At 74.8% G+C, this 57,671-nt stretch carries 21 protein-coding genes (2 of these 21 cut by a window edge); 6 read left to right on the top strand and 15 right to left on the bottom strand.

Going from position 1 to position 57,671, the window contains the following annotated elements:
- Positions 1-3,560: part of a type I polyketide synthase coding region (locus AB0950_RS22245; RefSeq protein WP_366779273.1), annotated on the bottom strand (this coding region is incomplete at its 3' end). 1,728 nt of the annotated region lie to the left of the window's left edge; the window shows 3,560 of its 5,288 annotated nt.
- A gap of 79 nt (positions 3,561-3,639) precedes the next feature.
- Positions 3,640-15,522 carry an SDR family NAD(P)-dependent oxidoreductase gene (locus tag AB0950_RS22240; RefSeq protein WP_366779272.1) on the bottom strand — a complete coding sequence of 3,961 codons (11,883 nt, stop codon included), beginning with the start codon at positions 15,520-15,522 and terminating at the stop codon, positions 3,640-3,642.
- 361 nt (positions 15,523-15,883) lie between these two features.
- Here AB0950_RS22240 and AB0950_RS22235 point away from each other — a divergent pair, with 361 nt between their 5' ends.
- Positions 15,884-17,092, top strand: a complete 1,209-nt coding sequence (locus tag AB0950_RS22235; RefSeq protein WP_360572856.1) for a cytochrome P450 — start codon at positions 15,884-15,886, stop codon at positions 17,090-17,092.
- A gap of 47 nt (positions 17,093-17,139) precedes the next feature.
- Positions 17,140-18,354 carry a cytochrome P450 gene (locus AB0950_RS22230; RefSeq protein ID WP_360161663.1) on the top strand — a complete coding sequence of 405 codons (1,215 nt, stop codon included), beginning with the start codon at positions 17,140-17,142 and terminating at the stop codon, positions 18,352-18,354.
- A gap of 81 nt (positions 18,355-18,435) precedes the next feature.
- Here the strand turns inward: AB0950_RS22230 and AB0950_RS22225 are convergent, their stop codons facing one another.
- Positions 18,436-20,013 (bottom strand): glycosyltransferase family 39 protein, encoded by a 1,578-nt coding sequence (locus AB0950_RS22225; protein ID WP_360161665.1) that lies wholly within the window; start codon positions 20,011-20,013, stop codon positions 18,436-18,438.
- Positions 20,014-20,553: 540 nt separating this feature from the next.
- On the opposite strand from AB0950_RS22225, the gene AB0950_RS22220 reads away from it, so the two are divergent.
- The 3 genes from AB0950_RS22220 (at position 20,554) to AB0950_RS22210 (ending at position 23,260) form a co-directional block, all read left to right on the top strand.
- Positions 20,554-20,682 carry a hypothetical protein gene (locus AB0950_RS22220; RefSeq protein ID WP_360161667.1) on the top strand — a complete coding sequence of 43 codons (129 nt, stop codon included), beginning with the start codon at positions 20,554-20,556 and terminating at the stop codon, positions 20,680-20,682.
- A gap of 434 nt (positions 20,683-21,116) precedes the next feature.
- Complete coding sequence (locus tag AB0950_RS22215; protein WP_360161669.1) at positions 21,117-22,037, top strand: ABC transporter ATP-binding protein; 921 nt, start codon at positions 21,117-21,119, stop codon at positions 22,035-22,037.
- A complete protein-coding gene (locus tag AB0950_RS22210; RefSeq protein WP_366779271.1) occupies positions 22,034-23,260 on the top strand; it encodes an ABC transporter permease in 1,227 nt (408 codons plus the stop codon). Before AB0950_RS22215 ends, AB0950_RS22210 begins: the two co-directional genes overlap by 4 nt.
- Positions 23,261-23,348: 88 nt before the next feature.
- Here the strand turns inward: AB0950_RS22210 and AB0950_RS22205 are convergent, their stop codons facing one another.
- From AB0950_RS22205 to AB0950_RS22165, 9 genes are all read right to left on the bottom strand, one after another.
- On the bottom strand, positions 23,349-23,999 hold the full coding sequence (locus AB0950_RS22205) for a nitroreductase family protein (RefSeq protein WP_360161673.1): 651 nt from the start codon (positions 23,997-23,999) through the stop codon (positions 23,349-23,351).
- Positions 23,996-24,895 carry a hypothetical protein gene (locus tag AB0950_RS22200; RefSeq protein ID WP_366779270.1) on the bottom strand — a complete coding sequence of 300 codons (900 nt, stop codon included), beginning with the start codon at positions 24,893-24,895 and terminating at the stop codon, positions 23,996-23,998. Before AB0950_RS22200 ends, AB0950_RS22205 begins: the two co-directional genes overlap by 4 nt.
- Before the next feature lie 52 nt (positions 24,896-24,947).
- Positions 24,948-25,934 carry a ScbA/BarX family gamma-butyrolactone biosynthesis protein gene (locus AB0950_RS22195; protein WP_360161677.1) on the bottom strand — a complete coding sequence of 329 codons (987 nt, stop codon included), beginning with the start codon at positions 25,932-25,934 and terminating at the stop codon, positions 24,948-24,950.
- A gap of 10 nt (positions 25,935-25,944) precedes the next feature.
- Entirely contained in the window at positions 25,945-26,889 is a 945-nt protein-coding gene (locus AB0950_RS22190) for a nucleoside-diphosphate kinase (protein ID WP_360161679.1), read from the bottom strand.
- Entirely contained in the window at positions 26,886-27,977 is a 1,092-nt protein-coding gene (locus tag AB0950_RS22185; RefSeq protein ID WP_366779269.1) for an SDR family oxidoreductase, read from the bottom strand. The genes AB0950_RS22190 and AB0950_RS22185 overlap by 4 nt, the downstream gene beginning before the upstream one ends.
- A gap of 815 nt (positions 27,978-28,792) precedes the next feature.
- Positions 28,793-30,454 carry a hypothetical protein gene (locus AB0950_RS22180; RefSeq protein WP_360572870.1) on the bottom strand — a complete coding sequence of 554 codons (1,662 nt, stop codon included), beginning with the start codon at positions 30,452-30,454 and terminating at the stop codon, positions 28,793-28,795.
- On the bottom strand, positions 30,451-33,357 hold the full coding sequence (locus AB0950_RS22175) for a phosphoenolpyruvate synthase (RefSeq protein ID WP_366779268.1): 2,907 nt from the start codon (positions 33,355-33,357) through the stop codon (positions 30,451-30,453). Before AB0950_RS22175 ends, AB0950_RS22180 begins: the two co-directional genes overlap by 4 nt.
- A gap of 111 nt (positions 33,358-33,468) precedes the next feature.
- Positions 33,469-34,707: a cytochrome P450 gene (locus AB0950_RS22170; RefSeq protein WP_360161687.1), complete on the bottom strand. Its 1,239-nt coding sequence runs from the start codon at positions 34,705-34,707 to the stop codon at positions 33,469-33,471.
- Positions 34,708-34,748: 41 nt separating this feature from the next.
- Positions 34,749-35,981: a beta-ketoacyl-ACP synthase III gene (locus AB0950_RS22165; protein WP_366779267.1), complete on the bottom strand. Its 1,233-nt coding sequence runs from the start codon at positions 35,979-35,981 to the stop codon at positions 34,749-34,751.
- Between the two features lie 703 nt (positions 35,982-36,684).
- Here AB0950_RS22165 and AB0950_RS22160 point away from each other — a divergent pair.
- Positions 36,685-39,462 carry an AAA family ATPase gene (locus AB0950_RS22160; protein ID WP_366779277.1) on the top strand — a complete coding sequence of 926 codons (2,778 nt, stop codon included), beginning with the start codon at positions 36,685-36,687 and terminating at the stop codon, positions 39,460-39,462.
- Between the two features lie 50 nt (positions 39,463-39,512).
- Here the strand turns inward: AB0950_RS22160 and AB0950_RS22155 are convergent, their stop codons facing one another.
- From AB0950_RS22155 to AB0950_RS22145, 3 genes are all read right to left on the bottom strand, one after another.
- Complete coding sequence (locus tag AB0950_RS22155) at positions 39,513-40,499, bottom strand: Gfo/Idh/MocA family oxidoreductase (RefSeq protein ID WP_360161689.1); 987 nt, start codon at positions 40,497-40,499, stop codon at positions 39,513-39,515.
- 226 nt (positions 40,500-40,725) lie between these two features.
- Complete coding sequence (locus tag AB0950_RS22150) at positions 40,726-55,833, bottom strand: type I polyketide synthase (protein ID WP_366779266.1); 15,108 nt, start codon at positions 55,831-55,833, stop codon at positions 40,726-40,728.
- 191 nt (positions 55,834-56,024) lie between these two features.
- A protein-coding gene (locus tag AB0950_RS22145; RefSeq protein ID WP_366779265.1) for a type I polyketide synthase crosses the window boundary here: on the bottom strand, positions 56,025-57,671 show its final stretch. The gene runs 11,205 nt beyond the window's last position; only the last 1,647 of its 12,852 coding nucleotides appear in the window; its start codon lies off the right edge, out of view; its stop codon occupies positions 56,025-56,027.

Genomic DNA, 57,671 nt, shown 5'->3' with positions numbered 1-57,671 from the left:
AAGGTCGTTCCGGTCAACCGCGGCTCGGGACGGTCGTCGTCGTCACGGACGACCCGGACGATCCTGCGTGCGAACACGGCGGAGTCGCGCACCGCCAGTTCACTGTCGTCGCCGGGGCGGGTCACGCACGCGACGAGCCGGGTCAGGATCCACTCGTCCAGCCGGGACGGCAGGTCGACGAGGCCGGCCCACAGGTCGGAGTGTTCGACGGCGACGGTGCGGCCCAGGCCCCAGGTGGTGGCCTGCACCGGCCGGGTGAGCGGGTCGACGGCGCCCACGGACACCGCGGACCGGGTGGCCGCCCACAGCCGCGCCCCGGTCCCGGTCTCGGCCAGCGCCTGCACCAGCAGGGTGTTCAGGTGCAGGCCGAGGGGCACGTCGTCGTGGCCGGGGTGCGGGGTCTCGGTCAGCGCGAGCAGCGAGAGCAGCTGCGCCGAGCCGCCATGGTGTGCCTCGCCCAGAGCGGCGGCGATCCGGGCGCGGTCGGCGTCGGCGGCGACCGGCACGGGGATCCCCTCCGCTCCGCCGGCGGTGAACGCCTCCGCCACGGCGGCCGCCGTCTCCGCGGCCTCGGCGTCGTCGGCGCAGAACGGCACCAGCCAGACCCCGGAGGCCGCACCGGCCGGGACCTCCAGGGGCGTCCACGTCTCGCGGTACTGCCAGGACGCGGCGGTGGACCGCTGCACACTGCTGTGGTGCCAGGCCGTCAGCGCGGGCAGCACGGGCGCGAGGACATCGGGGTCCAGCGCCAGCCGCCCGGCCAGCTCCTGGACGTCCCCCTTGCGGACGGCCGCCCAGAACGCCGAGTCGACCGCCTCTCCCCGTCCGTCGACCCCGCCGGCGGCCACGTCCGCCAGCCAGTACCGCTGCCGCTGGAAGGCATACGTGGGCAGGGCGAGGGCCTTCGCGCCGGGGAACAGCGCGGACCAGTCGGGGCTGAGCCCGTGCGCGTGCAGCGCGCCTACGGCACTCAGCAGGGCGACCTGCTCCGGCCCCTCCTTGCGCAGCGCGGGCACCGCGACTTGCTGCTCGACGGCCGCCTCGGCGTCGTACTCCGCAGCGGGCAGCACGGTCCGGGCGAGGGCGGTGAGGGTGCCGTCGGGGCCGAGCTCCAGGAAGCGTGCGGTGGCGTGCTCGTCGGCCAGCGTGCGCAGGGCGTCGGCGTAGCGGACGGTACGGCGGACGTGGTCGACCCAGTACTCCGGGGAGGTCAGCTCTTCGTCGGTGGCGGACACACCGGTCACGGTCGAGACGATGGGGAGCTTGGGGCGGTCGTACGACAGGCTCCGCGCGACCTTGCGGAAGTCGGCGAGCATCGGCTCCATGAGCGGGGAGTGGAAGGCGTGGCTCACGCGCAGAGCGGTGACCTTGCGGCCCTCGGCGCGGAAGCGCTCGGCGATCTCTTCGACAGCCTCTGCGGCACCCGAAATCACCACCGCCTGCGGGCCGTTGACCGCCGCTATGCCCACCTGCTCACCGAGCAGCGGCAGCACCTCCTCCTCCGAGGCCTGCACCGCCACCATCGCACCCCCTGCCGGGAGCGCCTGCATCAACCGCCCACGCGCCACAACCAGGCGGCACGCATCCGCCAGCGACCACACACCAGCCACATGCGCGGCCGCGATCTCACCGATCGAATGACCCGCCAGCACATCCGGGCGCACACCCCACGACTCCAGCAACCGGAACAGGGCGACTTCCAAGGCGAACAGCGCGGGCTGCGCGAACTCCGTCCGGTTCAACCGGTCGGCGTCCTCACCGAACACGATCTCCCTCAAGCCGAAAGGCAGTTCCGCGTCCACCGCATCGAAAGCCGCCGCGAACACCGGGAAGTGCTCGTACAGCTCCCGGCCCATCCCCAGCCGCTGCGATCCCTGCCCCGCGAACAGGAACGCCGTACGCCCCCGCACCGCCGCACCCCGCACCACCCGCGCATGCGACTCACCCGCCGCCACCGCGGCCAGCCCCGACCGCAACTCCTCCCAACCCGAGCCCACCACCACCGCACGGTCCTCGAACACCGACCGCGTCACCGCCAGCGACCACCCCACATCCGCCGCCGACCCCACACCCTCACTCACACACTCCAGCAACCGCGCCGCCTGCGCCCGCAACGCACCCTCACCCCGCGCCGACAGCGGCCACACCACCACACCACCACCATCAGCCTGAACCGCGACCGGCTCCTGCGGCACCTCCTCCAGCACCACATGCGCATTCGTGCCGGAGATGCCGAAGGACGACACTCCCGCGCGGCGCGGGCGGTCGTCGTGCGTCGGCCATTCCTGAGCCTCGGTGAGGAGTTCGACGGCGCCGGCGGACCAGTCGACGTGCGAGGACGGCTCGTCCACGTGCAGGGTGCGCGGCAGCATGCCGTGCTGCATGGCGAGCACCATCTTCATGACGCCCGCGACACCGGCGGCTGCCTGGGTGTGGCCGATGTTGGACTTCACCGAGCCGAGCCAGAGCGGGTGTTCGCGGTCCTGGCCGTACGTGGCGAGCAGGGCCTGCGCCTCGATCGGATCGCCCAGCGTCGTACCGGTGCCATGCGCCTCGACGGCGTCCACGTCGGCCGGGGTCAGGCCCGCCGTCGCCAGGGCGGCGCGGATCACGCGCTGCTGGGAGGGGCCGTTGGGCGCGGTGAGGCCGTTGGAGGCGCCGTCCTGGTTGACGGCGCTGCCGCGGATCACGGCCAGGACCCGGTGCCCGTTGCGGCGGGCGTCGGTCAGGCGCTCCAGGAGGAGCAGGCCGGCGCCCTCGCCCCAGCCGGTGCCGTCGGCGGCCTCGGCGAACGGCTTGCAGCGGCCGTCGGCGGCCATGCCGCCCTGGCGGCTGAACTCGACGAAGGCGCCGGGGGTGGACATGACGGCGACGCCGCCCGCGAGGGCAAGGGAGCACTCCCCCGCGCGCAGGGCGTGCACCGCGAGGTGGAGGGCGACGAGGGAGGACGAGCAGGCGGTGTCGACGGTGACGGCCGGGCCTTCCAGGCCGAGGGTGTAGGCGACGCGGCCGGAGACGACGCTGCCGGTGTTGCCGGTGAGGATGTGTCCCTCGACCTCTTCGGGGATCTCGCGGAGCCCGGAGCCGTATTCCTGGTTGCTGGCGCCGACGAACACGCCGGTGCTGCTGCCGCGCAGGGCGGCGGGGGCGATGCCGGCGCGTTCTACGGTCTCCCAGGCGACCTCCAGCAGGAGGCGCTGCTGCGGGTCCATGGCGAGGGCCTCGCGGGGGGAGATGCCGAAGAAGGCGGCGTCGAAGCGGTCGGCGTCGCGGACGAAGCCGCCCTGGGTGGCGGCGCTGCCCCGGCCGCCGTCGTGCTGGAACAGGCCCTCGAGGTCCCAGCCGCGGTCGGCGGGGAAGCCGGTCATGGCGTCCGTGCCGTCGGCGAGGAGCCGCCAGAAGTCCTCCGGGGTGTCGGCCCCGCCCGGCCAGCGGCACGCCATCGCGACGATGGCGACCGGCTCGGTCATCGCCTGCTCCAGCTGCTGGTTGTGCTTGCGCAGCCGTTCGTTCTCCCGCAGCGAGGCACGGAGGGCTTCGACGACTTTTTCGGAGGACATGCTCAGCTCCACACTTCGCACTTCGATGCGGTCACGGGGCCAGGGGCGGGCGGTGGGTCGGTATGAGGGGTGGCGGCGCTCAGTCGTCGGCGCCCAGGGCCATCCGGACCAGGTCGTCGACGTCGAGGTCGTCGACGTCCACCTCCGCCTCGTCGGACGCGGCGGGGTCGCCCGCGGCGGGACCGGTCGCGGTGCCGGGCCGGTTCCCGGTGCGGGGGCCGGGGACGGCGGCGGGTGTCGCGGGGGCGAGGGCCATCAGGGCGTCCAGCAGGCCCGAGTCGCGGAAGGTGGTGATCGGGATGGACATGAGCAGCTTGCGGATGGTCGCCTCGTCGGGCTCGCCGGGGGCGCCGTTGGCCGTCGCCGGGCCGGTGCCGCCCTCGTCGCCGTCCGCGAAGTGCTCGCGGCACAGGTGGTCGGCGAGCACGGCGGGCGTCGGGTAGTCGAAGACGAGCGTGGCGGGCAGCAGCACGCCGGTGGCGGAGTTCATCCGGTTGCGCAGCTCGACCGCGGTGAGCGAGTCGAAGCCGAGTTCCTTGAAGGACTGGTCGGGGTCGATGCGGGCCGCGGAGGCGTGTCCGAGGACGGCGGCGACCTGGCGGCAGACCTCCTCGACGAGCCTGCGGTGCCGTTCGGCAGCGCCGAGGCGGCCGAGTTCCGCGGCGAGGCCGGTGCCGGAGTCGGTGGCCACCGTGAGGTCGCGGACGGTCCGCCGGACGCGGGCCAGTGCGGCCAGCAGCGGGTGCACCGGGCCGTCGACGCCGAGGCGGGCGGGGTCCACGGCCAGCGGTGCCTGGACGGCGGCGGGCCGGTCCAGTGCCTCGGTGAAGAGGGCCAGGCCCTCCTTCGGGCTGAGCGGCGGCAGTCCGGCGCGTTCCATGCGGCGGATGTCGGCGTCGGTGAGCCCGCCGGTCATGCCGGCGACCTGGGACCAGGGGCCCCAGGGCAGGGACAGCGCGGGCAGGCCCAGGGCGCGGCGGTGCTCGGCGAGCGCGTCGAGGAAGGCGTTGGCGGCGGCGTAGTTGCCCTGGCCGGGTGCGCCGAGGGTGCCGGCGACGGAGGAGAACAGCACGAACGCGGACAGGTCGAGGTGGCGGGTCAGTTCGTGCAGGTGTACGGCGGCGTCCAGCTTGGGCCGCAGGACGGCGTCCAGCCGCTCGGGGGTGAGCTGGTCCACGACCGTGTCGTCGAGGACGCCGGCGGCGTGCACGACCGCGGTCAGCGGGTGGGCGTCGGGTACGGCGTCGAGGAGGGCAGCGGCCCGGTCCCGGTCGGCGACGTCGGCGGCCTCGATGTGCACGTCGGCTCCGAGCGCGCGGAGTTCGTCGGCGAGCTGCCCGGCGCCGGGGGCGTCGGGGCCGCTGCGGGAGGCGAGCAGCAGGTGGCGTACGCCGTGTTCGGTGACGAGGTGGCGGGCGAGGAGCGCGCCGAGGCCGCCGGTGCCGCCGCTGATCAGGACGGTGCCGTCCGGGTCGAGCGGTGCGGGCATGGTGAGGACGACCTTGCCGATGTGGCGGGCCTGCGCCATGTGGCGGAACGCGGCGGGGGCGTGGCGGACGTCCCACGGGGTGACGGGCAGCGGGGTGAGGGCACCGGCCTCGAACAGCTCGACGAGCGCGGTGAGCATCTCCCCGATGCGGTCGGGGCCGGCCTCGATCAGGTCGAAGGCGCGGTATTTCACGCCGGGGTGGCGGGCGGCGACGTCGGCGGGGTCGCGGACGTCGGTCTTGCCCATCTCCAGGAAGTGGCCGCCGCGCGGCAGCAGGCGCAGGGAGGCGTCGACGAACTCGCCCGCGAGGGAGTCCAGGACGAGGTCGACGCCGCGGCCGCCGGTCGCCTTGCGGAAGGCGTCCTCGAAGGCGAGGTCGCGGGAGGAGGCGATGTGCGTGTCGTCGAGTCCGGCGGCGCGCAGGGTGTCCCACTTGCCGGGGCCTGCGGTGGCGTACACCTCGGCGCCGAGGTGGCGGGCGAGCTGGGTCGCGGCCATGCCGACGCCGCCGGCCGCGGCGTGCACGAGAACGGACTGGCCCGGTTCGATACGGCCGAGGTCGACGAGGGCGTAGTAGGCGGTGAGGAACACGATCGGCACGGTCGCCGCCTGGGCGAACGTCCAGCCGTCGGGGATACGGGCCACGGTGCGGGCGTCGGCGACGGCGACGGGCCCGTAGGCGGAGGGGAACATGCCGAGCACGCGGTCGCCGGCCCGCAGCCCGGTCACGCCGGGGCCGGTCTCGGTGACCACGCCGGCGCCTTCCAGGCCGAAGTCGCGGGCCGGGCCGGGATACATGCCGAGGGCGTTGAGGACGTCGCGGAAGTTGACGCCGGCGGCGCGCACGGCGATGCGTATCTCGCCCTCGTTCAGGGGGCGTTCGGCGTCGGGGGCGGGGACCAGCTCCAGTCCGTCGAGGGTGCCCTTGCGGACCATGTCCAGCCGCCAGGCGGGCGCGGTCGTGCCGTGCGGCGGGCGCAGTGCGGTGGAGTCGTCGGTGCGGGCGAGGCGCGGCGTGTGCACGGTGCCCTCACGCAGGGCGAGTTGGTCGTCCGGGTGGGCCAGTGCGGCGGGCAGCGCGGCGAGGGAGGCGGCGTCGGTGTCCAGGAGGACGAACCGGCCGGGGTGTTCGGACTGGGCGGAGCGCACCAGGCCCCAGGCGGAGGCGGCGGCGGGGTGGCGGACGCCGGGCCCGGCGGGCCCCTCGGGCATGACGGCCTCGCGGGTCACCAGGACGAGCCGGGTGGACCGCAGCCGGGGCTCGTCGAGGAGATGCCGGACGAGGGCGAGGGCCCGGCGCGCCGCCGCGTGTCCGGCGCGGTCCAGGGGGGTGTCCTCGGCGGGCAGGACGGCGAGGAGCGTGCGGGGGACGTCGGCGCGGGCGGCGAGGGCGGTGAGGTCGGCGGTGTCGGTGACGTCGGCGGTGACGCCCGCGGCGGCGAGGTCCGCCGCGAACGTGCGTCCCGCGTCGTCGCCGAGCACCGTCAGGGCCGCCTCGGTGCCCTGGTCGGCGGGCTGCGGCTGCCAGTCGAGCCGGTACAGGTCGCCGGAGCCCCGGTCGGGGCGTGCGCGCAGCGCGTCGGGGTCGACGGCGCGCAGGGTGAGGGCGCCGATGGAGGCGACGGCCCGCCCGGTGGTGTCGGCGACGTCCAGGGCGACGGCGTCGCCGTCGCGCAGGGAGAGCCGTACGCGGACGGCGGTGGCGCCGGTGGCGTGCAGGGTGACGTCCCGCCAGGAGAACGGCAGCCGGCCCCGGGCGGAGTCGTCCAGCGGCAGGAACGCGGTGGCGTGCAGGGCGGCGTCGAGCAGGGCGGGGTGCACGCCGTAGCGGGGGGCGTCGGGGTGCGCCTGCTCCGGCAGCGCGATCTCGGCGTACACCTCCGTACCGGAGCGCCAGGCGGCGCGCAGGCCCTGGAAGACGGGGCCGTAGCCGAAGCCGGCGTCGGCGAGCCGGTCGTAGGTGTCCTCGACGGCGAGTTCCTCGGCGCCCGCGGGCGGCCAGTCGGCGAGCGGCGCGTCGGGCTCGGGGACGGCGCCGGCGCCGAGGACGCCGTCGGCATGGCGGGTCCAGGGCCGGTCGGGGCCGGCGTCGACGGGGCGGGAGTGCACGCCGATGCGGCGGTTGCCGTCGGCGTCGGGCGCGCCCAGCCGCACCTGCAGGGCGAAGGCCTGGCCGGGGGCCGGCGCCAGCGGCTCCAGCAGGGTGAGTTCGATGACGCGGTCGCAGCCGGCGCGGGCCCCGGCGAGCAGGGCGAGGTCGAGGTAGGCGGTGCCGGGCAGGATGGCGGTGCCGCCGACGGCGTGGTCGGTGAGCCAGGGCTGGTCCGCCAGGGAGAGCCGGCTGGTGAAGACGTACTCGTCACAGTCGGCGAGGTCGACGCGGGCGCCGAGCAGCGGATGCCCGGCGTCGGCGAGACCGGCGGCGGCGAGGTCGCCCGCGCCGCGGCCGCGCGTGCCGGGCCAGTAGCGCTGCCGCTGGAAGGGGTAGGTGGGCAGGTCGACGACGCGGCCGGAGCCGGGTGCGGCGGCGGTCCAGTCGACGTCCACGCCGTGCACATGGGCCTGGGCGAGCCCGTTGAGCAGGCTGCCGGTCTCGTCGCGGCCGGGGCGCAGCAGGGCGACGGCGGCGCACCGGTCGGGGGCGGTGACGGCGTCGGCGGTGAGCGCGGTGAGCGTGCCGTCAGGGCCGATCTCCAGGTAGCGGCCGACGCCGGCCTCCTCCAGGGCGCGCACGCCGTCGTGGAAGCGGACGGTCTGGCGGACGTGGCGCACCCAGTAGTCGGGGGAGGCGAGTTCCGCCGCGGTCGCCGGACGGCCGGTGACGTCGGAGATCACCGGGATGACCGGCTCGCGGTAGTCCAGGCCGGCGGCGACCGCACGGAAGTCGTCCAGCATGGGCTCCATGAGCGGCGAGTGGAAGGCGTGGCTGACCCGCAGCCGCTTGGTGCGCCGGCCCAGGCCCTCGACACGGGCGGCCACGTCGAGGACGGCGGTCTCCTCGCCGGAGACCACCACCGAGTGGGGGCCGTTGACGGCGGCGATCCCCACACCGTCGCCCAGCAGCGGCAGCGCCTCCTCCTCGGTGGCCTGCAGCGCGACCATGGCGCCGCCGTCGGGCAGGGCGTCCATCAGCCGGGCGCGGGCGGCGACCAGAGTGCAGGCGTCGGGCAGGGAGAGCACCCCGGCGGCGTGCGCGGCGGCCAGCGAGCCGATGGAGTGGCCCAGCAGATGGTCGGGCGTCACACCGAGAGAGCGCACGAGGCGGTACAGGGCCACCTCGAACGCGAACAGGGCGGGCTGGGCGTAGCCGGTTCGGTCCAGCAGGTGTCCGGCGTCGCCGAGGACGGCCTCGCGCAGGGGCGTGTCGAGGACGCCGGGCCCGAAGTGGGCGCACACCTCGTCGAAGGCGTCGGCGAACACGGGGAACGCGGCGTGCAGCCCGGCGCCCATGCCGGGGCGCTGGGAGCCCTGTCCGGTGAACAGGAACGCGGTGCGGGCGGAGCGCAGCGCGGCGCCGCTCTCCTCCGCGCCCGGTTCGGCGGCGGCGAGCAGGGTGAGGTCGGCGAGCAGGTCGCCGCGGTCGCGGCCGAGCAGGACCGCCCGGTGCTCGAACGGCGTGCGGGTGGTGGCCAGCGAGTGGCCGATGTCGGCGGCGGACAGTTCCGGCTGCCGGGTGACGTGGTCGACGAGCCGCGCGGCCTGCGCGCGCAGCGCCTGCGGGGACCGGGCGGCCAGCGGCCAGGCGAGCAGGCCGTGGGCGACGGGGCGGTGCTCGCCGGCCTGCTGGGCCGGTGCCGTACGGGCTTCCGCGGCAGGCCGGGCCGGTGTCGTGGTGCCGCCGTGGCGGTCGCGGTCGGGTGCGGGCGGGGCTTCTTCGAGGATGACATGGGCGTTGGTGCCGCTGAACCCGAAGGACGACACACCGGCGCGCCGGGGCCGGGCGGGGTCGTGCGGCCAGGGCCGGGCCTCGGTGAGCAGCCGTACCGCGCCGGAGTCCCAGTCAACGTGGGTGGAGGGCCGGTCGGCGTGCAGGGTGCGGGGCAGTTCGGCGTGGCGCAGCGCCAGGACGGTCTTGATGACGCCGGCGACACCGGCGGCGGCCTGGGTGTGCCCGAGGTTGGACTTCACCGAGCCGAGCCACAAGGGGTGTTCGCGGTCCTGGCCGTAGGTGGCGAGGAGTGCCTGGGCCTCGATGGGGTCGCCGAGGACGGTTCCGGTGCCGTGTCCCTCGACGGCGTCGACGTCGGCGGGGGTGAGCCCGGCGTCGGCGAGCGCGGCGCGGATGACCCGCTCCTGGGAGGGGCCGTTGGGTGCGGTGAGCCCGTTGGAGGCGCCGTCGGAGTTGACGGCGCTGCCGCGGACGACGGCCAGCACCCGGTGCCCGGCCCGGCGGGCGTCGGAGAGCCGCTCGACGAGCAGCATGCCGGCGCCCTCGCCCCAGCCGGTGCCGTCGGCGTCGTCGGAGTAGGCCTTGCAGCGGCCGTCGGGCGCCAGGCCGCGCTGTCGGCTGAACTCCAGGAAGGCCGCCGGGGTCGACATCACGGTGACACCACCGGCGAGCGCGAGGTCGCACTCCCCCGCGCGCAGCGCCCGCACCGCCCAGTGCAGGGCGACCAGGGACGACGAGCAGGCGGTGTCGACGGTGACCGCGGGGCCCTCCAGGCCGAGGGTGTAGGAGATGCGCCCGGAGACGACGCTGGCGGCGTTGCCGGTGCCGAGGTAGCCGTCGACGTCCTCGGCCGAGGTGCGCAACAGCGCGGCGTAGTCCTGGCCGTTGGTGCCGGCGAAGACGCCGGTGCGGGACCCGCGCAGGGTGCGCGGGTCCATGCCGGCGCGCTCCACCGCCTCCCAGCACACCTCCAGCAGCAGCCGCTGCTGCGGGTCCATCGCCAGCGCCTCGCGGGGCGAGATGCCGAAGAACGCCGGGTCGAACCGGTCGACTCCGTCGAGGAACCCGCCGGTGCGGGTGTAGCTGGTGCCCTCGTGGTCCGGGTCGGGGTGGTAGAGGGAGCCGAGGTCCCAGCCCCGGTCGGCGGGAAAGCCGGAGAGGCCGTCGGCTCCGGAGGCGAGAAGCTCCCACAGGCGCTCGGGGGTGTCGGCGCCGCCGGGGAGCCGGCAGGCCATGCCGACGATGGCGATGGGCTCGTCGGCGCCGGTGCGCGCGGTGCGCGTCCGGGTGCCGGCGGTCTGCGGGCCGCGCCGGTCGTCGGCGGGCAGGGCGCGCAGCAGGTGGGCGGCGAGCGCGGCCGGGGTGGGGTGGTCGAAGGCGACGGTGGGGGCGAGCTTGAGACCGGTGCGCCGTTCGAGGGCGTTGCGCAGGTCGACCGCGGTGAGCGAGTCGAAGCCGAGGTCGCGGAAGGCGCGTTCGGGGTCGGCGGCCGGGGTGCCGGGCGCGTGGCCGAGGACGGCGGCGATCTCCGTCTGCAGCAGCCGCAGGACGGCGGTGGGCCGTTCGGCCTCCGGGAGGGCGGCGAGCGTCCGGGCCAGCCGTACGCCGGGCCGTCCGGCGGTCGCGGTACGGCGCGCGGGGGCGGCCGGGTCGCGCAGCAGCGCCGGGGTGGGCGTGGTGGCGGCGCGGGCGGCGGCGAGGTCCAGCCGGACCGGCAGCAGCACGGCCCGCTCCTGCGCCAGGGCGCGGTCGAGCAGGGCGACGGCGTCGTCGGTGGGCAGCGCGGCGACACCGGCTCGGGCCATGCGCCCGCGGTCGGCGTCGCCGAGCCCGGCGGTCATGCCGCTGTCCTCGGCCCACAACCCCCAGCCGAGGGCGTACGCCGGCCGGCCCTGCGCCCGCAGGGTGGTGGCCAGCGCCTCCAGGAAGGCGTTGGCGGCGGCGTAGTTGCCCTGGCCGGGCCCGCCGAAGGTGGCGGCGGCGGAGGAGAACAGCACGAACGCCGACAGGTCCAGGTCCCGGGTGAGCCGCTCCAGGTGCACCGCGGCGTCCGCCTTCGGGCTCAGTACGGCCGACAGCTGCTCGGCGGTGAGGGTGCCGATCACGCCGTCGTCGATGACACCGGCGGCGTGGAAGACGGCCCCGAGCGGGTGCGCCTGGTCCACGCCCGCCAGCAGTCCGGCCAGCGCGGCGGGGTCGGCGACGTCGCACGCCGCGATCGTCACCTGCGCGCCCGCCTCTTCGAGGGAGGCGCGCAGCGCGGCGGCGCCCGGCGCGTCCGGACCGCGCCGGCCGGCGAGCAGCAGGTGCCGCACGCCGTGCGCGGCCACCAGGTGCCGGGCCACGGCCGCGGCCACGGTGCCGCCCGCGCCGGTGATCAGGACAGTGCGCTCGGGGTCGAACGCGGGGGCGGGGGCGGTCGTACCGGCCCGGTGGCGGGTGAGGCGGGCGCCGTACACGCGTCCGGCGCGCAGGGCGATCTCGGTCTCACCGTCGTCGAGGGCGTTCACGGCGGCGGCCAGGAGAGCGTCGTCCGCCGCCTCGCCGTCGGTGTCGAGGAGCAGGAAGCGTCCGGGGTTCTCCGACTGGGCGGAACGCACCAGACCGCGCACGGCGGAGGCAGCCAGGTCGGCGACGGGCTCACCGTCCCGGACGGAGGCGGCGTGACGGGTGACCACGACCAGACGGGCGCCCGCGGTCCGCTCGTCGGCAGTCCAGCGCCGCAGCACGTCCAGCGTCCGGGCGGTCACCTCGTGCACACCGGCGGGCAGTTCGGCGCTCTCGCCGTTCACGGGGAAGAACACCAACTCGGGTACGGCGCCGGCTTGGTCGAGGGCGGTGAACAACGCGTCCGCATCCGCGTACCGCAAGGCGCCCGCCGGTGCGGGCCCGTCACCGAGGACAGCCGACTGAGTGTCTTTCAGGTTCGCAAGCCGAGCGGCTAGTTCGAACCACTCCACGACGAACAGATCGTCGGCAAAGGCCTCTTCGGCGGCCGGAAGCGGCAACTCGGTGGCCGGTGTGACCGTGACCTCGCCCACGGTGGCGACGGGTGCTCCGGTGTCGTCGGCCACGTCCAGCCGCAGGGCGCCGTCGGCCAGTGGGCGCAGCCGGATGCGCAGCGCCTCCGCGGAGGCGGCGTGCAGGGTGCAGTCCCGCCACGCCACGGCGACCGATCCGGCCCGGCCGAGCGCCGGGGCCGTGTGCAGGGCCGCGTCCAGCAGGACCGGGTGCAGCGCGACCCGCAGCGCGTCCGCCTGCAGCTCTTCCGGTACGACGGCCTCGGCGTACACCTCGTCACCGGCCCGCCATACGGCGGTGAGCGCGCGGAAGGCGGAACCGTGGTCGAGTCCGCCGTCCCGCGACGCCTCGTACAGGGCGTCGACTTCGGCGGGGTCCAGTTCCTCGGCGTCGGCCGGGGGCCAGGAACCCGCGTCGCCGACCGGCTCGGGGGACGCGGGCGCCAGTGCCCCGGCGGGCGCGAGGACGCCGTGCGCGTGGCGGGTCCAGGGCCGGTCCGTGTCCTCGTCGCCGTCCGCCGCGGCGCCGGTCGCGGTGACCGGGCGGGAGTAGCAGGCGAACGGCCTGGTGCCGTCGTCGCCGGGGGCGTCCAGGACGACCTGCAGCTCGACGGACGTACGGTCGTCCAGGACGAGGGCCTGCTCCTGGTCGAGCGTCGCGACGTGGCCGCACCCGACGCGGGCGCCGAGGTGCAGGGCGAAGTCGAGGTACGCGGCCGTCGGCAGCACCGCCCGGCCGGCGACGGTGTGGTCGGCCAGCCAGGGGTGGCTGCGGGTGGACAGCACGGTGGTGGACACGACGGCGGACGAGTCGGCCAGGGTCACCACGGACCCGAGCAGCGGATGCCCACCGGCGTGCGGCCCGCTGCCGGGCAGCGGGTCGAGCCAGTACCGGCGCCGCTGGAAGGGATAGGTGGGCAGCGTGATGTTCCTCGCCCCGGGGAACAGTGCGGACCAGTCGGGGCTGAGCCCGTGTACGTGCAGCGCGCCTACGGCGCTGAGCAGGGCGACCTGCTCCGACCCCTCCTTGCGCAGCGCGGGCACCACGACCCGGGTGCCGCCGTCGAAGACTGACCGGGCGAGGGCGGTGAGGGTGCCGTCGGGGCCGAGTTCGAGGAACCGGTTGACCTTGCGCTCGGCGAGCGCCTGGAGCGCGTCGGCGTAGCGGACGGTACGGCGGACGTGGTCGACCCAGTACTCGGGGGAGGTCAGCTCTTCGTCGGTGGCGGACACACCGGTCACGGTCGAGACGATGGGGAGCTTGGGGCGGTCGTACGACAGGCTCCGCGCGACCTCGCGGAAATCGGCGAGCATCGGCTCCATCAGCGGCGAGTGGAAGGCGTGACTCACCCGCAGAGCAGTGACCTTGCGGCCCTCGGCGCGGAAGCGCTCGGCGATCTCCTCGACAGCCTCTACGGCGCCCGAAACCACCACCGCCTGCGGCCCGTTGACCGCAGCAATACCCACCTCGTCACCGAGCAGGGGCAGTACTTCGTCTTCTGAAGCCTGCACCGCCACCATCGCACCACCCTCAGGCAGCGCCTGCATCAACCGCCCACGCGCCACAACCAGGCGGCACGCATCCGCCAGCGACCACACACCCGCCACATGCGCGGCCGCGATCTCACCGATCGAATGACCGGCCAGCACATCCGGGCGCACACCCCACGACTCCAGCAACCGGAACAGGGCGACTTCCAGGGCGAACAGCGCGGGCTGCGCGAACTCCGTCCGGTTCAACCGGTCGGCGTCCTCACCGAACACGATCTCCCGCAAGCCGAAGGGCAGTTCCGCGTCCACCGCATCGAAAGCCGCCGCGAACACCGGGAAGTGCTCGTACAGCTCCCGGCCCATCCCCAGCCGCTGCGATCCCTGCCCCGCGAACAGGAACGCCGTACGCCCCCGCACCGCCGCACCCCGCACCACCCGCGCATGCGACTCACCCGCCGCCACCGCGGCCAGCCCCGACCGCAACTCCTCCCAGCCCGAGCCCACCACCACCGCACGGTCCTCGAACACCGACCGCGTCACCGCCAGCGACCACCCCACATCCGCCGCCGACCCCACACCCTCGCCCACGCACTCCAGCAGCCGCGCCGCCTGCGCCCGCAACGCACCCTCACCCCGCGCCGACAGCGGCCACACCACCACACCACCACCAGCAGCCTGAACCGCGACCGGCTCCTGCGGCACCTCCTCCAGCACCACATGCGCATTCGTGCCGCTGACGCCGAAGGCGGAGACGCCCGCGCGTCGGGGGCGGTCCTCCGCGGCCGGCCAGTCTCGAGCTTCGGTGAGGAGTTCGACGGCGCCGGTCGACCAGTCGACGTGCGAGGACGGCCGGTCCACGTGGAGGGTGCGGGGCAGCACTCCGTGGCGCATCGCCATGACCATCTTGATGACGCCGCCGACGCCGGCGGCGGCCTGGGTGTGCCCGATGTTGGACTTCAACGAGCCCAGGTACAGGGGATGTTCGCGGTTTTGGCCGTAGGTGGCCAGCAGGGCCTGCGCCTCGATCGGGTCGCCCAGCGTCGTACCCGTGCCATGGGCCTCCACGGCGTCCACGTCGGCCGGGGTCAGGCCCGCCGACGCCAGGGCGGCGCGGATGACGCGCTGCTGGGAGGGGCCGTTGGGCGCGGTCAGGCCGCTGCTCGCGCCGTCCTGGTTGACGGCGCTGCCGCGGATCACGGCGAGCACCGGGTGCCCGTTGCGGCGGGCGTCGGACAGGCGCTCCAGGAGGAGCAGGCCGGCGCCCTCGCCCCAGCCGGTGCCGTCGGCGGCCTCGGCGAAGGACTTGCAGCGGCCGTCGGGGGAGAGTCCGCGCTGGCGGCTGAACTCGGTGAAGGTGACCGGGGTGGACATGACGGCCACGCCGCCCGCGAGGGCCAGCGAGCACTCCCCCGCGCGCAGCGCCCGGCAGGCCAGGTGAAGGGCGACGAGGGAGGACGAGCAGGCGGTGTCGACGGTGACGGCCGGGCCTTCCAGGCCGAGGGTGTAGGAGACGCGGCCGGAGGCGATGCTGCCGGCGCTGCCGTTGCCGATGAAGCCCTCGAGGCCGGGCGGCGGCGCGTCGAAGCGGGAGCCGTAGTCGTTGTACATGACGCCGACGAAGACTCCGGTGGGGCTGCCGCGCAGGCTGCCCGGTGCCAGTCCGGCGCGTTCGAGGGCCTCCCAGGAAATCTCCAGCAGGAGGCGCTGCTGCGGGTCGGTGCCCAGGGCCTCGCGGGGCGACATGCCGAAGAAGTCGGGGTCGAAGTCGGCGGCGTCGTGCAGGAAGCCGCCCTCCCGGGTGTAGCAGGTGCCCGGGTGCTCGGGGTCCGGATGGTAGAGGGAGTCGACGTCCCAGCCGCGGTCCTCGGGGAAGGGGGTGATGGCGTCGCGGCCGTCGGCGACGAGCCGCCACAGGTCCTCGGGGGTGCGCACGCCACCGGGGTAGCGGCACGCCATGGACACGATGGCGATCGGCTCGTGGTCCTTGGCCTCCAGCTCGCGCACCCGGTTGGTGGTGCGGTGCAGGTCGGCGGTGACGCGCTTCAGGTATTCGCGCAGGCGGTCTTCGCTCACAGCTCGCCCCCCAGGCTCGGGTCGTGCACCACGGCGGACCCGACCGACGGCAGGCCCGCTGCGCTCGGGACGGTAGACAACACCGGATCTCCTCAGGCTCGGACACCCACGCGGTCCGCATGGCTTCGGGAACACGTCGAACCCGGTCAAGTCTGGGGGCGCGCACGGCGTCGACGGCCGCTTGACCTCCGACTCTGAAAAATCCCCTAGTTGCCCCGGGCGGCCGCGGTCGTCGGCCGGGACCGGCAAATCCCTAGAGTTCGGCGGTGTTTGTGGCCCTGGCTTCGGGGCTCGTGCTGCCCTGGGGTCGCTCCCGCCCCGCCGCCCGTGCGGACGGCCCTGAACGAGAGGGGTTCTTCCGATGACAGCCGTGCCCGATCCCGCCAGACCCGAGGTCTCCGCGCCGCCCGAAGTGGGCCTGGACGGCGGAGCGAGCCTGCTGGCCTGGCTGCGGCGGATGCGTGACGAGCAGCCGGTGTGGTGTGATCCCGAGGGCCGCTACCACGTGTTCCGGCACGAGGACGTGCAGCGGATCACCGCCGACCCGGCGATGTTCTCCTCGGACACGGTGACCCGGCTGTCGAACGGCGAGCGCCAACCGCCCGGCGGAACGCTGCTGTTGCTGGACCCGCCCCGGCACGGCAAGCTGCGCCGGCTGGTGAGCAAGGTGTTCACCGCGAAGATGATCAGCGAGCTGGCGCCGCGGATCACCGAGGTCGCCACGGAGCTGCTCGACGGCCTGGCCGGCGCGGACCGCTTCGACCTGGTGGAGGCGTTCGCCAATCCGCTGCCGGTGATCGTGATCTCCTCGATGCTCGGTGTGCCGCCCTCGGACCGCCCGCTGTTCCAGGTGTGGGCGGACAACCTGCTGACGGTGAACTGGGAGACGCCCGAGGGCGCGGAGGTCCTCGGCAGGACCGTGCAGGAGCTGGACGCCTATCTGCGCGGGCACGTCGCCGAGCGGCGGGCGCGCGAGCACGACGACCTGATGAGCCTGCTGGTGCGGGCGGAGGTCGACGGGGAGCGCCTCAACGACGAGGACGTGGTGAGCTTCGCTGCGCTGCTGCTGCTCGCCGGTCATGTCACCACGGCGGTGCTGCTGGGCAACATGCTGCTGACCCTCGACCAGGAGGAGGGGGAGCTGGGCCGGCTGCGCGAGGAGCGCGCGCTGATCGCCCCCTTCACCGAGGAGGTGCTGCGGCTGCGGCCGCCGTTCCTGAAGATCGAGCGGGTGCCGACGGCGCCCGTGGAGATCGCCGGGGAGAAGGTGCCGGAGAACACGATGGTGTACCTCTGGCTGCTGTCCGCCAACCGCGACGAGCGGGTCTTCCCCGAGCCGGACCGTTTCGTGCGGGACCGGCCCCATGCCAAGCAGCTCGCCTTCGGGCACGGCATCCACTACTGCCTGGGCGCCCCGCTGGCCCGTATGGAGGGGCGGATCGCGCTCGATCTGATGCTCGACCGGTACGCCGACATCCGGGTGGACCGCGACAGCCCGCTGTCCTACTTCGACAACCGTGTCAACGTCTTCGGTCTTCGGCAGTTGCCGCTGACGGTCCGGCGGTCCTGAGCGGCGCACCCGGGCGGACGCAACCCCCCATCAGACGGAGGAGTCCCATGGCCTTCGAGCCGAAACCCCCTGTGATACCGACCGACCGCACCTGCCCCTTCGACCCCGATCCGGAGTACCGCCGGCTGCGCGAGGAAGACCCGATCAGTCCGCTGACGTTCGACATCGCGCCGGGCCGCAAGGACGGCTGGCTCGTGACCCGGCACGAGCACGTGCGGGCCATCATGACCGACCCGCGGTTCAGTCACCGCGCCGATCTGCTGGCGCTGGTGGCGTCGCCGCCGTTCGAGGTGGAGAGCTACGACCCGAAGCCGTCGCCGCCGGGTTCCTTCGTGCGCATGGACGCGCCCGACCACACCCGCTACCGGCGTCTGCTGACGGGCTTCTTCACGGTCCGCAAGATCCAGGAGTACGAGCCGACGCTCGCCGGGATCATCGACGGCGTGCTCGACGAGATGGCCGGTCTGGAGCCGCCGGTGGACCTGCTGCCGGCGTTCGTGCAGAAGGTCGTATACCGGTCGGTGCACTCGGTGATGGGTGTGCCCGAGGAGGACATCGCCGAGCTCGACAAGCACTTCTCGGCGATCATGCGGATCGACTACACGCTGGAGGAGTTCGTCGAGCACAACACGGCCCTGGACCAGACGCTGGCCCGGATCGTGAAGGAGCTGTTCGCCGAGCCCAACGACAAGCTGCTCGGCAAGCTGGTGAAGACCGGGGAGCTGACCGAGGAGGAGCTGGCGAACATCGCCTGGATCACCATCGGCGGCGCCCTGGACACCACCCCGAACATGCTGGGCCTCGGCACGTTCGCGCTGCTGGAGCACCCCGAGCAGCTGGAGAGGATCCGCAAGCGGCCGGAACTGATGGAGCGGGCGGTGGAGGAGCTGCTCCGCTATCTGACGATCTCTCACATGGGCGCCAGTCGAGTCGCGTTGGAGGACGTGGAGATCGGCGGGCGGACCATCGAGGCCGGGCAGACCGTGGTGCTGTCACTGCCGGCCGCCAACCGGGACCCGGAGCAGTTCGAGAACCCGGAGGTCTTCGACGTCACCCGGCCCTCGCGCCGGCACCTGGCGTTCGGCTTCGGCATCCACCAGTGCCTGGGCCAGCACCTGGCGCGGGCGACGCTGCGCCTGGGCTACCAGAAGCTGTTCGACCGCTTCCCGGACCTGCGGCTCGCGGTGGAGCCCCACGAGATCCCGCTGCGCGACAAGGCGATGCACTACGGCGTGTACGCGCTGCCCGTGACCTGGGGCTGACGTTCGTGCACGGGCACGCCGGCCCCGTGCACACCCGGGGGCGGTCCCGCGAGGGGCCGCCCCCGGTCCCGTAGGGTGGCGCTATCCCGCCGAGTCGGCGTCCAGGTGGGAGAGCCTGGGCCACAGGGTGCGCCACGGTGCGCGCTCGCCCTCGCACAGCCAGATCGGGGCGCCCCAGTTGAGGTTGTGCACGCCCTCGGCGTTGGTGACGGTGCCGCGCCGCTCGACGTGGGTGAAGAAGCGGCGCAGGTAGCGGGCGTCGGCGCCGACGAACACGACGGGCGCGGAGTCGTCGGTGGGGCGGCGCAGGTCCGCGTAGCCGCGGTGGCCGCTGTACGGGCGGGGCAGGCCGAGTGCGGGGCCGTACCGGTCGAGGGCGCCCGCCTGGTCGTAGCGGTCGGTGATGATCAGGGCGCGTCGGCGCACATCGGCCGGCAGGGCGCGGTGGACGCGGGCCACGGAGGCGGCGAGGTCGGGCCAGCCGACGCTCTCGCGGGCCAGCCGGTCGGCGGAGGGGGCGGTGAGGCGGTGCACCGGGTACACCGGCAGGACCTGCACGGCGAGCGCCGCGGACAGCACGTAGGCGAGGCCGGTCGCCCACAGACGCGGCCGGGTGGGGCGCACGCCCTGCAGGGCCGTGGCGCCGGCCGCCCACAGGACGGGGAAGAGCCCGGCGACGTAGTACGGCCGTCCGTCGGCGTACACATAGCCGGCGCACAGGCCGACGAAGGTCAGCCCGAGGAAGCGGTGGGGGCGGGCCGCGCGGGCGAACAGCAGCCGCAGCAGTCCCGCGCAGAGCAGCACGGCGCCGGCGAGTCCGGCGGCCGACAGGACCGTGGGCAGGAACAGCGACCGCCCGCCCTCGTCGGCGGCGACCTCCCGCGAGATGACGGAGGCCATGGCCAGCTGCGGCCAGCCGTGGCGGTCCTGCCACAACAGCCCGGGCACCGCGGTGAGCAGCGCGCCGGCCGCCGACGCCCACAGCAGGGGGCGGCGCAGCAGGGCGCGCGGGCCGGCGAGCAGCAGTGCCACCGCGAGGACCGCCCAGAGGCCGACGCTGAGGAACTTGACCTCGAGGGACACGGCGGCGGTCAGGCCGAGGAGCGGCAGCAGCCGGTCGCGCCGGGTGCGGACCCAGCGCACCAGCAGCCAGGTGGTGACGGTCGTCAGAAAGATGTCCAGGGTGGCGGTGATGAGCAGGTGGCCCATCTGCAGCATCACCGGCGAGACGGCGTACGCGCCCGCGGCGGCCGTCTGGGCGGCCCGCCGTCCGCCCAGTTCCCGGGTGAGCAGGGCGGTGAACACCACACCGAGCCCGGTCGCGACGGCGGCCGGCGCACGCAGCCACAGCAACGAGCCCGGCACGAGGGTGTCCATGGCGTGGGCGAGCAGGGGCAGCAGCGGCGGCTGGTCGGCGTACCCCCAGGCGGGGTGCCGGCCGGCGGCGAGAAAGTACAGCTCGTCGCTGAAGTACCCGAACCGGCGCGCGGTGAGCAGCAGCAGCACGGCGGTGACACCGGCGACGACACTCACCGGCAGCAGGGCGAACGGGGGCAGGTGGTCCGGTGGGGTGTCGGGGTCCGGCGTCCGGGCGGCGGTCCCGGAACGGCCGGGCCCGCCGTCGGGAGGAACGGCCCGGTCCCGGGCGGTGGGGGGCATCGTGAGGTCCTCGATCCTGTGCGGTCGGGGGGTGGTCGGGTGTCGGTGGCGGGTGGTGGCGGTGGTCCGCGCGCCGCGGCAGTCCCGGCGAATCCGCCGTGGGAGCAGCAGCGGTTCACACGCGCCGGCCGTCGCGGACGAAGCCGACTTGCGGTCGGCGTCGCGGTCACAGTCGCCGTTGCGGTGACGGTCGCATGGGCTCGCGACACGCACCGCGCCGTGGCGATGCCGGCTGCCTGGTGCCGTAGCGCTCGCGGTCGCCATGGCGACCTGAGCCGCACGGAGCCGTAGCGCTCGCCGTCGCCATGGCGACCTGAGCCACACGGCCGTAGCGCTCGCCGTCGCCATGGCCGTCCCGGCCGCACGGAGCCGTAGCGCTCACCATCGCGGTGGCGGACGACGTCGCCTTCGCGGTGACGGTCACGCACACCCCCACACTCGCCGTCGCCATGGCGGGGCGGCCTGAGCCGCACGGAGCCGTAGCGCTCGCCGTCGCCATGGCCGTCCCAGCCGCACGGAGCCGTAGCGCTCACCGTCGCGGTGGCGGACGACGTCGCCCTCGCGGTGACGGTCACGCACACCCCCACACTCGCCGTCGCCGTGGCGGCTCCGGCGCACGGAGCCGCCGCGCTCACCGTCGCGGTGGCCCCGCGGTCGTCGTCGCGGTGACGGTCGGGGTCGAGCGTGGCTGGGGCGCGGTTGCGGTCGAGTGGGCCGGGGGCTGTCGCGGGCGTGCACGCCACGAACGTACGGAAGGCGACCGGTGCCAGGGCGGGGTGTTCCCGTTTCCGCGGGGCGGAGTACGGGCGATTCCCTAGTCTTCGGCGGCATCGATGGCCTCTCCGGCGCCGCCTGTGCTGGGCTGGGCTGCGCACCGCACCGCCCGAGATGCGGCACCTGCCGCCGTCCCTGCCCGGCCGCTGCGCGCAACCGGCGGGGGCGGACGCGGGGGCCGGGCCGACTCCCCCCCGGCCCGGCTCCCCAGCCTCCCCACAACCGATCCCCCCAACCCGATCACGGAGAGACGACAGTCGAGTGATGGACCATCAGTTCATGTGCGGCGGAGCCGGTACGCGGCTTCGCCGGCCCAGGCAGGACGCGTCATGACGGCGCCGGCGATCGTCGCGGACGGCGTACGCAAGCGGTACGGGGACATCCAGGCCGTCGACGGGGTCTCCCTGCGCATCGAGACGGGTGAGTTCTACGGCATCCTCGGCCCCAACGGGGCGGGCAAGACGACCACCCTGGAGATCCTGGAGGGCGTCCGCGAGCCCGACGAGGGCCGGATCGAGCTGTTCGGGCAGAGCCCCTGGCCGCGCAACCTGGATCTGCTGACGCGGATCGGCGTGCAGTTCCAGGCGTCGTCGTTCCTCGACAAGCTGACGACACGGGAGACGATCCGGCTGTTCGCGTCGTTCTACCGGGTCGGCGCGCGGCAGGCCGACGCGATGCTGGAGCGGGTCGGGCTGACCGAGTTCGGACAGGTGCCCGCGGACAAGCTCTCGGGCGGGCAGGCGCAGCGTCTGTCCATCGCCTGCGGCCTGGTGCACGACCCGGAGATCGTCTTCCTGGACGAGCCGACCGCCGGCCTGGACCCGCAGGCCCGCCGCAATCTGTGGGACCTGCTGCGGGACGTCAACGAGGAGGGCCGCACGGTGGTCCTCACCACGCACTACCTCGACGAGGCGGAGGTCCTGTGCGACCGGGTGTCCGTGATGGAGCGCGGCAAGGTGCTCCGGACCGGCGCCCCCGCGGCGCTCGTCCGTGAACTCGACAACATGGTGCGGGTGAGCGTGGAGTCCGGGCTCGTCACGCCGGACGCGCTGCGGGAGTTGCTGAAGACGGCCGGGGTGGCCGACGCCACGGTGGAGGACGACGGGGTGCTGCTGACGGTCGCGACGGTCACGCCGGGACCGGTGCTGTCCGTCCTGGCCGACCAGGGTGCCCTGCGCGGCCTGGAGGTACGCGGCGCCACCCTGGAGGACGTGTTCCTCCAGCTGACCGGACGGGAGTACCGCTCGTGAGCATCGAGGAGACCACCCCGCGCACCGCGGGCACGACGGCCGGCGAGAGCGGCGGCACGGACATGCAGGGCGCCGCCGCGGCGGACGCCGGACGCAAGGACGGTGGCAAGGGGACCGAAAGCGGGCCGGGAGCCCGCGGCGGTTCCGGGAAGGACCGGCTCAACCCGGTACGGGAGTTGTCCCGGACCATGATCCTGAGCGTGCTGCGCGACAAGGGCACGATCTTCTTCCTGCTGATCTTCCCGATCCTGTTCCTGCTGCTGTTCGGCACGCTGTTCAAGAGCGACGGCACCGCGCACATCAAGGTCGCCCAGGTCGGCCCGGTGAAGGTGCTCGACTCGCTCACCGCCGGCCAGCGCGGCCAGCTCGCCAAGGCCGCCGCCGTCACCAAGGTGAGCAACGAGAGGTCGGCGCTGGCGAAGGTCCGCAAGGGCGACTACGACGCGCTGGTCGAGCAGCACGGCGGGACCGTCGTCCTGCGCTACAGCGCCGCCGACTCCGTCAAGGGAGCCTCCGCCCGCGCCACGCTCAACGCGGTGCTGGAGCAGGCGAACCTCGCCGCGACCGGCACACCGCCCACGTACACGCTGGAGGCGAGCCAGGTCGAGGACGAGTCGGTCAAGCCGATCCAGTACCTGACGCCGGGCCTGATGGGCTGGGCCATCGCCTCCAGCGCGGTGTTCAGCACGGCGCTGACGCTGGTGACGCTGCGCCGCAAGAAGATCCTGCAGCGGATGCGGCTGTCGCCGATCCGGGCCTGGGAGGTCGTGGCCGCGCGTATCTCCATGACCATGCTGATGGCGCTGACACAGACCGCGCTGTTCCTGGCCGTGGCGACGCTGCCGTACTTCGGGCTGCGGCTGACCGGCGACTGGTGGCTGGTGATCCCGCTGGTGATGTGCGGCACGCTGGCGCTGATGTCGCTGGGTCTGCTCATCGGCTCGCTCACCCGCACCGAGGAGTCCGCGGGCGGACTGGCGCAGCTGCTGGTGCTGCCGATGTCGTTCCTGTCCGGCTCGTTCTTCTCGCTGGACAACGCTCCGGGCTGGGTCCAGGCCGTGTCGTACATGATGCCGCTGCGCTACCTCGTCAAGGGCAGCGAGGCCGTGCTCAGCCGGGGCGGCGGACTGTCGGACGCCCTGCCGACGATGGGCGGCATGCTCGCCTTCACGGCGGTCGTCACCGCGCTGACGCTGCGGTTCTTCCGCTGGAACGAAAAGTGATCCGCTGAGGGAGCGGGCAGCAGGGCCCTTCGCCGGTGAACGGCGAGGGGCCCTGTCGCCGTGCCGGTCGGGGCGGGCCCCGGCAGCCTCAACGTCGCTCGCCCTGCCAGCCGTTGAGGTGCAGCACGTCTTCCAGGGGCCGGCGGGGGCCCGGGCGGAAGGTGGTGCGCAGGGGATGGGCGGTGGGGAGGAGGGCGCCCTGGCGGACGGTGGGAGGCAGGCCCAGGAGGTCGGCGACCTGCCGTTCGCGGTCCAGGTGGACCGCCGTCCAGGCGGTGACCAGGCCGCGGCTGCGGGCGGCGAGGGCGTAGCTCCACGCGGCGGGCAGCAACGACGCCCACAGGCCCGCCTGGTTGCCCTCGGGCAGCCGGCCGTCGGGCACCTCGATGCACGGGATCACCAGGACGGGCACACGGTGCAGCCGCTCGGCCAGCAGCCGGGCGCCCGACATCACCGAGCGTGTCTCCTCGGGCAGTTCGGCCAGGCGCTGCAGCGTCTCGGCGTTGCGGTCGTGGAACGCGGCCCGGTACACCGCGGCGACGTCCGCGCGGATCGCGGGGTCGGTGAGGACGATCCAGCGCCAGTTCTGGCGGTTGTTGCCGTTGGGGGCCTGCAGGGCGATCCGCAGGCAGTCCTTGACGAGCTGCGGGTCCACGGGCCGGTCCAGGTCGAGTCCGCGCCGGACACTGCGCGTGGTGGTGAGCAGTTCCTCGCCGGTGAGGGGCAGGGGCTCGGTCACGGCAGGAGCACCGCCCGGACGACGAGGGCCAGGTACGTGGCGACGATGAAACCCATCGCCAGGGGCACCGGCCAGGCGCCCCGTCCGGCGGTCAGGAAGCGGCGGGTGCCCCAGGCGGGCAGGAGGGCCGCGAGGCAGGGCAGGAGGGCGAGCGGGCCGCGCGGCGCGAGGAGCAGCAGCTCGCAGCCGACGGCCACGGCGGCGCAGGCCGCGGTGACGGCCGCGCTGCGTCGGGGGCCGAGGTCCGCGGAGTACAGGCGGCCGCCGGGCGGTGCCTGCCAGGCGGTCTTGCGGGCGAACTCGAAGTGCAGGAAGACACCGGCGCACAGGGTCAGCAGCACGGGTCCGCGCCAGTCGGCGGGGACCGTTCCGGCGGCGACGAGCGAGCCGTACACGTAGGCGCCGAGGAGCACCTGCACGGGGTAGGTGACGGTCAGGTTGAGCAGGTGGCGGTCGCGGACGGCGGGCGAGAGCCGTTCCAGGAGGGCGAGGAACAGGCCGTAGGCGAGGGCCGCGAGGATCAGCAGGGCGGCCGTGGCCGACAGGGCGGCGTTCAGGCCGGTGACCAGCGCCGTGATCGCGGCCATGGCGCCGCGCAGTTCGGCGGTGGTGATGGCGCCGGTGACCAGTGGCCGGTCGGGGTGGTGCACTTGGTCGTAGGCGAGGTCCTTCTGCTCGTCGAGCATGCGCAGGAACAGCAGCGCCAGGACGACGCTGACGACCCGCAGCCAGGTGGCGCCGGACGGCCGCCAGGCCGTGCCGGTCGCGGCCACCGCCGAACTCTCCAGGGCGAGGACCCACAGCAGTCCGTAGGTGGCGTAGACGTGCGGCCGGAACATGCGCAGCACGAACCGGCCCAGTCTGGCCGGGACTTGGGGGACGGCGACGGTGGTCACTGCGGGGAGTCTCTCCGTTCTGGTGCGGGTCGCGAAGGGGCCGTGGTGGGGCTCATACGGCGCCGTGGGCGGCCGGTGCGGCGAGGGCGCCCGCCGTCGGACCGGCCGGGTCCGGGGCGGCGAGCCGCAGCCGGCCCTCGACGGCCACGGCGCCGGGCTGGTGCAGGGAGCACTCGACGTCGGCGCCGGGCAGGACGGGGCCGGTACGGCACTCCAGCGGCAGGTCCATCTCGGCGAAGCAGCGGAACCGCGCGGCCAGGCCGACCGGCAGCGCGGTGGGCGCGGGCAGGGCGCCCGCGTCGACGGCGGCGGTCAGGGCGAGTTGGCGCAGCGCCTCCAGTTCCAGCATGCCGGGCACGTGGTCGACCCAGTGGTCGTACAGGGCGGGGTGGCCGGTGTCGGGGATCAGGCGGGCCGTGCGGGTGCCGTCGGGGTCGGTGCACGGTGCGGAGATGACCGCGTTGTCGGGGTCGCGGCGGCCGACGCGAGCCGGTTCGACGCGTCGTCCGGGCAGGGCGACGGGCGTCTCGGGCAGGCCGAGCGCGCCGCGCTGCCCGGCGCGCAGACGGGTCCAGGCGCGCGGGGGCATCCAGGAGTAGTCGATGCGGGCGAGCAGGGCCTCGCGGTCGCCGATGGTCATGCCGAACCGCAGCCGCAGCCCGGTCACCCCGGCCCGGGTGCGGAACCGGTGTTCGATGTGCGTGGCGATGACCGCCTCGGTGGGGTGGTCGCCGCACACGAGGGCCGTGGGGTCCGGCACCTCGAACTCGACGGCGCGCAGCAGGAACTTGTGGCCCAGCGGCACGTCGAGGTAGCGGTGGGCGACCACGAAGATGCCCTGCCGGCACGCCTCCAGCAGCAGCATCGGGTCGTGGCGGGCGCGGTCGTCGAGGGCGTCGTGGTAGAAGGCGTGGCGGCGGGGCAGCTGCGCGGCGAGCAGCACGTCGTCCTCGCCGTGGCGTTCGGCGTCGGTGAGGAACACCTCGGCGACCGCGGCGCGGTGCACGAGTTCCCTGGGGAGGGTCCGGGTGAACTGCACGGCGCGCTCCTCAGGTGTGCCGGGCGCGCAGGGCGTCCAGATGGCGGCGCCAGGTGCCGGCGTCGGCCCCGTCCAGCACGGGGGCACGGCCGGGCACCCGCATGGGGAGCACCTTCGAGCCGACGATCACGGCGTCCCAAGGGTCCACGTCGACGCCGCGCTCCCACGCGGTCTCCAGCAGTGCGCGCGGGGTGGCGTCGGGGGCGGCGCCGAGGTGCCGGGACACCGTGTCGCGCAGCCGGTCCACGGCGGGGTCGAAGTCGAGGTCGCGGGGCTTGGTGGCGGCGTACAGCCGGCCGGTCAGCTCCAGGGCGTGCGCGGTGCGGTCCTCGCCGGCGAGCGCGGAGCGGAACAGTTCCGCGCGTGTGGCGTCGTCGAAGTGGACGGCCAGCTCGCGCAGCACGTCGGCGGGTTCGTCGGGCGTGTGCACCAGGTTCAGCAGGTAGCTGTAACGGCCGAGCAGGTGGCGCAGCTGCCCCGGCCGACGGGCCTCGGGGTCCGTGGGTCCCTTGAGCCGGGTCAGTTCGACGGACGCGGGGACGTACGGCTCCTGCTCGGGGCGGACGAGCAGCACGAGGGCGTCGGCGTCCTCCAGGAACAGCGCGGCGAGCCGCCTGCGGTAGGGGGTGGCGAGGTTCCACTGGAAGTACCACAGGGAGCGGATCATGGTGCGGGTCAGCCGGGTCACGGCGGCGCCGACGATGCGGAAGCGCTGCCCGGTGAGCCAGTCGACGGCCGCCTCCAGCCGGCGGGCCACCACGGCGTCGGGCTTCAGCAGCAGCGCGGCGTGCCGGTGGGCGAAGCCGGTGACATCGTCGGTGAGGGCGGCGAGCTGGTCGTGGCTCTCCTGGAAATAGGTGTCGGCGCCGTACAGCCGCTGCTTGGCGAGGTGGCAGGTGAGCAGCGGCGAGACGGGTATGCCGTGCGCGGGTTCGGTCGGGTGCGCTGGGTTCATCGGAGGGTGCTCCCATCGGGTCGGTCGGCGGTCTGCTCGGGGCCCGGGGCCGGGCCGAGGTAGCCGGTCGTGAGGCAGTCGTCGAGGAGGCGGCGCAGGTACGGCCGTGCCCCGGTGGCCGCGGGCCGGCGCACGAAGGCGGCGGCCTGGGTGTCGTCGAAGTGCACGCGACGCCGGAAGTAGGTCTCGTACAGGGCGATGACGCGGTCGTAGTAGGGGCGTTCGCGGTCGGAGAGGGCGCCGGCGGAGAACGCGGACGGCGGCACGAACCGCGGCACATGGAAGGACGGGTACTCGGCGAGGACGTCGGAGAAGTCCCGCAGGGTCAGCACATGGCCGACTGCGTGCAGGGTGCGTCCCTCGGCCGCCTCGAACCGTGTGGCGGCGTCGGTGACCAGGTCGGCGACGCGGTCGACCGGGACGAGGTCGAGGAGGGCGTCGTAGTGGCCGGGCACGGTGCGCACCAGGCCCCGGGTGAGGACGCGCAGCACCGGATAGATGGTCTTGCGGTCGCGGGCGTGGCCGGTGCGGGAGGCGCCGGTGATGATGCTGGGGCGCACCACGGCCACGGGCAGGCCGTCCGCGGCGGCCTTGCGGACCATGGTCTCGGCGGTCAGCTTGCTCTTCTCGTAGCCGTTGCCCGGGTGCTGGCCGACGTCGAGTTCGTCCTCGCGGGCGACGCCGTCGCGTTCCCCGCACACGTACGCGGTGCTGACGTGCACCAGCGGTGTGCGGTGGGCGAGGGCGACGTCGAGGACGTGGCGGGTGCCGGTGACGTTGATGCTCTCGTACCGGTCGTCGGGCAGGCCGAAGTCGGTGACGGCGGCGCAGTGCACGATCCGGTCGGCGCCCGCGACGAGCCGGCGGTCCTCGTCGCTCAGCCCGAGACCGGGCCGGGTGATGTCCCCGGCGAGGGGGGTGATGGTGCCGCGGCCGGGGGTGACCTTCCGGCCGTTGTTGCGGACGAGTTCGGCGGTGCGGTGCACCAGCGGCAGCACGGTGTGCCCGGCAGCGGTGAGCCGCGCGGTCACCTCCGCACCCACAAATCCGCTGGCACCGGTCACCAGCATGGTCATGCGATCGGACATCTGGGGCTCCTCTGGGAGGACGGGTCGGTGGAGCGTTCGGGTTGTCGGGGTGTACGGCGACGGGGCCGGGGCTCGGACTGGGTGGCGGAGGGGGCCAGGGCGGGGTTCGGTGACCGGGTGGGCGGCAGGGCCAGGCCGGAGCCCGGTTGCGGGGGGCCACGGCTTCGGGCTCCCCCGCGACACCCAGCCCAGCGGGACGCGCCCCAGCAGGGGCGCGGTCGCCACGCAAGCCGGTCCTCGCAAAGCGAGCAGCACCAGCCACGGAGCCCGAAGCCGTGGCCCCCGCGGGGCCGGCTCCGGCGGACGCGCCCCCCAGCAGGCCTCGGCCGCCGCGGAAGGCGGCCCTGCCGGAGAGTTGCCGCCGGATGCCGAGCAGCCACGGCCGCCGAGGGCTATTCCCCGCGGGACGCGATCCAGCGGGACCCGACCCCACCGGGTTGCAGCCCGGCGGGATCCGCCCCAGCCGGACGCAGCCCCGGCAGACAGCGGTCGCCGCGAGCCGAGCAAGCACCGACCCCGCGGGCCGGCCCCCTGGGCCGCCGCAGCGCACCGCGACCCCGCCGGGGTGCAACCCTCCGGCTGCAGCCCCTGCGACGCGCAGTCCCGCCGACATCCAGCCCGTACGGGACACGGCCCCGGCCGGCACGCACCCGGTACGGAACACGGCCCGGAATGCATCCCGTACGGGACGCGGCCCCCGCCGGGATGCACCCGCACCCAGCGCAACCCCCACCGCGATACACCCCGCGCGGCCCAGCCCCGTCCGAGCACCACCCCCGCAGCACGCCATCACCGCCGAAAGCGTCCCCCGTGACTCACAGCGGCGCCGACTGGTGTGGCTGGGTGCCGTTGCTGGTCAGGAGGTCGCGGGCCTCTTCGATGGGGAGTTCGGCGTCGAGGTGGGCGCCGATGCGGAGCCAGTCGTAGCCGAGTTCGAGGGTGGCCCGCCAGGTGTCGGCGGACTCGAAGGACAGCGGGAAGGAGTCGGCGCCCACGGCTCCGCGCACCAGGCCGATGAAGGAGCGCAGGTCGGTGAGGAGCGCGTCGCCCTGGTCCGGTGCGTCCACCGTGCGCCGCAGGAGTTTCCCGGCGCCCTCCCCGATGGGCCCGGCGTCGGACGGCGGGAGCAGGTCGAGGCGGCGGACGAGGTCGGAGTCGGCGGGCAGCGGGTTGACGCCGTGGGCGCTGAACAGGCCGCGCAGCGCGGCGTGCACGGCGCGGCGGGCGGTGAGTTCGGCGACCCGCCACTGGCCGCGCTGGAGGGCGCCGGTGAGGTCCTCGACGGCGTTCTCGACGACGACGTTGGACCAGACGAGGCCCATCGCGGCGGCGGCGAACCGGTCGGCCGGCAGGGGCATCAGGTCGACGGCGCGGGGCCCGCCGACGGCCGCGCCGCGCACGGAGAGCACCGGGCGCGCGGTGGAGGGCGGCGGGGTGACGGGGCCGGGCGGCGCGGCGAGCGGCAGCGACGGCGTAACCGTGCCGCCGCCCTTCCAGGCGAGGCGGATCAGCCCGTAACGCAGGAAGGTGGCGAGCAGCGCGCCCGGGTCGGCGACGCCGCTGCCGGTGGCCGTGGCGAGCACCTGGGGCAGCGGCCGGCCGAGCACGAGGGAGCGCCAGACCGCTGCGGCGTCGGCGCCGAGGGCGAACACCTCGCGCCGTCCGCGCAGGACGTGCACCCGGTCGCCGGTCTGCCAGGTGGTGACGCCGTTCACGCGCTCGACGGTGAGGCGCTCGGGCTGCCAGGGCACGCCGGTGAGTCCGAGGTCCGCGGCGAAGGCGAGGGCGGCGGTCAGGTGGCTGTGGGCGGCGTCGGGGTCGCCGGGTGCGGGGGCGGCGGCCTCCAGCTGCCAGTAGCGGTCGCGTACGTCGCCGTGGCCGGCGCGGTCGAGCTGCATGGACAGCCACTTGGGTTCGAGGTAGGTCTCGCCGAGACGGGCCGCCCAGGACTTGACGGTCTGCACCAGGCCCGCGCGCGTCCAGTCGACGGCCTCGTCGCTCTCGCCGAGGCAGAGCAGCGCCATGGCGTGCCGCAGGGACTGGCGGGCGCGGTGGGCCCACCAGTCGGCGGTGATCTCGCGGAACCGGTCGACGGGCAGCAGCGCCTTGACCTCCTCGATGAGGGCGTGGCCGCGCAGCGGATGGCTGTGCAGCAGCCGCTGGCAGCGGTTGAGGAGGTCCTCGGAGAGCCGCCCGGGCCGTTTGGCGCCCTCCTCCACCGCGCGGAACTGCTCGGCGAGCTGACGCACCGACCGGGTGCGGATCTCGACGCGCCGGCCGTCCACGAACAGCAGCGACGGCATGGTCGGCAGGTCGTCGTCGGAGCGGCCGACGAGCAGGAAGTCGATGTCGGAGGAGGGGTTGCCGAACCCTTCGGCGATGGAGCCCTCGAGGGTCACGGCCCACTCGGCGCCGCGGGGCAGTTCGGCGAGGGACTTGTCGAGGAGGTCCTGCAGCTGGTCCTCGGTGAGGATCACGGGTGTGTCTCCGTTCGGGGGGTGTCCTCGGCGGTGGGCGGGGCGTCGTCAGCGGCCGCGGCGCCCTCGGTGGGCTCTGTGCCGCCGGTGGCCGCGGCGTCGGCCCCTGCCGCGGCGTCGGCGCCTGTTGTGGCCTCCGCGCCGGTCTTGGCGTCGCCGTCGACCGTGGCGTCGTCGTAGGCCGTGGCGTCGTCGTCGAGCGGGACGGCGAGTACGGTGACCGTGCCGGCGGCGCCGTCGACGCGCAGCCGGCTGCCGCCGCGTATCTCGGTGGTCGCGCCCTTGACCTGGACGACGGTGGGGATGCCCAGTTCGCGGGCGACCACGGCGACATGGGTGAGGGGGCTGCCGCGTTCGATGACGAGGGCGGCGGCCGAGGGCAGCGCGGCCACCCAGCCGGGGTCGGTGCGGTAGGTGATCAGGATGCCGCCGCCGATGTCGCGCGGGGTGTCGGTGACGACGGCGGGTCCCTCGGCGACGCCGGGGCAGCAGGGGGTGCCGCGCAGTTCGCGGGCGCCGCTGCGGGCGGCCGGGCCACTGGTCCAGCCGGCCCGTTCCAGGTTGCCCGACCAGTAGGGGGCGCCGCGGGTGGTGAAGCGCGACGGGGCGTGCAGCTCGCGGTCGGCGGCCTGTTGTCTGCGGCGCACCGCGACGAGGTCCCGCAGCTCGGTGTGGACGATCATGCCCTCGTAGGCGCCCTTGATCTCGTCGAGGCGCAGCAGGAACACGTCGTCCCAGGCGTCGAGGGCGCCGGCACGTGCCAGGTCGCGGCCGAGGGCGCGCAGCATGCGCTTGGCCGCTCCGAAGGCGCGGGTGCGGCAGAACCGGAGCCGTTCCCGGTCGGTGAGCGCGGCCCGGGCCTTGGCGCGCACCCGCTCGTACACGAAGCGGCGCGGGCCGCGCAGGTGGGCGTCGAGGTAGGCGTCGGCCTCGCCGCCGCGATCCTGTGCGTTCGTCTCGCCGGTCTCCGGCAGGGCGTCGCGCAGCAGGGTGAACAGTCCGGCCGGGTTCTCGTACAGGTCGGGGACCTCGAGCTTGAGTTCGTCGGGGCTGCGGTAGCCGTAGTCGGCGATGTAGGCGTCGACGGCGGCGAGGAAGCCGGTGTGGCCGGCGTCGCTCAGCGCCTGGTACGCCGCGTCGTCCGTGGTGCGTTCCAGCAGGTCCAGGATCTGGGCGTCGGCGCGGGCGCGGCCCGCCAACTCGCGCAGCGCCCAGGCGGGTTCGGCGGACTCCACGGCGCCGCCGGGGGCGGCCGCGGCCCAGGTGAACCACTCGGGGGCGTCGGGCAGCCAGCGGCGGGTGAGCAGGGCGAGCAGACCCACGGAGAGCAGGATCGTCGCGTCCAGGGCCTGCATCGGGCCCCATTTCTCGATGAGTTCCCGCTGGAGCTTCCGGAAACGGCGATAGGTCTCGTCGCCGGGCAGGGCGTCGTAGTCGACATTGTTGAAGACCGCGTACGCCCGGTAGAAATCGCGGTGGAAGGTCTCCACGGATTTCCCGATGGTGAAGAAGCGCCGGGCGAAGACGAGCGTGCGCCGCAGACGCGAGAGACGGCCGCGCAGTCCGGGCCGGGGCGTGAACGGGTGGAGGGTGTCGGCGAGTTCGTCGGAAATGCTCTCGGCGACGCCGAGGGATTTCTCCAGCACGCGCCGGTTGAGCGGGTAGAGCGGGGCCAGGCGCACCATGCGGTACCAGTGGAACAGGTTGTAGTAGACCCGTCCGTGGATGTGGCCGAGCAGGTGCGGGGTCCATTCCCGCACCTCGCGCAGTTGCTCGCCGCGGACGCCGAGGGCGCGTGCGTAGCTCTCGTACACCTTGGCGTAGGTGTCGGCGGCGAAGGTGTAGGTGAGCGGGGAGACGACGCCGCTGAAGCTCTCGATGATGTTGGAGTTGTCCCAGATCCGCAGCTCGCCCTCGGGCTCGGGGCCGGCGGCCGGGGCGAGGGCGGTGACGGGGCGGCTCTGCAGGATCCACAGCGTGCCGTCGGCGATGGCCCATTCGATGTCCTGGGGGGCGCCGTAGTGCTCGGTGATGCGGACCCCGGCCTCGTGCAGGCGGGCGAGGTCGTCGTCGGTCAGGGACAGGGCGGCGCGGTCCTCGTCGGCGACGGGCGAGACCTCGCAGCCGGATGCGGATCCGGCGTCGTACCGCTCCTGCTTGTCGCCGACGACCGTGCTCAGCGTCTGCCCGGTGGCGGCGTCGAGGACGACGGTGTCCGCGTCGACGGCGCCGGAGACGAGCCCCTCCCCCAGCCCGAACACGGCGCTGACCACATGGCGGTCGGTGCGGCCGGTCGTCGGGTCGGCGGTGAACAGCACGCCGCTGCGTTCGGCGGCGACCATGCGCTGGACGACGACGGCGACGCCGCCGGTGCCGGGCGGCAGTCCGCGCTGCGCGCGGTAGAGCAGGGAACGCGCGGAGAAGGCGGAGGCCCAGCAGCGGCGGACCCGGTCGGTGACGGCGTCGAGGCCGCGGACGCCGAGGAAGCTGTCGAACTGCCCGGCGAAGGAGTGCCGTTCACCGTCCTCCTCGGCGCCGGAGGAGCGTACGGCGACCGTGCCGCCGCCGGCCTCCCGGTGGGCGAGGGCGATCGCGTCGGCGACGCGGGCGCCGAGCGGCGCGGTCTCGATCAGCCGGGCGATCTCCTCCGCGACCTGCTCGGCCTTCGTCTCCCAGCCGTCGGCGAGCAGCCGCGCCAACTGCTCGTCCAGTCCGCTGTCGCGACAGAATTCCCGGAATACGTCCAGGCCGAGGATCGACCACGTCGGCACGGGAAATCCGGACGCGGTGAGGGTGTGGAGGTTTCTTCCCTTTCCGCCGGCGTGCCGGGCGACCAGGGAGGTGTCACTGGATGGTGTCAGGACGTGCAGGGACCGCTGTGCGGATCCCGTGGTGAGCGACAACTCGCTTTCCCTTCCAAGGTGTTACTCAACCCGGCCCGAATGTTTCACGGTGCGGCCGGACGAAACAACCCGCGGGCTCTCCGTGGTGGCATTTCGGTCGTGGTAGCGATTTCAAATTCCCGCTGTTTCCCGGGCGTCGAGAACGACCGGAAGGGACGCGTGGCCACGCAGGACGATCCGGTCGCGGCGGGTCGGCGCGGCGCCGGGAGCGGGCGCGAGGCCGGGAAAACGCGTCGGCAACCGGCCGAAAGCCACGGTCGCCTCCAGCCGGGCCAGCAGGGCGCCGAGGCAGTAGTGCGCTCCCCCGCCGAAGCTGAGCGGCCGGCTGTCGTCGCGGGTGGGGTCGAAGCGGTCGGGGTCGGCGTAGCGGGCCGGGTCGCGGTTGGCGGCGCCGAGCAGGAGCAGCACATGGGTCCCGGCCGGCACGGGCAGCCCGGCGATGGACACGCCGTCGGCGAGGGCGACCCGGTTGCTCAGCTGCACCGGGGAGTCGTGGCGCAGCACCTCCTCCACGAAGCCGTCGACCGGGACGGTGCCGTCGCGCAGGCCGCTCATCACGTCGGGGTGCTCGAACAGCAGCCGCAGGCCGTTGCCGAGGAGGTGGGTGGTCGTCTCGAACCCCGCGAGCAGGAGGCTCGCGAGATTGGCGACGAGTTCGTCGTCGTCCCGCAGCAGCCCCTCGTCCCGCGCCGCGAGCATCGAGGTCACGAGGTCGCCGCCCGGGTCGGCACGGCGGGCCCTGATCAGGTCGGTGAAGTAGCGGTCGACCTCGACGGCCGCCCGGTCGGCGGCGGCCAGTCCGGCCTCGTGGCCGGCCGGGTCGGACGCCGGTTCCAGGGTGGCCATGAGGTCGGCGGCGTAGCCGCGGAAGCGGGCACGGTCGGCTTCCGGGATGCCCATGATGTCGCAGATGACGTGGGCGGGCAGCCGGAAGGCGAACGCGTCCATGAAGTCCACGGCGCCGTCGGCCTGTTGGAGGTCGTCGAGCAGCGCGTCGGTGATCCGTACGACGCTCTCCTCCAGGGCGGCCACGCCGCGCGCCGTGAACATCTGCGCCATCGACGCCCGCAGCCTGGCGTGGTCGGGCGTGTTGGCGACGAGCAGGGACCGGCTGAGCATCGCCAGGGAGGGGTGCTGCGCCGGATCGGCTCCCCAGGTGACCAGGTTGACGTCCGCGCCCAGGCCGGGCTCGCGCAGGGCCTGCCGGCAGGCCTCGTACCCGCACACCAGGATCAGGCCGTCGCCGGCCGGGGAAACGGGCCCCAGCTCGTGGGCGAGCGCGTACAGCGGGTAGGGATCGGCCCGTCCTTCGGGCGTCAGCAACTGGAACACGAGGGACTGCGCGTCCACGGGGCCTCCTGGGTGCGGATGGGGGTGGCGGAGGTGGATGGTCAGGGGGTGGGGAGGTCGGATGCGGGAGCCGGGTTCACCGGGGTGGTGGTCATGGCCGTCGCCGGGTCGGCGGGTGGCGGGGGGACCGGATCCGTGCGTACGTCGGTGGCCGCGTCGGCGGGTGGCGGCGTAATCGGTTCCGTGCGTACGGCGGTGGCCGCGTCCGCGAGCCGCGGCGTGACCGGATCCGCGCGTACGCCGGTGGCCGCGTCCGTGAGCCGCGGTGTGACCGGTTCTGTGGGGATGTCGGGCCAGACGAGGGCGACCGAGCCCCAGGTGAGGCCGCCGCCGAAGCCGGCCAGCACGACCTTGTGTCCGGGCCGCAGCCGGCCGCAGGCCGCGGCGTCGGTCAGGGTCAGGGGGATCGAGGCGGCGACCGTGTTGCCGCGGGTGGCGATGTGGTTCGGGAACCGCTCCGCCGGCAGCCCGAGCCGGCGGGCGACCGCGTCGAGGATCCGCGCGTTGGCCTGGTGCAGCACGAAGGCGTCGACGTCCGCCAGGCGCCACCCGGTGCGCTGTGCCGTACGGCGCACCGTCTCGGCCATCCGGCGCACCGCCTGGGCGTAGACGGCCTGCCCCTGCATCGTGAACCAGGTGTCCTCGGTCTTCACGGGCAGCCCGGTGGACCGCTGCCGGGAGCCGCCCGCCGGTACCTCGATGAGGTCGCTGAGGGTGCCGTCGCTGCCGAGGTTCAGCCCCTGGAGCGCGCCGCGCTCGGTCGGCGACCCGGCGCGCAGCACCACCGCTCCCCCGCCGTCACCGAAGATCACCCGGGTGGCGCGGTCGTCCGGCGACAGCAGCGTGGAGAACGCGTCCGCGCCGATGACGAGCACGCTGTCGGCGGCGCCGATCGCGACGAGCCCGGCGCCCGTCCCGAGCGCGTACACGAAGCCGGTGCACACCGCCGCCACGTCGAAGGCGGGGACCGGGCCGAGCCCCAGCCGGGCGGCGACCTCGGGCGCGGTCGCCGGGCACGGGCGGTCCGGGGAACTGGTGGCGAGGACCACCGCATCCACGGTGCCGGTGCCTGCCGAGGACAGCGCCCGCCGCGCGGCCTCGACGGCCAGGTCACCGGTGGACTGTCCCGGGTCGACCCAGCGCCGCTCCCGGATGCCGGTGCGCCTGCGGATCCACTCGTCGCTGGTGTCCAGCGCCTCGGCGAGTCGGTCGTTGGTGACGACGGTGGGGGGCACCCAGCCCCCGAGCCCTGCGACGACAGCTGCTCGTTCCACGTTCTCCCGTTCCTTCCCGGCCGACGGCCACGGAGCCGGACGACGGCCCCGGTTGGGCTTCACCTGCTCGCACCGCCCGGCCCGTTGCCGCCGGTGGCTCCGGTGGCTCCGGCCGTGAGGCGGCCGCCGACCGCACCGGGGACATCCGGCCGTCGGCTGCTCCCCCGCGGACAGCCGCTCCCATGCCCTTGCCGGCGCGACGGACCAGCGAGCGGACGGCCACCATGGCCGAAACCCGGCCGTGCCGAGCGCACGGCGCCGTCCCAGCCGACAACTCCGCGACCGGAGCCGCAGAACGCCCACGACGCCGCCGTACGACCGTCCCGGCCGGCGCCCCCGCGGCCGTACCCCCGGAATCCGTCGCACCGTCACGCGCCCCTCCGGACGAACGACCCGCAGCCGGACCCGCAGGGCCCACCGCAGCGCAAGATCGCCCCTGGCCGTCCCCGGCAGTGTGGACCGCGGCGCACGCCGGGCGCATCCGTCAACTGACTGCACCCTGCGAGCTGCGGTCACCCAGTCACCGCTGGCTGCCACCCGCCCGGCGCCGGTTCCGGCAAGGCACCGGCCCGGATCCCTCACCGACCTTCGAGGGGATTCCTTAGAGCCCGTGTGACACACACGAAGGCGCGGTCGCCACGGGCTTAGCGTCCTTCGGTGTCGGACGCCGCGCAGCGAGACCAGGGAGGCGCTCTTGACCACTGTGACGCTGTCGGGCGGCGCCCTCGTGGGCCGTGCCTCCGAGACCGCCCGGATACGACCATTCGTCAGGAACCCTGGTGAGGGCGGCCACGTCCTGATCGTCGCCGGCAGTCCCGGCATCGGCAAGAGCGCCCTCGTCGACAGCGAGGTCGGCGAGCTGCGCGAGGCCGGGGTGCGGGTGCTGCGGGCCGAGGGCAGCGAGACGGAACGCGAGTTGGCGTTCGCCGGGCTGCACCAGCTGCTGCGGCCGGTGCTGGCGCAGGCGCCGGTCCTGCCGCAGCGGCAGAGCGACGCGCTGCTCGGCGCGTTCGGCATGTCGGACACACCGGCCGAGCCCGACCAGCTGATCCTGCGCATCGCCGTGCTGGGCCTCCTCGCGCACGTGGCCCGGTCGCGGCCGGTGCTGATCGTGGTGGACGACGCCCAGTGGCTGGACCAGGACACCGTGGACGTGCTGGCGTTCGTCGCGCGACGTCTGGAGGGTGAGCGGATCGCCCTGCTGGGGCTGGTCCGCGCCGACGCCCCGCTGCCCGCGTTCGCGCGGAGCTGCCCGGTGCTGGACCTGGGTCCCCTGGACGCGGATGCCGCCGGCCGGCTCCTGGACGCGCAACCGCGCCGCCCCAGCGGCCCGTTGCGGGCACGGATCCTTCAGGAGGCGGAGGGCAATCCGCTCGCGCTGATCGAGTTCGCCCGCTCGGAGCCCGGCCAGGCGCCGTGGCCGGTGGAGCCCCTGCCGCTCGCGGACCGGCTGGAGCAGCGCTTCGCCGCCCGGCTGGCCGACCTGCCCGGTGCCACGCGGCAGGCGCTGCTGCTGGCGGCGACGGACCCGGGGGCCGTGTCCGGTGTGGCGCCTCAGGTGTGGCGGCCGGCCGAGCAGGCGGGACTGATCGAGGTCCGCGACACCGCCGTACGGTTCTGCCATCCGCTGATCCGGTCCGCCGTCTACCACGCGGCGCCGCCCACCCAACGCCGGGCCGCGCACCGGCGGTGTGCCGCCGCGTTGCGCGAGGCGCCGGACCGGCGGGTCTGGCATCTGGCGGCCGCGGGCACCGGGCCGGACGAGTCCGTGGCGCGGGAGATGGAGCGCACGGCGCGGCGGACGGGACGGCGGGGCGGTCTCGTCTCGGCGGCGCTGGCGCTCCAGCGGGCCGCCGAACTCACCCCGGACCGCCGCGAGCGCGCCCGCCGGCTCGTCCTGGCGGCGCGGCTGGCCGCGCCGACCGGGCAGACGGCCTGGGTGGAGGAGCTGACCGACCGGGTGCGGACGCTCTGCGACGACCCGGTGCTGCTCGCCCACGCCGCCCTCTGCCGGGGCCAGGCCCTCGCCCTGACCCCGCGCCGTGCCGCCGCCTACCCGCTGCTGACCCGCACCGCGCGCGACCTCGCCCCCCACGACCCCGGCGACGCCCTGCAGGCGCTCGCGGCCGCCGCCCTGATCTGCTACTACGGCGGCGACGCCGGGCAGCGTGACGAGCTGCGCCGTGACTTCTTCCGGCTCGCCGCCGCGATCGGCCCGCGCCCGGAGCCGGACCTGGCGTCCCTGTGGATCCGCACCGGCACCGACCCGTCCGCGGACCGTGCCGCACTGCTCGCCGGTGTCCGCCGGCTGGCGGCCCTCGACACGGCCGGTCCGGAACTGACGGCGGCCACGGCGACCCTGGCGTGGCTGCTCGACGAGAACGCCCTCGCCGTCGGTCTGTTCGACACGGTGGGCGGGTCCCCGGCAGCCCCGTCGCCGCTGCCCGACGGGCTGCGCTGCGTGGAGGGGTGGGCCTGTCTGGAGTACGGCCGGTGGGCGCACGCCCGGGCCGTCGCGGCGGCCGCGGCACGCGCGGCGGCGCAGAGCGATCCGCCCTACACGGCGGCGGCCCCGCCCGCCCTGGACGCCGCGGTGCTGGCGCTGCGCGGGGAGACGGGTCCGGCGCGCGCCGCGGCGCGGCAGGCGCTGGACCTCGTCGCCGCGCGGGAGAACCGCTTCGTGACGGTGCGGGCCCGCTGGGCGCTGGGCCTGGCGGCGTGGGCGGACGGCGACCACGAGGGCGCCTACGACCAGTTCCGCGCGATGTTCACGGCCGACGGCGACGAGGTCCACTACCACGTCTCCCGGTACGGCCTGGGTGACCTCGCCGCGGCCGCCGTGCGGATCGGGCGGCCGGAGAGCGCCCGCAGGATCGTGGACCGGCTCGCGGAGCGCACGGCGGGCTCCTCGCCGCGGCAGCGGGCGCAACTCGCCCGCGCCAGGGCGTTGCTGGCGGACGGCGAGGAGGCCGGGCACCACTTCCGGGCGGCGCTCGGCGAACCCGGCGCGCAGGAACGGCCGTTCAGCCATGCGCAGGTGCAACTCGAGTACGGCGAATGGCTGCGCCGCCGGCTGCGCTCGGGCCGGGCCCGGCCCCTCCTGGCCGCCGCGCTGGAGACGTTCGTACGGCTCGGCGCCGAGCCGTGGGCCGGCCGCGCCCGGGCGGAACTGCGGGCCGCCGGGATCCGCCAGAGTCCCGGCGGCCGGGACCGGCTGCCCGCGCTCACCCCGCAGCAGAAGCAGATCGTGAGCCTGGCCGCGCGCGGGCTGACCAACCGGGAGATCGGCGAGCGGCTGCAGCTGTCCCCGCGCACGGTCGGCTCCCATCTGTACCGGAGTTTCCCGAAGCTGGGCGTCACCGCGCGTTCCCAGCTGCGGGACGTCATCGACGGCCGCCGTACGCCGCCGGGGCTGTTCGCCCTCGTGGACGCGGGCGCCGGGGAGGACAGCGGCGACGGGCCGCAGCAGCACCCGGCCTGACGCCCGCCGCCCGGCCGACTCCTGCACGGCCGGCTTTCAGGAGCGCTCCTTCAGCGGGTCGGCCCCTTTCCCGCCGCCGCGCGCACCGCATCCACCAGTTCGGCCTGCCGCAGGATGTCCTGACCGGGTCCCTTGAAGTCGCCGCCGTCCAGCACCGTGCGGGCGAACCGGGCGACCAGTGAGGCGAACTGGTGGCCGACGGAAAGGGTGCGCTCCTCCACGTGGTCCTGGCGGACCAGCCGCAGCACCGGGCGCAGGGTGGGCGGTGCGGTGAACGCGCGGTCGAGGGTGATGCTGCCCTCGCTGCCCCACAGGGTGCAGGCGCAGCGGTACGACCGGTCGAAGCCGAACGTGAGCTGCCCGGTGCGCCCGGCCGGGTCGGCGACGAGCGCCGCGCCGGCCACGTCGACGCCGGTGGCGGGATCGTCCCGCAGCACCGCGCCGTGGACCGTGACCTCCGGTCCCAGGTACAGGGTGGCCGCGCGCAGTGTGTACACACCGGCGTCGAGCAGCGCGCCGCCGCCGAGCGCCGGGTCGTGGCGGATGTCACCGTCGGGCAGCGGGGGGAAGGCGAACTCGGCGGTGAGATGGCGGGGTTCGCCGATCGCACCGGTGTCCACGAGGGCCCGTACGGCGTCGTGCTGGCCGTGGTGGAGGAACGCGAAGTTCTCCATCAGCAGCAGCCCGGCGTCGTGGGCGGCGGAGACCAGCTCCACCGCCTGGGCGCGGTCGGTGACGCACGGCTTCTCGGCGAGGACGTGCTTGCCCGCCACGAGCGCCCGCGCCACCCACTCGGCGTGCAGCGCGGGCGGCAGGGGCACGTAGACGGCGTCGATGTCGTCGCGGGCGAGCAGCGCGGCGTAGCCGGTGACCGCCTCGCAGCCGAACCGCCGGGCGACGGCCTCGGCCTTGTCGCGGCTGCGGCTGGCGACGGCCACCAGCCGCACCGACGGCTCGGCGACCAGCGCGGGCAGGGTGGTGCGCTGGGCGATGGCGGCGCAGCCGACCACTCCGACGTTCAGCACTCGTTCCGACACGGTCTCGCTCTCTTCCTGGTGGGGTGGATGATGCCCGACGACCGCTCCCCGCAGCCCTGTCGGCCCGGGGACACAGCGACGGCGCGGGGGCCGCCGGACCGCCAGGACCGACCAGGCCGTCGCTCGGGCGGCCCCGCCGCCCCGACCGAGGTGCCGTTCCGGCGACCGGGCGGACGCGCCGGACCGACGCTCGCCGGTCCGGCACGTCCGGTGATCCGAGGGCCCGTCACGCCGAGCCGAACTGCTTGTCGATGAAGTCGAACAGGTCGTCGTCGCTGGCCGACTCCAGTTGCTCCTCGACCGCCACGACCGGCTCCGTCGCCGGGTCGTCACCGGCCGCGCCGGCCGTGCTGCCGCCCGCGCCGACGGCCGCGGCCGGCCCGTCCAGGCGGGTCAGCAGGCCGCGCAGCCGGCCGGCCAGCGTGGCGCGGACCGACTCGTCGCCGGCGATCTCCTCCAGCACGCCCTCCAGGCGGTCGAGTTCGGCGAGGACCGGCTCGACGGAGGCGGCGGCTCCCGGCGCGGTCTCGTCGCGCAGGTGCCGGGCGAGACCGAGGGGCGTCGGATAGTCGAACAGCAGTGTGGCCGGCAGGCGCAGCCCGGTGGCGGTGGTGAGCCGGTTGCGCAGTTCGACGGCGGTCAGTGAGTCGAAGCCCATCTCCAGAAAGCCCCGATCGGCGTCCACGGCGTCGGAGTCCGCGTAGCCGAGCACCGCCGCCGCGTGGTCGCGGACGAGGTCCACGAGGAGGGTGAGCCGGGCCTCGGCGTCGAGTCCGGCGAGCCGCTGCCGAAGAAGCTCCGCGGAACCGGCGCCCTCCGCCGCGGGGGCGGTACCGGTGCGGCGGCCGGGGGCGGGCCGGACGAGGGACCGCAGCAGGGCCGGTACCTCTCCGTCGGGGGTGCGCAGCCCGGCCGTGTCGAAGCGGGCCGGGACCAGCACCGCGCGGTCGGCGGTGACGGCCGCGTCGAACAGCTCCAGGGCCTGCTCGGACGGCATCGGTACGACACCGCCGCGCGCCATGCGCCGCAGGTCGGCCCCGTCCAGCTTGCCGGTCATCGCCGATCGCTCCTCCCACAGGCCCCACGCCAGGGACTGGGCGGGCAGGCCCTGGGCGCGCCGCTGGTGGGCGAAGGCGTCCAGGAAGGCGTTGGCCGCCGCGTAGTTGCCCTGTCCCGCGCCGCCGAAGACACCGGCGAGCGAGGAGTACAGCACGAAGGCGCGCAGCCCGGTGTCCCGGGTCAGCTCGTGCAGGTGCAGGGCGGTGTCGACCTTCGCGGCGAGCACGGTGTCGAGGTGTTCCTGGGTGAGGGAGCCGATGACGCCGTCGGCGAGGACGCCGGCGGTGTGGACGACGGCGGTCAGCGGACGCTCGGCCGGGATCGTGGCGAGCAGCGCGGCCAGCGCGTCCCGGTCGGAGGCGTCGCAGGCGACCAGGTCGGCGCGGGCGCCGAGCCCGGTCAGCTCCGCGACGAGTTCCCGGGCGCCCGGCGCGTCGGGGCCGCGGCGGCCGACGAGCAGCAGGTTGCGGGCGCCGTGCCGGGTGACCAGGTGCCGGGCGACGAGGCCGCCGAGCGCGCCGGTGGCGCCGGTGACCAGGACGGTGCCGTCCGGGTCGAGCAGCGTGCCCGCGCCGTCCCCGGCGCCGCCGGCCAGGGGCGTCGTACGGACGAGCCTCGGGACCCGCAACTCGCCCTTGCGCACGGCGACCTGCGGTTCGTCTAGGCCGAGCGCGGCGGGCAGCGCCGGGTGGGACTCCTGGGCGCCGTCCCAGTCCAGCAGCACGAACCGGCCCGGGTTCTCGGACTGCGCGGTGCGCACCAGGCCCCAGACGGCGGCGGCCACCGGGTCGGGCGCCCGGTCGCCGTCGTGCACGGTCATGGCGTGCCGGGTGACCAGCACCAGCCGGGTCGCGTTGAAGGTGTCGTCGGCGAGCCAGTCCTGCAGCAGCCGCAGCACGTGCCCGGTGGCGCGGCGCACCGCGTCGGCCGTCGCTGCCGTACCGGCGTCGCCGGACAGCGGGTCGGTGCCGTCGCCGAGGACCGGGACGGCGGCCAGCACGGTCGCGGGGGCCGCGGTGCCGCCGCCGGCGATGGCGCGGGCGAGGGCGGCCGGGTCCGGGTGGTGCGTGGCGGCGAGCCCGGCGGCCGTCAGCGCGGCTTCCACACCGGGGTCGGTCTCCACGCCCAGCACCGCGCAGGCGCCGGCGACGCGGGCCGGGGCGGCGGCCGGGGTCACCCAGTCCACCTCGTGCAGATGGCGGGCGGCGGCGCGCCGGTCCCCCAGCCGGCCGGCGTCGGGCAGCGGGCGCAGCGTCAGTCCGGCCACCGTGGCGACGGGCCGGCCGTCGGCCGTGGTGACGCGCAGGGTCACCGCGTCGGGCCCGGTCGGGGTGAGCCGTACCCGCAGCGCCCCGGCGCCGGGGGTGTGCAGGCGCACGCCGGTCCAGCTGAACGGCATGACGGCGGCGGAGGCCGCCGGGGTGAGGCCGACGGTCTGCACGGCGGCGTCGAGCAGCGCCGGGTGCAGCCCGTAGCGGGCGGCGTCGGCGGCGATGCCGGCGGGCGGTTCGACCTCGGCGTAGACGTCGTCGCCGAGCCGCCACGCGGCGGTCAGGCCCTGGAACGCCGGGCCGTAGGCGAAGCCGCCCTCGGCGAAGCGGTCGTACAGGCCGTCCACGGCGACGGGTTCGGCGCCCTGCGGCGGCCAGGCCGCGAGCGGCGCGGCGTCGTCCGGTGCGCCGGCCGGGGTGAGCCGGCCGACGGCGTGCCGGGTCCAGGGTTCGTCGTCGGTGGCGTCGTCCGGCCGGGCGTGGACGCTGACCTGGCGCGTCCCGTCCTCGCCGGGTGCGCCGACGGTGACCTGGACGTGCACGGCGCCCTGGTCGGGCAGGACGAGCGGCGCCTCCAGGGTGAGTTCGTCGACGGTGGGGCAGCCGACCCGGTCGGCGGCGAGCAGCGCCAGCTCCAGGAAGGCGGTGCCGGGCAGGACGGCCGTGCCGGACACGGCGTGGTCGGCGAGCCAGGGGTGGCTGCTCAGCGACAGCCGCCCGGTGAGCAGGTAGCCGTCGCCGCCGGCGAGCGCGGTGCCGGCCGCGAGCAGCGGATGGTCCCCGGCGGCGAGGCCGGCCGCCGCGAGGTCGGGCGTCACCGGCTCGGCGTCGAGCCAGTAGCGGGACCGCTGGAAGGCGTACGTCGGCAGGTCGGCCCGGCGGACCGGGCGGCCGGCGAAGTACCGGGCCCAGTCGGGGCCGGCGCCGTGGACGTGCAGGGTGGCCAGGGCGGTGGTGAGGGCGGTGTCCTCGGGCCGGTCGCGGCGCAGCAGCGGCGTGACGACGGCGGCGTCCGGGTCGGTGAGGCAGTCGCGGGTCATGGCGCTGAGCACCCCGTCGGGACCCAGTTCGACGTACGTGGTGACGCCCTGGCGTTCCAGGGTGGCGAGGGCGTCGGCGAAGCGGACCGTGCCGCGCACGTGGCGTACCCAGTAGTCGGCGCCCTCCAGCTCGCCGGGTGCGGCGCTCTCGCCGGTCAGGTCGCAGACGACGGGCACCGCGGGGGCGGCGTAGGTCAGGTCGCGGGCGACGGCGGCGAAGGGCGCCTGCACGGGTTCCATGCGCGGCGAGTGGAAGGCGTGGGACACCGTCAGGCGCGTGGTGCGCAGTCCGGCCTCCCGCCAGGCCTCGGCGAGTTCCTCGACGGCCTCCTCGTCGCCGGAGACCACCACGGACGCCGGTCCGTTCACGGCGGCGACGGCCACCCGGTCCTCGTAGGTGCGCAGCGCCTCGGCGACCTCGGCCTCGCTCGCCTGCACGGACAGCATGGCGCCGCCGGCGGGGAGTTCCTCCATCAGCCGGCCGCGGGCGGCGACCAGACGGCAGGCGTCGACCAGGTCGAGGACCCCGGCGACGTGGGCGGCGGCCAGCTCACCGATGGAGTGGCCGACGACGATGTCGGGGCGCAGCCCCCAGTGCTCCAGCAGCCGGAACTGGGCCACTTCCAGGGCGAACAGCCCGGCCTGGGTGTAGGCGGTGCGGTCCAGCAGGGCGGCGTCCGGGCTGCCGGCGGGGGCGAACAGCACGTCCTTCAGGGGGCGCTGCAGCTCCCGGTCGAGTTCGGCGCAGACGGCGTCGAGGGCGTCGGCGAACACCGGGTACGCGGCGTACAGGTCGCGGCCCATGCCGGGACGCTGGCTGCCCTGGCCGCTGAAGAGGAACGCGGTGCGTCCGCCGCGGCGCCGTACGCCGCGCAGCACACCGGGGGCCTCGCGGCCGTCGGCCAACGCCCGAAGCGCGCCGAGGAGTTCGTCCCGGCCGCGGCCCACGAGGGCCGCCCGGTGGTCGAACGCGGCCCGGCCGGTGGCCAGCGTGTGGGCGATGTCGAGGTCGCTCGCCGTGTCCTGCCGCTCGGGATCCTCCAGGTGGGCCAGCAGCCGGGCGGCCTGGGCGTGCAGCGCGTCGGCGCTGCGCCCGGACAGCACCCAGGGGACCACCTCGCCGGAGGCGGCGGGGACGGCCGCCCCCTCCGGCGAGATGGCGTTCGCGGCGCCGGCGCCCGGGAGAGCGGCGCTGCCGGTGGCCGCCGGGGTCTCGGCGGGCGGCTCCTCCAGGATGACGTGGGCGTTGGTGCCGCTGATGCCGAACGCCGACACACCGGCGCGGCGCGGCCGTTCGGCGTCGCCAGGCCACTCCACGGGCTCGGTCAGCAGCGCCACCGCACCCTCGGTCCAGTCGATCCGCGTGGACCGCCGGTCGGCGTGCAGGGTGCGCGGCAGCAGCCCGTGCCGCATCGCGAGGACCATCTTGATGACGCCGCCGACACCGGCGGCGGCCTGGGTGTGGCCGAGGTTGGACTTGAGGGCGCCGATGCGCAGCGGCCGGTCCGCGGGCCGGTCCTTGCCGTACGTCGCCATCAGGGCCTGCGCCTCGATGGGGTCGCCGAGCCGGGTGCCGGTGCCGTGCGCCTCCACGGCGTCCACGTCGGCCGGGGACAGCCCGGCGGTGGCCAGCGCCTGCCGGATGACGCGCTGCTGCGCGGGGCCGCTCGGTGCGGTGAGGCCGTTGCTCGCGCCGTCCTGGTTGACGGCGGAGCCGGCGAGCACCGCCAGCACCGGGCGGCCGTTGCGGCGGGCGTCGGACAGCCGCTCCAGGAGCACCATGCCGACGCCCTCGGCCCAGCCGGCGCCGTCGGCGTCGTCGGAGAACGCCTTGCAGCGGCCGTCCTCGGACAGCGCCCGCTGCCGGCTGAACTCGATGAAGGTGTCCAGCGAGGAGATCACGGTGACACCGCCGGCCAGCGCCATGGTGCACTCACCGCCGCGCAGCGCCTGCGCGGCCATGTGCAGCGCGACCAGCGACGAGGAGCAGGCGGTGTCGACGGTGACGGCCGGGCCCTCCAGTCCGAACGTGTAGGAGATGCGCCCGGAGGCCACGCTGCCGGCGCTGCCGGTGGCGAGGTAACCCTCGAAGTCCTTGGGGGCGTGCTGCACCCGGGAGCCGTAGTCGTGGTAGTTGGAGCCGACGAACACGCCGGTGCGGCTGCCGCGCAGCGCGCCCGGGTCGATCCCGGCCCGCTCGAACGCCTCCCACGACGTCTCCAGCAGCAGCCGCTGCTGCGGGTCGACGGCCAGCGCCTCACGCGGGCTCATCCCGAAGAACTCCGGGTCGAAGTGGTGCGCGTCGTACAGGAATCCGCCGCCGCGGGCGTAGAAGGTGCCCGGCCGGTCGGGGTCGGGGTCGTAGGCGCCCTTCAGGTCCCAGCCTCGGTCCTCCGGGAAGGCGGACACGGCGTCGCCGCCGCGCACCAGCAGCCGCCACAGGTCCTCGGGGCTGCTCGCCCCGCCCGGGTAGCGGCAGCTCATCGCGACGATGACGACGGGGTCGTCGCCGGTCGCGGCCACGGCGGGCACGGCGCTGCGCTCCGGCTCCGCGCCGTCGGGGGCGGCGCCGAACAGGTCCTGGTGCAGCCGCTCGGCGAGCGCGGTCGCCGTCGGGTGGTCGAAGACGAGAGTGACAGGCAGCCGCAGCCCGGTGGTCTCGGCGATGGTGTTGCGCAGCGCGACCGCGGTCAGCGAGTCGAAGCCGAGGTCGCGGAAGGCCCGCTCCTCGTCGATCTCCTCCGGCCCGGCGTAGCCGAGCGCCCCGGCCGCCAACGTCCGGACCAGCGTAAGCAGTTCACGGCGCTGTTCCTCGTACGGCAGCCCGGCGAGCCGTGCCGTGACCGCGTTGCCGTCAGCGCCGGCCGCCGCGGTGGTCTGCCGTGCCGCCTCGGCCTCGCGCACCTCGGGCAGGTCGGCGAGGACCCGGGCGGGCCGGTCGGCGTGGGCGTACGCGTAGGTCTCCCACCGGACGTCGGCCACCGCCAGCACCGGTTCGGCACCGAGGACGGCCTGTTCGAGGGCGGTCAGCGCCGACTCCGGGTCCATGGCGGGCATGCCGGAGCGGGCCAGCCGCTGCCCCGTCTCGCCGGCGGCCAGACCGCCGCCGCCCCACGCGCCCCACGCGATCGACGTCGCGGGCAGCCCGTCGGCGTGCCGGCGGCGGGCGAGCGCGTCGAGGAAGGCGTTGGCGGCGGCGTAGCTGCCCTGGCCGGGCCCGCCGAGCGTACCGGCGAGCGACGAGAACAGCACGAACGCCGACAGGTCCAGGTCACGGGTGAGTTCGTGCAGGTGCCACGCGGCGGCGGTCTTCGGCCGCAGCACGGTCTCGGCGCGCTCGGGGGTCAGTCCGTCCAGCACGCCGTCGTCCAGGACACCGGCCGCGTGGACGACCGCGGTGAGCGGCCGGTCCTGCGGTACGGCGGCCAGCAGTGCGGCCAGCTGCTCCCGGTCGGCGACGTCGCACGCCGCCACGGTGACCCGGGCGCCGAGCTGCGTCAGCTCCGCCTCCAGGTCGGCCGCACCGGGCGCGTCCGGCCCCCGGCGCCCCACGAGCAGCAGGTGTCCGGCGCCGTTGCGGGCGAGCCGGCGCGCCACCTGGGCGCCGACACCTCCGGTGCCGCCGGTGATGAGCACCGTCCCCTGCGGCGCCCACGGGGCGGGCGTGGCGTCGGGCCGCCCGGCCCGCACCAGCCGCCGTACGAAGAGCCCGGTGCCGCGCACGGCCAACTGGTCCTCGTCCGGCGTCCCCGCCAGCGCGGCGACCAGCCGGGTCCCGGCCCGCTCGTCGAGTTCCCGCGGCAGATCGACCAGCCCGCCGAACCGCCGCGGGTACTCCAGCGCCGCGATCCGCCCGAGCCCCCAGACCTGGGCCTGCACCGGCGCGGTGAGCCGGTCGGCGCGGCCCGTGGACACGGCGCCCCGCGTGCCGATCCACAGCGGCGCCGCGACACCGGCGTCCCCGAGCGCCTGCAGCAGCGCGGTGGTGCGCGCGAGCCCACCGGGCACGGCACTGCCGGTGGCGTACGGCGACTCGTCCAGCGCCAGCAGCGACAGGACCCCCGCCGGCGCGGCCGACCGGTCGTCGGCGCTCAGCACGCCGGTGAGGAGCGCGGTGAGCCCCGCCCGGTCAGTGCCCGCGGCCACGCTCAGGGTCGTGACACGGGCGCCGTGGCGGGTGAGGGCGTCACTGACGGCGACGACGAACTCTGCGAGGGCGGCTTCGCCCTCGGGCACCACGAGCAGCCACTCACCGTCCAGCGTGACCGGCCGGGACTCCGGCCCCACCGGCTTCCACACCACCTTGTACCGCCAACCGTCCACCGCCGACCGGGCCACTTCGCCCCGGCGCCAGTTCGACAGGGCGGGCAGCACCTCGGCCAACGGCTCGCTGTCCGGCAAGTGCAGCGCTTCGGCGAGCGATTCGAGGTCCTCGCGCTCGACGGCCTCCCAGAAACGGGCGTCCACGTCCGTGCCCTCGGCGGCGGCGACGGTGGCGGGTGCGGTCTTCTCCAGCCAGTAACGGCGGTGCTGGAAGGCGTACGTCGGCAGAGCGACCGTACGACCACCCTGACCAGCGAGGACACGCGTCCAGTCGACCGGGATGCCGCGCACCCAGGCCTCGGCGAGGGACGTCAGGAAGCGGGGGGTGCCACCTTCGTTGCGGCGCAGGGTCCCCACGACGACGGCATCGGGGGCGGCCTCCTGCACCGGCATGCCCAGCACGGGGTGGGAGCTGACTTCGACGAACGCCGAGTAGCCCTGGTCGATCAGCCCCTGAACCGCGTCGGCGAACCGGACCCTGTGGCGCAGGTTGCGGTACCAGTAGCCGCCGTCCAGCTGGGCCGTGTCGATGACGGCCGCTTCGGTGGTCGAGAAGAACGGCACCTCACCGGACCGGGGAGCAACCGGGGCGAGGACCCTGGCCAGTTCGTCCTCGATGGCCTCCACATGCCAGGTGTGCGAGGCGTAGTCCACCGGGATACGACGGGCCCGAATGTCCACGCCCTCGCAGTGAGCCATCAGCTCATCCAAAGCGTCCGCATCACCCGCGACGACCACGGAGGACGGCCCATTGACGGCCGCGACATCGATACGGCCCTGCCAACCGGTGAGCAGTTCCTCGACCTGCTCCAGAGGCAGCGGCACGGACACCATGCCCCCACGGCCGGCGATCGCACGAATCGCCCTCGACCGCAGCGCCACCACCCGCGCCCCATCCTCCAACGACAGACCACCCGCCACCACGGCAGCGGCGATCTCCCCCTGCGAATGCCCCACCACCACCGACGGCTGAACACCACACGCACGCCACACCGCCGCCAGCGACACCATCACCGCCCACGACACCGGCTGCACCACATCGACATCAGCCAACTCGCCGCCGCCACGCACGACCTCGCTCAACGACCAGCCGACATACGGCGCCAGAGCCCGCTCACACGCCTCCATCGACTCCGCGAACACCGGCGAGACATCCCACAACTCCCGCCCCATACCAGCCCACTGCGCCCCCTGACCCGGGAACACGAACACCACACGATCAGCACCCGCGGTGACGGCACTCCGTACGGTGCCGGTGACACTCACCGCACCCGCCGCCAACTCACCCAGCAGGGAACCCGCTTGACCCACGCCGGAGCCGAGCACCACGGCACGGTTCTCGAAAGCGGTCCGCGTCGCCGCCAGCGACCACGCCACATCCACGGACCGTACGGTCTCGTCGACCGACTCCGCGAAGGCGGCCAGTCGACCCGCCTGCCCGGCCAGACCCTCCTGACCACGACCCGACACCACCCACGGCACCACATCACCGGCCGAAAAGACGGGGCCCGGCTCCTCACGCTCCACCGGTTCCGGAAGACCCGGCGCCTCCTCCAGCACCACATGCGCGTTCGTCCCGCTGACGCCGAACGACGAGACACCCGCCCGGCGCGGACGCCCCTCGACGCGCGGCCACGCCACAGGTTCGGTCAGCAGCGACACCGCGCCGGCCGACCAGTCGACGTGTGGGGTGGGCTGGTCGACGTGGAGGGTTCGCGGCAGCACCCCGTGCTGCATCGCGAGGACCATCTTCATCACGCCCGCCACACCGGAGGCGGCCTGGGTGTGGCCGATGTTGGACTTCACCGAGCCGAGCCACAGCGGGTGTTCGGGGTCGCGGCCCTGGCCGTAGGTGGCGAGGAGCGCCTGCGCCTCGATCGGGTCGCCGAGAGTCGTGCCGGTGCCGTGTGCCTCGACCGCGTCGACGTCGGCCGGGGACAGGCCGGCCTTCGTGAGGGCGGCGCGGATGACCTGCTGCTGGGCGGGGCCGCTGGGGGCGCTGAGCCCGTTGCTGGCGCCGTCCTGGTTGAGCGCGGTGGAGCGGATGACGGCCAGCACCGGGTGCCCGTTGCGGCGGGCGTCGGACAGCCGCTCCAGGAGGACCATGCCGGCGCCCTCGGCGAGGCCCATGCCGTCGGCCGCCTCGGCGAAGGCCTTGGAACGGCCGTCGCGGGCGACACCGCGGGTGCGGGCGAAACCGATGAACCCGATGGGCTCGACCATGACGGCGACACCGCCCGCGAGGGCCATGGAGCACTCGCCCGAGCGCAGCGCCTGGACGGCCATGTGCAGGGCGACCAGGGAGGAGGAGCAGGCGGTGTCGATGGTGACCGCGCTTGCCGCGAGGCCGAGGGTGTAGGCGATGCGTCCGGACAGCACGCTGGTGGCGCTGCCGGTGACGATGTGGCCCTCGACGCCCTCGGGCAGGTTGTCCAGCCCGCCGAAGCCCTGGTTGGCGGCGCCGACGTAAACGCCGACGGGGGTGCCGCGCAGGCTCTCGGGGAGCAGTCCGGCGCGTTCGACGGCCTCCCAGGAGGTCTCCAGCAGCAGCCGCTGCTGGGGGTCCATGGCGATCGCCTCGCGCGGGGAGATGCCGAAGAACGCGGGGTCGAAGTCGCCGGCGTCGTAGACGAAGCCGCCCTCGCGGGCGTAGCAGGTGCCCTCGCGGTCGGGGTCGGGGTCGTAGAGGGCGTCGAGGTCCCAGGCGCGGTCGTCGGGGAAGACGTCGATGACGTCGCGGCCCTCCGCGAGGATCCGCCACAGTTCCTCGGGGCTGTTGGCGCCGCCCGGGTAGCGGCAGCTCATCGAGACGATGGCGATGGGGTCGTCGTCGGCGGGCGCCGCGACACCGGCCGGGGCGGGGGCGGCAGCGGGGACGGGCAGGGCGTCGGAGGAGCCGACGAGTTCCTCGCGGATGTGCCGGGCGAGCGCGGTGACCGTGGGCCGGTCGAAGATGACGGTGACGGGCAGCCGCAGTCCGGTGGCGGCGTTGAGCCGGTTGCGCAGTTCGACCGAGGTGAGGGAGTCGAAGCCCAGTTCACGGAAGGCGCGGCCGGTCTCGACGCTGTTCGGGCTGCTGTGCCCGAGCACGCCCGCGACCTGGCCGCGGACCAGGTCGAGTACGGCCTGTTCCTGGTCGTCGGCGGACAGGCCGCGCAGCCGGGCGAGGAGTCCGGCGCTCTGCATGTCCGGGACGTCCTGCCGCAGGCGGTCCTCCTCGGCGCGCAGCAGGTCGGCGACCTCGGGCACCTCGGTGAGCAGCGGGCGCCGGCGGGCGGCGGTGAAGACGGGGACGAAGCGCTCCCAGTCGATGTCCGCGACGGCGATGAAGCACTCGTCGCGGTCGAGGACCTGCTGCATGGCGGCGACGGCGAGCTTGGGGTCCATGAACGGGATACCGCGCCAGCGCAGTTGCTCCTGGACGACGTCGAGGCCCATGCCGCCGCCCTCGTCGCTCCAGATGCCCCAGGCGATGGAGGTGCCGGCCAGGCCGCGGGCCCGGCGCTGCTCGGCCACCGCGTCGGCGTACGCGTTCGCCGCGGCGTAGGCGCCGTGGTCGCCGCTGCCCCACACACCGGCGACGGAGGAGAAGACCACGAAGGCGTCGAGGCGGTCGTCGTCGAAGAGCGCGTCGAGGTTGGCGACGCCGGAGAGCTTGGCCTCCGCGCCGTCGGCGAACTCCTGCAGGGTCGTGGTGGCCAGCGGGATGAGGATGCCGACGCCGGCGGTGTGCACGACGGTTCGGATCGGCGGCCCGTCGGCCTCCACGCGCTGCACGAGCGCGGCCAGGGCGTCCCGGTCGGCGATGTCGCAGGAGGCGATGGTGACGCGGGCGCCCAACTCACGCAGCTCCGCCTCGAGTTCGGCGGCGCCGGGTGCCTCGGGGCCGCGGCGGCTGACGAGCACCAGGTGTTCGGTGCCGTTGCGGGCGAGCCAGCGGGCGGTGTGTCCGCCGAGGCCGCCGGTGCCGCCGGTGATCAGCGCGGTGCCGCGCGAGGTCCAGGTGCGGTCGCCGCCGGGCATGGCGCCGGCGGGCGTGCGGACCAGGCGGCGGATGAGGACGCCGGTCCGGCGGACGGCGAGCTGGTCCTCGGCCTTGGCGTCGGCCTCCGCCTCAGGGGTGGCGAGGATCGTGCAGAGCCGGGCGGCCGTACGCTCGTCGGGCGTCTCGGGGAGGTCGACGAGCCCGCCCCAGAACTCGGGGTGTTCCAGCGCGGCGACGCGGCCCATGCCCCAGGTGCCGTTCTGCACGGGGTTGCGCAGCGGGTCGGCGTCCCCGGTGGTCACGGCCCCGCTGGTGGCGAGCCACACCGGGGAACGCAGCCCGGTGTCGGCGCACGCCTGGATCAGCGCGAGCCCCGCGACCAGTCCGGCGGCGAGTCCCGGCTGCTCGGGGTGCGGGCGTTCGTCGAGCGCGAGGAAGGAGAGGACGCCGGCGAACGCGTCGGCGCCGCTGTGCCGGGCCGTCTCGGTCATCAGGGCGGCCAGCCGCTCCCGGTCCGTGTCGGTGGCGTCGACGAAGAGGGGCGCGGTCTGGGCGCCGTGCTCGGCGAGCCCGTCCAGGCAGACCCGGACGAGGTCGGATCCGGCCTGGCCGGCGGGCACGACCACGAGCCAGGTGCCGGTGAGCGTCCCGGCGGGGCGGTCGGCGGTCGGGCGCCAGGCGATGCGGTAGCGCCAGGAGTCGATGGTCGCGGAGGCGCGCCGCCCGCGCCGCCAGGCGGACAGCACGGGCAGCGCCTGCGCCAGCGCCTCCTGCCCGTCCTCCCCGGCCACGTCGAGCGCACCGGTCAGCGCCTGCAGGTCCTCCCCCTCGACGGCCGCCCAGAACTCGGCGTCCGCCGGATCCTCGGCCGCACCGCCCACCGTGACGCCCTGCGGCGCCGCGGGCTCGAACCAGTAGGGACGGTGCTGGAAGGCGTACGTCGGCAGAGCGACCGTACGACCACCCTGACCAGCGAGGACACGCGTCCAGTCCACCGGCACACCGCGCACCCAGGCCTCGGCGAGGGACGTCAGGAAGCGGGGGGTGCCACCTTCGTTGCGGCGCAGGGTCCCCACGACGACGGCGTCCGGGGCGGCCTCCTGCACCGGCATGCCCAGCACGGGGTGGGAGCTGACCTCGACGAACGCCGAGTAGCCCTGGTCGATCAGCCCCTGAACCGCGTCGGCAAAACGCACCCTGTGGCGCAGGTTGCGGTACCAGTAGCCGCCGTCCAGCTGGGCCGTGTCGATGACGGCCGCTTCGGTGGTCGAGAAGAACGGCACCTCACCGGACCGGGGAGCAACCGGGGCGAGGACCCTGGCCAGTTCGTCCTCGATGGCCTCCACATGCCAGGTGTGCGAGGCGTAGTCCACCGGGATACGACGGGCCCGAACGTCCACGCCCTCACAGTGAGCCACCAGCTCATCCAAAGCGTCCGCATCACCCGCGACGACCACGGAGGACGGCCCATTGACGGCCGCGACATCGATACGCCCCTGCCAACCGGTGAGCAGTTCCTCGACCTGCTCCAGAGGCAGCGGCACGGACACCATGCCCCCACGGCCGGCAATCGCACGAATCGCCCTCGACCGCAGCGCCACCACCCGCGCCCCATCATCCAACGACAGACCACCCGCCACCACGGCAGCGGCGATCTCCCCCTGCGAATGCCCCACCACCACCGACGGCTGAACACCACACGCACGCCACACCGCCGCCAGCGACACCATCACCGCCCACGACACCGGCTGCACCACATCAACATCAGCCAACTCGCCGCCGCCACTCACGACCTCGCTCAACGACCAGCCGACATACGGAGCCAGAGCCCGCTCACACGCCTCCATCGACTCCGCGAACACCGGCGAGACATCCCACAACTCCCGCCCCATACCAGCCCACTGCGCCCCCTGACCCGGGAACACGAAGGCGACGCCGTCGGGTACGGCGTCGAAGGTGCCGGTGATCGCACCGGGTGCCGTGCCCTGGGATGCCAAGGTGCCGAGGACGGCGGCGAGTTCGGGGCGGTCGGTGCCGAGGACGACGGCCCGGTGCTCCAAAGCGGCACGGGTGGCGGCCAGGGACCAGGCCACGTCCACGGGTCGTACGGTCTCGTCGGCCGACTCCGCGAAGGCGGCCAGTCGGCCCGCCTGCCCGGCCAGACCCTCCGGTCCGCGCCCGGACACCAGCCACGGCACCGTGCTGCCCGCGGCGAACACCGCCGGTGTCGCGGCCCTGTCGTCGGGCCCGGTCTCCTCGGTGGCCTCGGAGTCGGGTTCCGGGGCCTGCTCCAGGACGACGTGGGCGTTGGTGCCGCTGCCGCCGAAGGAGGAGACGCCCGCGCGGCGCGGTCGGCCGGTGTCGGGCCAGGGCTGGTTGTCGGTGAGGAGTTCGACGGCGCCGGAGGACCAGTCGACGTGCGGGGTCGGCTCGTCCAGGTGCAGCAGCTTCGGCAGGACGCCGTGGCGCATGGCCAGGACCATCTTGATGACGCCGGCGACGCCGGAACTGGCCTGGAGATGCCCGATGTTGGCCTTGAGGGAGCCCATGCGCAGGGGCTCTTCGCGGTCCTGGCCGTAGGTGGCGATCACCGCCTGGGCCTCGATCGGGTCGCCGAGGGTGGTGCCGGTGCCGTGGGCCTCCAGGGCGTCGACCAGGTCGGGGGTGAGCCGGGCGTTGGCCAGCGCGGCCCGGATCACCCGCTCCTGCGAGGGGCCGTTGGGCGCGGTGAGACCGTTGCTCGCACCGTCCTGGTTGACCGCCGAGCCCCGGATCACCGCCAGCACCGGATGACCGTTGCGGCGGGCGTCCGACAGCCGCTCCAGCAGCAGCACGCCGACACCCTCACCCCAGCCCGTACCGTCCGCACCCGCCGCGAACGGCTTGCACCGGCCGTCCGGCGCCAGCCCCCGCTGCCGGCTGAACTCCACGAAGTTGCGCGGGCCGGCCATGACCGTGGCGCCGGCGGCGAGGGCGAGGCGGCACTCGTCCTGGCGCAGGGCCTGTACGGCGAGGTGCAGGGCGACCAGCGACGAGGAGCACATGGTGTCGACGGTGACGGCGGGCCCCTCGAAGCCGAGGGTGTAGGCGATGCGCCCGGAGAGCACGGCGCCGGAACCGCCGGTCAGCATGTGGCCCTCGACCCGGTCACGGGCGTGCGCGGCGGCGGCGCCGTACCCCTGGTCGCTGCTGCCGACGAAGACGCCGGCCTTCTCGCCGCGCAGCGTCCCGGGGTCGATGCCGGCCCGCTCGAGGGCCTCCCAGGAGGTCTCCAGCAGCAGGCGCTGCTGCGGGTCCATGACGGTGGCCTCGCGCGGCGAGATGCCGAAGAAGGCGGGGTCGAAGTCGGCGGCGTCGTACAGGAAGGACCCGGAGCGGGTGTAGCTGGTGCCCTGGTGCTCGGGGTCGGGGTGGTACAGGTTCTCCAGGTCCCAGCCGCGGTCGGCGGGCAGCTCCGAGACGGTGTCGACGCCCGCGACGAGCAGGTCCCAGAAGTCCTCGGGGGTGTGGGCGTTCCCGGGGAAGCGGCAGCTCATCGAGACGATGGCGATGGGCTCCTGCTGGCGGGCCTCGACTTCCTGGAGGCGCCGGCGGGTCTGCCGCAGGTCGGTAGTGACCAGCTTGAGGTAGTCGCGGAGCTTGTCCTCGTTAGCCATGAACGTCATCAGTCCCTAGAGCAGGCCCGAAGGCTTGGAGTCACCCGTACGGCGTTGGCAACGGGCAGGTCGGTGGGAATCGGGCGGAAGGAATCGTGCGGGCGGGGCGAGTCGTGGGCGGCGGGTGGTAGGCAGCAGGTTGTGGGGCTGGGGGCCGGACGGGCCGCGGGGGATCGGCTCGTCCGGCCGGTCTAGTTGAGGCCGAGTTCCTTGTCGATCAGGTCGAACATCTCGTCGTCGGACACGGCCTCGAGCAGTGCGTCGTCGTCGGTTCCGGCGCTCGCCGGCGCGGACTCGGCCGGGCTGTCGGACAGCCGCCACAGCAGCGCCTGCAGCCGGGCGGTGATCCTGCCGCGGGCCGCGTCGTCGGCCGGGTCCAGCGCGGCGACGGCGGTCTCCAGCTCGTCCAGCGCCGGCAGCTCCTGTCCGCTCGACTGCTCGGTGCCGGGGGCCAGTTCGGTGAGCAGGCGGCCGGCGAGGGCGGCCGGGGTCGGGTGGTCGAAGACCAGCGTGGCGGGCAGCGCGAGCCCGGTGGCGTCCTTGAGCCGGTTGCGCAGTTCCACGGCGGTCAGGGAGTCGAACCCGAGGTCGCGGAAGGCGTGCGAGGGGCTGATCGCTGCGGTGCCGTCGTGGCCGAGGACCGCGGCGACCTGCGTGCGGACCAACTGGAGCACCCTCCGCTCCTGTTCGGCGCGGCTCACCCCGGCCAGCCGTCCGGCGAACGCCCCCGACGGACCGCCGTCCGTGCCGCCGTCGGCACCGTCACCGGCCGCGGCGGCGCGGGCGGCCTCGGCGGCGGCGCCGCGCACCTCGGGGATCTCGTCGAAGAGACGGCGGCGACGGGCGGCGGAGTAGGTCGCCGCGAACCGGTCCCACAGCACGTCGGCGACGACGAGGAACGTCTCGTCGCGTCCGAGCGCCTGCTGCACCGCGCCGACGGCCACCTCCGGGTCCATGGTGGGCACGCCGTAGCGGCGCAGCCGGTCGCTCTCGGCGTCGTCGACCATGCCGCCGCCCGCCCAGGCTCCCCAGGCGATGGACGTCGCGACCCGGCCGCGGGCGCGGCGCCACTCGGCGAACGCGTCGAGGTAGGCGTTGGCCGCCGCGTACCCGGAGTGCCCGCCGTCGCCCCAGACGCCCGCGCCGGAGGAGAACAGCACGAACGCCTCCAGCGGCCGGTCCGCGAGCAGCGCGTCCAGATGGACGGCACCGGCGATCTTCGCCTCCGCCACCGCCCGCAGCGCGTCGAGGCCGGTGTCCTCCACACCCACGGCCGGCGGTTCCAGTCCGGCCGCGTGCACCACGGCGTTGACGGGTGCGCTCTCCGGTACGTCCGCGAGCAGCTTGGCCAGCGCGTCGCGGTCGGTGATGTCGCAGGCGGCGATGGTCACACGGGCGCCCAGCGCGGTGAGTTCCGCCTCCAGCTCGACCGCGCCCGGCGCGTCGAGTCCCCGGCGGCTGACCAGCAGCAGATGCTCGGCACCGGTCGCGGCGAGCCGCCGCGCCAGGTGCGCGCCGAGGGCCCCGGTGCCGCCCGTGACGAGCGTCGTACCGGAGAACCCGACCGTACGACGCCCGGCGGCGCCAGTGCTGGTCCCGGAGTCCGGGTCGGCGGGCTTGCGGATGAGGCGGCGTACGTAGAGACCGTCGGCGCGGACGGCGAACTGGTCCTCGTCGTCTTCACCAGCCAGGCCTGCGAAGAACCTGTCCCAGGTGCGCGCGTCGAGTTCCGGGGTGGTGGAGGGGGCATCGGTGGCGGATCGGCCGTCGGCGGGGGAACGGCCGTCGGTGGTTGCGGAGCCGGGGGCCGCCGGGAGGTCCAGGAGCCCGCCCCAGCA

Source organism: Streptomyces sp. NPDC007189 (assembly GCF_040703635.1).
Taxonomy (GTDB): Bacteria; Actinomycetota; Actinomycetes; order Streptomycetales; family Streptomycetaceae; genus Streptomyces.
This window is presented reverse-complemented; position numbering and strand designations above follow the sequence as displayed.

What these genes read in the sequence shown, in the direction of transcription:
- AB0950_RS22215 (WP_360161669.1), top strand. Translation starts at nt 21,117, where the DNA reads ATGACGGCGCCGGCGATCGTCGCGGACGGCGTACGCAAGCGGTACGGG.
- AB0950_RS22185 (WP_366779269.1), bottom strand. Translation starts at nt 27,977, where the DNA reads ATGTCCGATCGCATGACCATGCTGGTGACCGGTGCCAGCGGATTTGTG.
- AB0950_RS22235 (WP_360572856.1), top strand. Translation starts at nt 15,884, where the DNA reads ATGACAGCCGTGCCCGATCCCGCCAGACCCGAGGTCTCCGCGCCGCCC.
- AB0950_RS22150 (WP_366779266.1), bottom strand. Translation starts at nt 55,833, where the DNA reads ATGGCTAACGAGGACAAGCTCCGCGACTACCTCAAGCTGGTCACTACC.
- AB0950_RS22230 (WP_360161663.1), top strand. Translation starts at nt 17,140, where the DNA reads ATGGCCTTCGAGCCGAAACCCCCTGTGATACCGACCGACCGCACCTGC.
- AB0950_RS22225 (WP_360161665.1), bottom strand. Translation starts at nt 20,013, where the DNA reads ATGCCCCCCACCGCCCGGGACCGGGCCGTTCCTCCCGACGGCGGGCCC.
- AB0950_RS22190 (WP_360161679.1), bottom strand. Translation starts at nt 26,889, where the DNA reads ATGAACCCAGCGCACCCGACCGAACCCGCGCACGGCATACCCGTCTCG.